Raw genomic sequence first — 42882 nt, 5'->3', positions numbered from 1 at the left:
CTGCCACGGCATCGGCGTGCTGCGACGTGAACTTCGGCTCGCTCCACATAATTCCGGCGCGATCATAGGCACAAGCGCGGGTAAGGCGTGCGACGCTGTCATGTACCTTTGCCCACGAAAGCGTCCCATATGTCGGGCGACGCGCCGGCGTCAGCTAGGCTCCCATCTGAGCAATAAGGCCCTGCCTGAGGCCAGATCCTGACCCTGCTTCCTGGCGCAGCAATCTCGGCGGCACATGAACCGGGCGCTTCGAACAGATTGGAATCCGAGCTATTCGTGCGGACCTTTTGGTTCCATTCACTGAAGCCTGGTTTGAGCGATGAACTCTTGTTCCTGCAGGAGCTCGCGTGATCGATCGGCTGGCAGCGCATCTTCGGCGAGATTTTCCTCAAATGAGGGGCCATTCCGCTCCGAAACCTCAAGTATATGCGTGCCTTTGCTGAGGCATTCCCGACGAGGAGATTATGCAACAGCTTGCTGCACAATTGCCCTGGGGCCATAGCGTGCGGTTTTGCCTCTGATCCGACCGCCCTTGATCAGGCAGATGGACGTCAACCGCGCAGCAGGTCCTTCAGAACTTGCGAGAACATCTAAGCGGAAACATCTTCAGATACCCCTGCGGTCGTCAACGAAGTGAATCGTCTTCAAGCCGGACGAACCGGCGACATTCGCTTTAACGGGGAAATCTCGCACCTCTTTCTCAGGCGCTCCTGGCGCCAGCCGCGAGGATAATTCGCGCATGGATGGTTTGGTCGTCGTTCTCGACGTTTGGACCTTGGTGGTGAACGCTCTGCTGCTGCCGACGGAAATAGTCCTCGCGATGGATACAGCGTCGGCTGGACTTGGCGTTTTGCCGACAAGGGGTTGGGAGACCCCAGATTGGGAGCAGGCCTCCGCTTCAGGTGATGTATTCGCCCTCCTTCACCTGCCTTTGCACAGCGAGGGACAGCATGTGGTCCAATTTGCCGCCATCGGACATAGGTCCGACGGAGGAACTTTTTCCTCGCCAAGATCTTGGTATTCCAAACTTCGGGCACCTTCGGGAGAACTCTTTATGGATGAACAACTTGCTCCTGAGGACGCTGAACGTGTTCGTAAAAGCTACCTTTTGAAGCGCTTTTGGATCAGCGCTCGCGGCTTCTGGGGCATGAATGGTGACCGGCTCGCTTGGTTATGCACAGTCGCCATCCTGGCGCTGATCGGCATCAACGTAGGTTTCCAATACGCGACGAATGTGTGGAACCGTGAAATCTTCGACGCAATCGAGCAGCGTAACGCGCCCACGGTCTATGACTTGGCGACAATATTTCCGCTCCTGGTCTTGGGAGCCGTTGCTGTCGTGACGAGCCAGGTCTTCGTCCGCATGATGGTCCAACGGCGCTGGCGTTCGTGGCTGACTAAAACGTTGATCGCCCGCTGGCTGGATCATGGACGCTACTACCAACTCAACCTCATTGATGGCGATCATCAGAACCCGGAGGCACGCATCTCCGAAGACATGCGCATAGCGACCGAGTCGCCGGTGGACTTTGTCTCCGGCGTCCTGGCTGCATTTCTGTCCGCGTCGACATTCATCCTAGTGCTCTGGAATATCGGCGGTGCTCTTAGTCTTACGATCGGCGGAGGCACTATAACCATACCGGGGTTCCTTGTGTTCGCGTCTTTCCTTTACGCCGTCATAGCATCAGGCTCGATCGCCTTGATCGCCCGCAACTTCGTGAAAGTTTCAGAAGTGAAGAACCAAGTTGAAGCCGAGTTTCGCTACGCGTTGACCCGCGTGCGCGAGAACGGCGAAAGCATCGCACTGTTGGGTGGTGAAGAAGAGGAGCGCGACGGGCTTCAACGCGTGTTCGGGCATGTGCGGCATCAATGGCGGCTACTCTCACATCAGTACATGCGCACCACACTCGTCTCCCATGGGTCACTCTTGATTGCGCCTGTTGTGCCGCTTCTGCTGTGCGCGCCGAAATTCCTGGCCGGACAGATGTCCCTCGGCGAGGTGATGCAAGCAGCATCTGCATTTACGATCGTCCAGACGGCTTTTGGCTGGCTCGTCGACAACTATCCTCGGCTTGCAGATTGGAATGCTTGCGCGCGGCGCGTCGCCTCCTTGATGGTGTCGCTTGATGGTCTGGAACGGGCGGAGCAGACCGAGACGGTTGGCCGAATCAAGCGCGGCGAAACGGATGGCGATGTGGTGCTCAGTCTCAACAACCTTTCCGTTTCCCTCGGCGATGGTACCGCAGTCGTCAAAGAAACGAAGGTCGATATCGAGGCCGGGGAGCGGGTGCTGGTGGCGGGAGAGTCTGGATCGGGCAAGAGCACTCTGGTCCGAGCAATCGCTGGTCTTTGGCCTTGGGGAGATGGCGGCGTCCAGTTCCGCTCCGGCAGTAGCGTCTTCATGCTTCCGCAAAAACCTTATGTACCGTCAGGAACACTGCGTCGTGCAGTGGCCTATCCGCATTCAGCGAGAGATTGGACCGCCCAGGAGCTACAGTCAGCCCTGACCAAGGTCGGGTTGGGCAAGATAAGCGACCAAATCGAGGAAGAAGCACCTTGGGATCACACCCTATCCGGAGGTGAGAAGCAGCGCTTGGCATTCGCCCGTCTTCTTTTGGACAGACCGGACATCGTGATCATGGACGAGGCAACCTCTGCTCTGGACGAGAAAAGCCAAGATCAGATTATGCAGATGCTGACCGAGGAGATGCCGAAGGTGACGATTGTCAGTGTCGGCCACCGCGCGGAACTGGAAGCATTTCACAGCCGGAAGATCACGCTGGAGCGGCGCGAAGGTGGCGCACGTTTGGTGAGCGATGTCGATCTACCATCCAAGCCAACGAGGCCGAACATACTGTCTCGGCTGGCACAACGCGCGATTAGGCGGAACGAATTCAAGGAGAAGCGTGAGGTTCGCAGCTAAGGTTCCTGCCCAGGATCGACCGCCAGTTGTACGTTTCTTGCCGCCAAAAGCAGATCTGATCTAAAGCCACAACCTCTTCGTCCCGGGCATCGTAAACTTAACGTTACGAGACAAGCTGAGATGCTGGGATGTTTGGTCCGCGTTCCCGAAATCCGGATTCTCGATGAGGCCACGAATGCCATGGACGGCTTGTCCCAGGCATCGATCGTAGAGACCCCGAAATCAAGAGCCGGACGCCGCGCCACAATCGTTATCAGTCATCACTACAGCACCATTTCCTTCTGTGACGAGGTCGTCATTGGCGGCGCCGGCCGCGTCCGCAATCAGACGCCGTTTGCCGAAATTGCCTCCTTGAGGATGGAACAGCTCTACGAACATGAGACGCCTTGACTCGGCTCAATGAGCAGATACGACCGCCTTCTCGTCGATATTTGCGCGGGCGTAGATCTTTCGGGCGGAGGCGGCGAGAACGAGCAGCGTCACCGCCGCGAGCAGGCAGCAGCTCGCGAATCCCGTCGAAAAGGATTGACGGGCAGCTTCAAGCCAGGCCGGCACGAGGTTCCCTTCAAGCGCCCTCGCAGTTTCGACCGCACCGCCGAGCGTTGTCCGCACGGCCGCCGTCTGAGCGGGATCGAGCCCGTCGATATTCACCGCATCCATCAGCACGCGATAGATCAAGGTGCCCAGGCTGCCGAGCAATGCAATGCCGAGCGCGCCTCCAAATTCGGCGCTGGTTTCCGAAATAGCCGAGGCGGAGCCGGACCTTTCGGGCGGAGCGGCTCCCACGATCAGGCCGGTCGTCGTCAGCACGACCGGCACGAAGCCGACCGCGATCACCATGGTTGAACCTAGAACCCCGAAAAGACTCTCGGAATAAGCGGCAACCGACATCAGGAACATGCCTGCAGCGTTGATTACCAGGCCAAGTAGTACGGTGCGGACCGGGCCGAAACGGTTGGTGAAACGATAGGCCTGCAGAGACATGACGGTGAAGACGATCGAGGACGGGACCGACCAAAGAGCCGCTTCGAGGGGTGTGAGGCCAAGCACGAATTGAAGGAACAGGTTCTGGTAGAGAAAGACGCCGAAGACGAAGAACATCCCCGCGAGATTCACCAGAAGCGAGGCTGTGAAAGAGGGTAGCGCAAAGAGCTTCAGCTCGATCAAGGGATCTGGAAGGGTTTTCTGACGGTTCACGAACAGCCAGCCGACAGCAAGTCCGGCGGCGATCGGCAGCAGATAGCGAAGATCGAAACCGTCTGCCGCCATGTGCTTGAAACCGTAGATGATCGGCAGCACGGTGGCGAGCGACAGCAGCACGCTCAGGAGGTCGAGTTTGGCGCCGTCGGGGCTTTTGTATTCCGGCAGCAGGATCGGTGCTACGACCAGCAGGATGAGCATCACCGGGATGTTGATGAGAAACACTGCGCCCCAGTGGAAATATTGCAGCAGAAAACCGCCCAGAAGCGGCCCGATCAGGCCACCGAGCGCAAACGCCGTGCCCCAGATGCCGATGGCGCGGTTGCGCTCCGCTTCGTTCTTGAAGAGGTTGACGATCAGCGACAGTGTCGAGGGCGCGATCGTCGCTCCGGCGATACCGAGAAGCGCCCGCGACGCGATGAGTTGCTGCGCGCTGGTGGAAAAAGCTGCCAGCGCCGAGGCGACACCGAAGGCGGCTGCACCGATCAGCAGCACGCGGCGACGGCCGATCCGATCCCCCAGCGTGCCCATCGTAACCAGGAAGCCGGCGACCATGAAACCGTAGATATCGTTGATCCAGAGCAGTTCGGAGGCCGATGGGTCCAGGTCGGCGACGATCGCGGGAATGGCGAGGAACAGGATGGAAAGATCCATCGAATAGATGAGGCAGGCAATCGACAGCACGCAGGCGCCGATCCACTCCCTGCGGCCGGCGAGATTCAGGCTCGCATTGCCACTCTCGATACGCATGGAACTCCTCCTATCGCGGCGCGCAATGTGACGCGCCGGAGGAGGAATGGCAACCGACGTCGCGATGCCTTCTGACATCATCTGGCGACTGGTTAGGCGGCAGATGTCCGACTGGACACTCCGATGTCCACAATCTGAGAGGAACAACCCAGACCTTTTCCGCGATCTCGCTAACTGTCAGCGACGAATTGTACTTTTTTGTTATTCGCATTGTGTACTCAAATTATACAATTGGGCCGACTCTCTTGGACGCGTGGTGCAGTCTCCATAGAAATCGGCGCATCAAACGAGGAGGCTTCGGTGAAAAGCGGCAAAAACGGGCTCATTGACGATCTTAAGCGTCCAATTCTGACGATGGAGCTGGATCCCTATCAAGACTTGGACGAAGTCGGCCTGAGTGAACGCTATGGCCTTTCCCGTACACCTGTACGGGAAATAAAAGCAGCCGCCAAATAGGTCCCCTTGATAGGTTTCTGCACAGGAACTTTCATACTCGCTGAAGCCGGTCTGATGAAAAATCACCAGACTTGCGTGAGCTGGCTTCACTATCCTGCTTTTCGCGAGCGCGTCCCTGATCACGAAGTGCGAGCCGACCGGATATTCAACCTCGATCGCAACAGGGGATCCTGCGCCGGAGGCAGCAGCTCGGCAGACATGGCCGCGTCGATCGTCAGACGTCAAATCAGCAAAGAGGTGGAGAGAAACGCGCTGGACGTGCTGCAGATTCACAAGGCGCGTTCAGCTCTCGATATACAGCCGCGCAGGCCCCTTTCAATCGAATGTGACGATCCGCGGCTCAGGGCCGTTCTCATCATGATGGAAAACCACATCGACAGCATGATCCACTTGACGACCTGGCGGCATCGGTCGGCCTGTCGCGAGGGCAACTGGAGCGTCTCTTTGCAAAGAATGCGATGAGTTCTCCAGGACACGTCTACACCCGCCTCCGTCTGGAGTGGGCAAGGCAGCTGCTGATCCAGACAAAGGCTCCCCTGATCGAAATCGCCATGGAAATCGGCTTCGAAAATGCCTCGCATTTCGGAAAGCTGTTTCGGAAAACTTACGGCCAGACGCCGGCTCAGCTGCGGGCGGCAAGCACCAATGTTGGCCATTAGCGAGAAGAGCGGTGAATGTGTTGAGTGAAGACGCCCACCTTCTTCGCCTCGAACGGGTATGAACCGTTGCTTCCTTTAAGTTCACAGCGTCCTATTGATTTCATTTGTTTTTCGGGTGGGCCTGATGTCGTGCAACAGCGCTGTCGTCGCTTTTTCCCGCAGGACACGGCAGCATTGGTCTCCAAGATTTTAAACCAGGCTGAAAATCAGCATGAAGAGCTGTTTCCGACAAAGGTTAGGCCGAGCGCAACCTGATGAAAATGAGTATTGTCATAGGGCCTTCCTTTTCAAGCGGGCCTGACCTTTATCTCTTGAGAGAGCCAACCATTCGATTGATAGCGCCCCAATATTCCTTGTGCATGGTTTCGGCTGCTTCCGAGATCGCCAGCTTCCAAGCAGGTCCGCGATCCCATGCCTCTTCCAGAGCGTCAGCCAGTGATGGCCCATGGCCCGTGACCGGCAAGGCGTCGAATAGTATTCCTGCCTGTCTAAGGTCTTTATCTCGTTTGGCCTGGCCGCCGGCGTCATTTGGGCGGCGACCGGCAATGATAAGCTTGTGCACCGCGTACCTGCAGGGATCAGGGATAATAACTGAGATACCGGCACCATGTAGCAAGATCGAACGAACGGGATCGCGGATCAAGAAATCCATGAATCTCAGCGGTTCGGCTGACGCGCCGCCGAGAGCGGGCATGTTGGCGGGTTTGTCCGAATATTCTTCGGCTCCCCTGTTTGTCGTCATGAACTCGATCCTGTAACCGCTCTGATTCCGGAAGGCATGAGATCGAGAGCTGCCGCTGAGATGCGGCACGGCGCGGAACGTTGGATCAAGGCCTTTTAGGAGATCGAGGATCGGCGGCAGCGAATCCGCCACCTCGGCGGAGATCGCGAAATCCTGGGCTATGTCTGCATCACCTGTTAGGATCGCCGCCGAGGGCAGACGGATGCCAAGATATGCCGAGTAGCATTGAAAAGCGACGGTGCCGATGAGAACACCTCGCAGCCGGAAGAGGCCGGCCTTGGAAAGCGCCTGTACGATGTCGCCGGTAAAGCGATCAGCGGCAATCAAACCGGCTTCGCGCGTTAGCGTGGAAACGAACTTGCGGCGAGCCTTATAATCTGACTTCTCACCCTTGAAGGTTTCGACCCGTTCCGAAATTAAGGGATCGTCGGCAGGTCCGACATACCGGCGCTTCTGCCCACCCTGACCGTCCGGTTGATCGAAATACCAATAACGCCGACCATCGACTGCCACCGGCACGAATCTACCTGATGGGGGAAAATCTTCCGCCCAATCATCATCAAATGCCCGTTGCTGGAGTTCCGCGACCATGGTGCGGAACATGAGATCAATCTGCTTAATGACGGCATCCTCTATATTGCTTTCACAAATCTAGTATAGTTGCGATCACCACGCAAGCTTTGCGACTTTGCCCAGGGGTCGCTGCCCGCCTCCGCTCCGCCAATGCAAGGCACAACCCAACGCGATCCTAGATATACTACTTTTTCAAATATAGTATAGCTCGCTATCGAGATACCCCGCCTTGAAGGGATTAGAACTCGCGGCCCTCATTTAATTTCGGGACCTTCTGCCGAAAAATTCAGCGAGATGGATTGCATCAACCGAAATTTTGAGGAGTTCCGCCTAAGGGTTCAGCGCGTTATTGAGGTCATGCAATCCGACCATCAGCATCATGGGGTCGGCAGGAGAAGACAGGAAGCCGACGGCCTCGTAGAAGGCTCGTGCGTCATCTGAAATCGCATGAACGAGCATACCTCGAATGCCAAGTACTTCCGCGGCATTGAGCAGGCGCAGGCCCGCGTCGCGCACCAATGCCCTGCCGATACCGCGCTCTTGGTAGGATCGATCAATGGCGAGGCGACCAAGCACAGCGACCGGAATTGGATCAGGCATATTGCGCCGAAAACGGCCAGGCGCTTCCGGCTGTTTGACGGCGCCGGAAGCGAGCGCGTAATAGGCGATGACGCGGCTCTCCTCGCACACGACGAAGGTCCGCGATGCGCCGCTCGTTTGATTAGAACGGGCGCGACGTCGCAGCCAGTCGTCCAGTTCAATGACTCCAGAATGGAACTCGGCCAGCTCATGATGATCCGCCAGGGGTGCCGGTGCGCTGAGGGTCACGCCTCATCCCACGGTGCTTTGGTCAACATGGTGCGTGCTAAACGCTCATTGGGCTGCGTGGGTGCATCGAGCCGGGCAAGGTATTCAGCATAGATTTCCGCGCTTACCGTGAAGACAGTACGGTCGAGCAGCACTTCCTCGGCTCGGCGCTCGGAAGCTTCCAACATAAAATCCGTTCGCGTCTTACCAAGCAACTCAGCGGCGCGATCGATCAAGTTGCGGGTGGCGGGCTTGATGCGCATATTCAGCGGTACGCTTGCATCCGAGCTTTTACTCGTGTGTGAGGTCGGCATGGCAAACTCCTGTTTGCACCTATATAGCGTAACGACAATATCTTTACAAGATTCCCGTAAAGACATCGTCGTTACACCGTGCGCGTATTCGTGATCCGCGGCATTAGCTCATAGAAGCTCTTTGATAGGATACGAACCGGCGACCTTCTGCTCGCACACGTTCCGTACGGCAAATGTCTTTTGTGGCTCAGGCATGTAGGCTGCTGCGCGGGCTGCCCATCATCTATACGGCGCGTCTATTTCATTTCGTTGAATGAGACCGCGCGCTCAGCTTGTTTCCATCCGGGTCGCGAAGATATGCCACAAAGGCCCCATTTGAACGCTCCGTAGGGGGACTCTCAATCGCCGTGCCACCATGCGCGGTACCAGCGGCATGCCATGCGAGAACATGGTCGCGGCTCTCCGCGGCGATACCTATCGTGCCTCCATTGGCTGCGGTCGCTGGTTTGCCATCGATCGGTGTTGTGATCATGAGCCGGCCCCCCTCATGGACGTAGATCAGGCGGCCTCTCGCATCCATCTCGCCGGGATTGCCTCCCAATGCAGCGAATGTGGCGTCGTAAAAGCGTCTGGAACGCTCCAGGTCATTGCTGCCGATCATGATGTGGGTGAACATGCTTCCTCTTCAATCGGTTGCTTCTGTCGATGCACTCACTCACGTTCAACGCTCGAATTTCCGCAAATATTGCGCTGGCGATGTACCGAGTGCTTTCTTGAACATTGTAATAAACGCGGAAACGGATTCATACCCGAGATCACCCGAAACCTGCTGCACCGTCGCCCCAGCCGCGAGGCATCGGATGGCAATGATCAATTGCAACTGCTGACGCCAACGGCCGAAGGTCAGGCCGGTTTCCTGCTGAACGAGACGCGCAAGGGAGTTCTCGCTCATGGCCACGCGCCTGGCCCATTGTGCCATGGTGCTGCGGTCAGACGGATCTTCCACCAGCGCAGAAGCGATACGGTTCAATCTTGCCTCGGATGTCAGCGGTAAATGCAGATCCTCCACCGGCATCCGTGACAAGGCCGACAGAAGCAGGGTTGTCATCGTCTCCCCATAAGCAGCCGCTACCTCGGATTGGTCAGCCATCTCAATGATGAGCTCTCTGACAAGCGGAGACAGCGAAAGCGTGCTGCATCGATCTGGCAGATCGGCAGCGTCCGGCTCAACCAGGATCCCTCCATGCTACTGAAGGGATCCCGGCATTAGGCGAGCGGTAATGTACCCATGCAATCCACCGCCGCGATAACACTCAAGCGCCAGAGCGTGTCATGTTGTTTGTCAGCGAAACGGACATGTCGATGCGATGGAGCTGGCGGCGAAGCGGCGCGCAGTCGGGATAGCCCGACTTCAGCTTCTGCTTCAAGTCTGCAAGCATCGCCACAACCTCGTCGGGTGATTTCGCCATATCCCGATATGGGAAATCCGCCTCGACGTCGGTATAGTAGACCTCAAAAAGCTCGGGACCTTCCAGTTCTCCTCGGCCGATCTCGAGGCCCATCCAATCCTCTAACGTCGAGCGCAACGAATTCAGTCGCCGGTATGCTCCGTAGGGCCGGTGCTTTGAACGGACCTCCTTGATGTTCCGCCCAGCCTCGACGTGCCCCCGCAACCCCCGGCTCGCCGGCGGGGCGAGGCTGAGACCCGCCTAAACTATAGCTGTACGGAACGGTTGTAGCGCTGGGAGAGGATAAATAGTGCCCTGGCACCTGGCGCGGCGCACGTCTTGAGGGCTTTTCGCCAGCGGACTTATGAAATATCCCAAGAATCCGAAGATTCTCCCGGCCAGTTCGATTCAACAAGCGGCGCAGGCATGGCTTCGATCTTAGCGACAAGTCCATCAAGATTACATCCTGAGCGCCCATCTGTCGCGACATGGAGCTCGCAACTATACGGGCTGTACATACCCGGCCAGGAAGTTTTCACAACTCGCCACCCCGTTCGAGTCGCCCACGCAGCACGCGCCGCTTCATCTGGTGCTCGAGCGTACGGCTCGTCGATCAGAATGAACTGTCCAATCGCGGGATCGACCCAGAGGGTCGCGGGATCGCTGCTCGGCAGTTCATCATCGATCGAGCCGTTTGGGTAAGCTTTTCGAGAATCGCGCGACGGCAGAAGACCTGTATTCTCCATGAAGCTAAGTGAGCGTTCGGCAGAGCAGAGCAGTCCGCGTCGTAGCTCTGCGATGGGTCAACCATGTCACACACGAAATGATCGTCGGCAACCTGTCGAAGCCCTCCAAAGCCACGAACCTTCTTGAGTCCGGATTTCCCGCATACTTCTAGGAGAGGCTTTGAAAGTTCGATTCTGAGGGTTTCGCGAACGCTTTACCATTGCTTCTTATCCAGCCAATATCTGGTCAACAGCACATATGTGTTGATTAATCAACAACCTGACGGGATGGCCTAAAGACACTGAAGCGAAACACTTGACGGGCGCTGGTATAATACCTTAAAAGCTTGACCACGATGAAGATGCCAGCCAGACGCAAACTGTCGGATGAAATCCGGATGCGGATCGAGGAGATGATCCGTGACGAGGTCTATCCCGTTGGGACCACGCTCCCGTCGGAGCGAGAAATGATGGAAATGTTCGACGTGGGTCGGCCGTCCATTCGAGAGGCCTTGTTCGCGCTGGAGCGCATGGGCCTGGTCAAGATCAAGACCGGCGAAAAAGCGAAGGTCACGCGGCCCACTCCAAAGGACCTGCTGTCGTCTCTGTCAGGCGTGGCCAACCTGCTGCTTGAGCAGCCGCATGGCGTAGAGCATTTCGAGCAGGCCCGTCTTTTTATGGAAACGAGCCTTGCGCGACATGCAGCCGAGCACGCGACAGATCTGCAAATCGGGACGCTTCGCGAGGCGCTGGAGAGGAACCGTGATGCGATACCGAAGGCCCGTCTGTTCGCGATCACGGACGTCGCTTTTCATCGCATTCTCACTGAGATTCCCGGCAATCCAATCTTCGTCGCGATGCATGACGCACTGGTCGATTGGCTGATCAACCAGCGACGTCTCCCGTCCGACCCTGATGTATCGAACAAGCGCAGCTACGAGGGCCACGCGGCGATATTCCACGCCATTGAGGCTCGCGATCCCAATGCGGCCGCGCACGCCATGAAGGTACACTTAGAGAACGCTCAGAGGAAGTTCAAACCAGCAAATTAACTTGGATACCTGAGGAGGAGGAAAAGAATGAGACTGACATTTTCGTGCATAGCAATGGCAGGTCTATTGGTGGCCGGCGCAGCTACGGGCCAGGAGAGCCGTGTCCTGAAGCTTGGCATGCAAGGCACCGCCGGCGACCCACAGTATCAAGGAGTCATGGCGGCTGCCAAGCAGATCGAGGAGAAGACCGGCGGCAAGCTGAAGGTGGAAGTCTTCCCAAATTCCCAACTCGGCAGTTTCACGGAAATGATGGAGCAGGTCACACTCGGCGAGCTCGACTTCACGCTCAATCCCTTCGGTGGCATGGATCCTTGGGTCGCTCGTGCGGGCGTTGCCAGCGCCGCCTATGTTGTAAAAGACTTCAGTCACCTGCAAGCCATTCTGGCCTCCGACTGGGGCAAGGCCGTGCTTGAGGAAATGAAGACGAACAACAAGTGGCACACGATCGACTCGTGGTATTTTGGCACCCGCCAGACGACCTCTAAAAAGCCAATCTCCAAGGTTGAAGACCTGAAGGGCATGAAGTTGCGCGTCCCGAACTCCGCGCCGCTGCTTGCTTGGGCCAAAGCCATGGGGGCAAGCCCCACTCCAGTCGCCTTCGCCGAGGTGTATCTGGCGCTGCAGACCAATCAGGTTGACGGCCAGGAAAACCCCCTTCCCATCATCGACGCGATGAAGTTCATGGAGGTGCAGTCGCACATCTCCCTGACCAATCACCTCGTGCAGGATCAACTCATCCTGATGTCCGAGGAGACATGGGAAGAACTCAGTGACGCTGACAAGCAAATCGTCACCGACGCCTTCAAGGCTGGCGGCGACGTCAACAACAAGATCGTCACGGACAAGGAGACCGCCCTCCTCGCCCAGTTCGAGAAAAACGGAGCGACCGTCGTCAAGCCTGACCTCGAAGCCTTCAGGGCTGCGATGAAACCCGTTTATGACGAACTAGACGGCAAGTTCGGCGCCGGCACCGTGCAGTCGCTGGCAGGTCTGGCCAAGTAGAAATGCCCGTTCCCCGGGGCGAATGAGGCGCCCGGGGACGACCGGCGGAGATTCCCAATGTCCAAGCTAACGCCCGGGCAAACCTCGCCCGTTCCCCATAGCCTTGCCCGTTTTGAAGAGTCTATCGGCGCAATCCTGCTGGTGCTGGTTTTCGGTTCAATCGCGCTACAGATCGTCACCCGTTTCATCTTCCGCGATCCGCTTTTCTGGACGGAGGAAGCCGCGCGCTACCTGTTCGTGTGGCTTGTCGCCATTGGTTCGGCAGAATGCGTCCGCAATCGCTCGCACATCGCCATGGACGTCTTTACCACGCTGCTGCCTCCACGCCCCCGGCTGATCCTGTCGATCGTACTGAACACTGCGATCGTCGCAGCCCTGCTGTTCCTCTGCTGGTATGGCTTTTTCGGCACGTTGCGGGCTCATCGGGTGATGTCGGTTGCCGTCGGCGTTCAGGAATCCCTCCTGTACGGCGCGCTGCCAGTGGGAGCCGCACTGATGGCGATCCGTATGGTCGCGGTCATCATCGGCGACGTCATCGTGCTGACGACACCCCACAAGATCGCCGATGACGATTTGCCTCCGGCAAATGAAAGGTATCTGTAATGGTCTCCCTTTTCGGCGGCTGGTTCGCCCTTCTCTTAGCCGGCATGCCAGTTGGCTTCACGCTGATCGTGGCGTCGCTTGCCTTCATGCTTTACGATGGGCAGGGGTTGAACTTCGCGGCCCAGCGCATGGTTGCCGGCCTCAACAGCTTTCCGCTGCTGGCCATCCCCTTCTTTATCCTGACGGCGCAGTTGATGAATACATCAGGGGTAACTGACCGCATCTTTGGCTTCGCCAAGGCGCTGGTCGGACACGTCGCCGGTGGTCTGGCGCATGTGAACATCCTGGCGAGCCTGATGTTTTCCGGCATGTCCGGCTCGGCAGTCGCCGATGCAGCCGGTCTTGGCCAGCTGGAAATTCGGGCTATGCGCAATGCCGGTTACGACCAGAGATTTGCCGGATCGATCACGGCGGCTTCCGCCATCATCGGTCCGCTCGTGCCGCCGTCCATCCCGCTCGTCGTCTATGGCGTCATCGCTAATACCTCGATCGGCGGACTTTTTCTGGGTGGAATTGTGCCTGGCTTGATGTGCACCGCGGCACTGATGATCATGGTCTACATACTGGCCCGCCTGCGCAACTATCCTCGGGAGCAGAAGGCGACGGTTCGGCAGATGGGGCGGAGCTTCCTTTCAGCAATCGTTCCGCTGATGACGCCCATCATCATCATTGGCGGCATTTTCGTCGGCATCTTCTCGCCGACCGAAGCGGCCGTGGTCGCGGCTATTTATGCACTGTTCCTTGGTACGGTTGTTTATCGCGAACTGACCTGGTCGAAGCTCGTCGTGGTGCTGCGCGAAACTGTCAATCACACCGCGGCGGTCGGCCTGCTGATGATGGGTGTTTCCCTGTTCGGCTATGTGATCGCCCGCCACCAGGTGCCGCAGCAGGTGGCGGCCTTCTTTCTCGATTTCTCCGATAGCCCGCTCACCTTCCTCATCATCGTCAACCTCATGCTGCTGGCGTTGGGGACCTTCATTGAGGCGCTCGCGATCCTGCTGCTCATTGTGCCGGTCCTGGTGCCGGCTGCCGTCAGCTACGGCATCGACCCCGTCCATTTCGGCGTACTGGTGGTGATGAACCTGATGATCGGCATCCTAACGCCGCCCATGGGCGTCGCGCTCTTCGTGGTCTCGAAGGTCGCAAACATTCCATTCGGCAGCCTGGCGGTCGGTATCATCCCGTTCCTGATACCGCTGCTCGTGGTGCTGGCGCTCATCACCTTCTTCCCCGCACTCGTCACGTTCGTCCCGAGCCTCGTCATGGGTTGACGCCCTGCGCTCGCCCGATTTCAATCAATCCAAATGGTGCACAATGACCAATCTCGAAGGCATCTTTTCCGCCCTGCTCACACCCTTCAAGGATGACGAAACAATAGATCGCGCCGCGATCGGTCCTTTCGTGGACTTTCAGGTGCGGCAGAAGCTCCAGGGGACCTACGTCGGTGGTAGCTCGGGCGAGGCTATGCTGCAATCGCTGCAGGAGCGTTCAAATGCGCTCGAATGGACGGCCGATGCCGCGGCCGGTCGCCTAGCGCTGATCGCCCATGTTGGGGCGATCGCCACAGCCGATACAATCGAGCTCGCCAGGGTGGCAAACACGAACGGCTATAACGCAGTTTCTGCCATTACCCCTTATTACTACGGCTTTTCCCGCGAAGAGGTAATGGAGCACTACCGGGCACTGGCCGATGCCTCGGCCCTGCCGCTGATCATCTACAACTTCCCGGCCCGCACCGCGGGATTTTCCACCGAGGAACTGTCCAACCTGCTCGGCCATGGCAACATCATCGGAATCAAGCACACGTCGAGCGATATGTTTCAGCTGGAAAGGCTGCGCCAGACGAACCCGGACGCGCTGATCTACAACGGCTATGACGAAATGTGTCTTGCCGGCCTTGCGAGCGGTGCGCGGGGAGCGATCGGCACGACCTACAATTTCATGGGCGATCTGTTTGTGGCGCTGCAGGCCCATGTTCTGGCGGGCCAGATAGAGGATGCCCGTACGCTGCAGCGTGTGGCCAACGACATCATCGACGTCCTGATAGCGGTCGGTGTTATGCCCGGATCGAAGGCGGCCCTTGACGTTATGGGCGTGCCTATCGGCCCATCGCGGCGGCCGTTCCGCAAGCTCCACGACGCAGACCGGGCACGGCTGGAGGAATCCCTTCAGCCCCTCCTTTCCTGGCGGGCCGCCAATGCATGAGGACGTCGAACGGCTCTTTGACCTCTCCGGCCGCACCGCCCTGGTGACAGGCGGCAGCAGCAACCTTGGATGGGCGGCGTCGGGTATTCTTGCTGCTGCGGGAGCCTCTGTTGCCATATCCTCCCGCAGCCTTGCCCGCGCCGAGAAGGCAGCGGAACGTCTCGCGAGCAGGTACGGAGGCGAGAGCCTGGCACTGGAGATAGATCACAGCCACCCCGCGTCAATTGAATCGGCGCGGGACAGGCTGCTGTCGTGGCGCGGCAGCCTCGACATCCTGGTCAACAATGCCGGCGGCGGCTCCGGCAGCTCCATCGCGCGCCTGTTCGAACGCGATCCGAAGGATATGCGCACGATGCTGGAATCGAACCTGCTCGGCCCGCTGCTCTGCTGCCAGGTCTTCGCCGAGCCGATGGTCGATCGGGGACGGGGAAAAATTATCAATCTTGGCTCGATCGCCGGCATCGTCGGCCGGGATCGTCGAGTGTATGAAGATACGGACATGCTGGGACAGCCGGTGGACTATGCGGCGGCCAAGGGCGGGATCATCGCCATGACGCGTGACCTCGCAGGCTATCTCGGTCCGATGGGGGTCAACGTCAACGCGATCTCGCCAGGCGGGTTCGAGCGCGGCCAACACGCGAAATTTGTCGCCGGCTATCGGGATCTCACGCCCCTCGGCCGCATGGGCCGCGAGCCTGACGACCTGACGGGCGCGGTCCTTTTCCTCGCCTCGGCGGGATCAGATTACGTGCACGGCCACAACCTTGTCGTCGATGGCGGCTTTTCGGTATGGAAATGACGAACGGTAACCTGCCGAAGGGGATCTGGGGAACGGTCCTGCTGCCGGTCGATGGCCGGGGCGAAATCGATTTCGGAGCGCTTCGCGAAGAGATAGCAATACTCTGCGCCTCCGGGCTCGACGGCATCTACAGCAACGGCACGGCAGGCGAGTTCCACAATCAGACCGAGGCAGAGTACGAGAAGATCGTCACGATCGTCGCGGAGGGAGCGAGAGGCGCTGGCTGCCCTTTCCAGGTCGGCGTCAGCCACACCAATCCGAGAATTGCGAGGGATCGCCTGCGACGGCTTACCCCGCTCGCACCGAGCGGCGTGCAATTTATTCTTCCCGATTGGTGGACACCTTCCGATCCCGAGATAGTCCATTTCGCGGACGGTATGCAGGACGCTGCGGCTGGAGTACCGCTTATCCTCTACAATCCGCCCCACGCGAAGCGAAAGCTGACGCTCGACGAGATCGCGAACTTGAGAAAACGCATGCCGAACCTGGTCGGCACCAAGCTGGCCGGCGGCGACGAGGCCTGGTACCGCGAACGCCGGGCGCTCCTACCCGACTTTTCCGTGTTCGTGCCGGGCCACACCGTGGCGTTCGGCCGCCCACGCGGCGCGGATGGCGCCTATTCCAACGTTGCCTGCCTCAGTCCAAGGGGGGCATTGCTGCATTGGCAGCTTGCCGAAGAAGACCCGGAACGTGCAACTGAGCTCGAAAAACGGATCGTCAGCTTCATGCAGCAGTGGATCATTCCGCTGATCAGCTCGCACGGTCTTTCCAACATCGCACTGGACAAGATGATGGCGGCGATAGGCGGCTGGGGACCAGTGTCGGAGAGACTGCTGTGGCCTTATATATCAGCGCCGACCGAAGCACTGAACGAAGCTCGTGAGCATTACAATAAAATGCTGCCGGAGTTTGCCCCTCTGTTTTGATGTAACCCGCGGCGGCGGCTTGGGCTTGCTCCAATGCAAGGCGTACGACCTGCCGTCTCTGCGTGCAAACGCACGGAGGAGCCCACTTTGTTCGTGACCGGAATCGAACTTGCGGTCCCACAGAGGCTACCTTTAGTCGGCAGCAAAGCTAATGAAAATTCCTGGCCTTCACCTTGAGCGTATCGATATGCAGGTCGGGAATGTAGATATCGCGCGTCTTCACGGCGCGCTCACGTGAATCCGCACCGCCTGGCGAGCCAAGGGCGAACTCGTCGCCGCGGCCGGTCGGGAGCTTGAACGCTTCGTCACGATCAGCAAGCCCGGAAAGATCGCCCGAGAGATCGAAGAGCTGCTGGGCGATGAGATGGACCACCTCGCCTTCCCTCTGGATCCGGCCGTTGATCGCCATCATGCTCGATCCGAGCACGATCCGCCGACGCCGCTCGAATAGCTTCGGCCAGACCACGACATTGGCCGGCCCGGTCTCGTCCTCGATGGTCAGGAACATGACGCCCTTCGCCGACCCCGGTTTTTGTCGAACAAGGACAAGGCCTGCCGTCATCAGCCAGCGGCCGTCACGCGCGTACATCGCCTCTTCGCAAGTGACGATGCCGCGGGCGGAAAGATCCTTGCGTAGGAAGGCGATCGGATGCTGGCGCAGCGTCAGACCGGTGTGGCTATAGTCCTGGATGACGTTGTGCCCCTCGGTCATCTGCCGGAGCTCCACCTCCGGCTCCTGCTGTTCGGCGATCGCCCTCTGCTCGCGCTCGGCCGCAGCGGAGAAGAGCGGCAACGGTTCGTCGCGGAGCGCTTTAATCGCCCAGAGCGCGTCGCGCCGCGGCAGAGTCAGAGACGGCAAAAAGGCGTCGGCCTCGGCAAGGTCGACCAGGGTTGCTGCGGGAACCGCGGAGCGACGCCACATGTCGTCGACACTTTCGAAGGCCTGATCCATGCGCGCGGCAACGATCTTCGCGGCGTCGATGGCGGAAAGCCCGCGGACCAGACGCATGCCGAGCCGGACCGCGTGGCGATCGGTTCCATCGATGGCCTCGAGCGTGCAGTCCCACCGTGAGCGGTTGACGCAGACCGGCCGGATTTCCACACCGTGTTTTCGGGCGTCGCCGACGATCTGGGCGACCGCGTAGAACCCCATAGGCTGGCTGTTGATCAGGGCCGTGCAGAAGGCGTCGGGGTAGTGGCACTTCACATAGCTGGAGGCATAGGCGATGAGTGCGAAGCTGGCGGCATGGCTTTCCGGAAAGCCGTAGGAGCCGAAGCCCTCGAGCTGCGAGAACGTCTTTTCCGCGAACTCCGGCGAATAGCCGTTCCTGATCATCCCCTTGACCAGTTTGTCCTTGAACTTCGACACGCCGCCGGTGAACTTGAAGGTTGCCATCGACTTGCGCAGTTGGTCGGCCTCGCCACCGGTAAACCCGGCGCAGACCATCGCCACCCGCATGGCGGACTCCTGAAACAACGGCACACCGAGAGTCTTGCCAAGCACGGCTTCAAGTTCGGGCGTCGGATATTCGACCGGTTCCTTGCCCTCGCGGCGGCGCAAATAGGGATGGACCATATCGCCCTGGATCGGTCCCGGCCGGACGATCGCCACCTGAATGACCAAATCGTAGTAGGTGCGCGGCTTCAACCGGGGCAGCATCGCCATCTGCGCCCGGCTTTCGATCTGAAACGTGCCGAGCGTGTCCGCCTTGCGGATCATCGCGTAAGTCGCCGGATCCTCCTGCCTGATACTCGCAAGATCGAGGTCGTCATTCTTGTGCTCCTTAATCAGGGCAAAGGCCTTCGACATGCAGGTGAGCATGCCGAGTGCGAGCACGTCTACCTTAATGAACTTCAGCGCCTCGACGTCGTCCTTGTCCCACTCGATCACCTGCCTGTCGGCCATGCTTGCCGGCTCGATGGGGACGAGATCGTCGAGACGATCATGGGTCAGGACGAAGCCACCCGGATGCTGGCCGAGGTGCCGTGGCGCCCCCATCAGTTGTTGGGCGAGCTTCAACGTGAGTGCCAGCCGACGATCGTTGGGGTTGAGGTTGAGTTCACGCAGATTTCGTTCGCCGACCATCTCGGCCGACCAGGACCACATGCCCGACGACAGCGCCTTGATCATGTCTTCCGGCAATCCGAGTGCCTTGCCGACGTCGCGGATCGCGCCCTTGGCGCGGTAGCGCGTCACGGTCGCGCAAAGCGCGGCTTTTTGATGCGTATAGGTCCTATAGATCCATTGGATGACTTCCTCGCGCCGCTCGTGCTCGAAGTCGACATCGATATCGGGCGGCTCGTCCCGCTCCTGGCTAACGAAGCGCTCGAACAGGAGGTCGTTCGTTTCAGGATCGATCGAGGTGATGCCGAGGATATAACAGACGGCGGAGTTTGCGGCCGAGCCCCTCCCCTGGCAGAGAATGCCTTGCGACCGCGCATAACGAACAATGGAAAACACGGTCAGGAAGTAGGGCGCATATTTCATGGTGCGGATGAGATCGAGTTCGTGCAGCACGGTCTTCCGGACTTTCTCAGGCAATCCCTCTGGATAGCGCTGCGGCACGCATTCCCAGACATAATGCTCGAGGGACTGCTGAGCGTCCTTGCCCGGCACGATCGCCTCCTCAGGGTATTGATAGGTCAGTTCCTCGAGCGAGAACTTGCAACGGTCAACGATCTCCATCGTCCGGGCAAGCGCCTCTGGATAGCGCGGAAACAGGCGTGCCATTTCCTCTGGCGGCTTCAGGTAGCGGTCGGCGTGCCGTTCGCGTTCGAACCCGACGTCGTCGATCGTCGTGCCGGTGCGAATGCAGGTGACGACATCCTGGAGCTGACGGCGAGACGGCTCATGGAATAGCACGTCATTGGTGACGACCGTCCTGACCTTGAAGCGCGCGGCCATGTTCGACAGCTCATGCAGCCGCATCTGGTCGTTGGGTCGTCGCCGGAGCGATAGCGCAATGTAGGCACGATCGCCAAAGATCCCAGCCATCTTTCTGAGCTGCACGGCACACGTCTCATCCGCAAAGTCGGGAACGAGCACGCCAATGAGGCCCTCGCAATAGTGTCCGACATCATCGAGCGTGAGAATGCAATTCGCCTTGCCGCCCCTGGCCTTGCCCAGCGTCAAGAGCCGCGTCATCCGCGCGTAGGCGGTGCGATCCGTAGGATAGACGAGGATCGACATGCCATCCTGTAAATCGAGACGGCAGCCGACGACCAGACGAAGACCCGTAGCACGAGAGGCTTCGAGCGCGCGAACAATGCCGGCGAGCGAATTGCGATCGACGATGCCGAGCGCCTTGATGCCGAGCAGTTTTGCCGTCGCAAACAGTTCCTCGGCCGACGAAGCGCCGCGCAGGAACGAAAAATGGGTCGTGACCTGGAGCTCGGCGTAATTCATGCGAAGATCCCGTGCAGAAACCACTTCTGCGACCCCGTCGCCGTGTCGAGACCGTCCCCACTCCGAAAAATCCAGAAGCGCTCGCCGGCGTCATCCTCGATGACAAAGTAGTCGCGCACGGCGTCGAATTCGGAACTCCTCGTCCACCACTCGCCAAAAATCCGTTCCGGGCCGTCGGCACGTTTCACGCGCCGGCGCTTGCCGCGCCAGGTGATCGAGACGGGCGGATGGTCCGGCAGCAGTGCGATCACCTCGATCGGGTCTGGACGGGCAAGAAGCCGCACCGGCCGTGGCCAATGTAATGCCCAGGACGCACCGACCTCCTCGGCTGCGGCGGCAATCCGCGTGACGCTGCGTTCAGGTACGTCGCTTGCGACCGGCGCGACACGGTAGACGCGCTGGCCGCGGTTGCCGATCACGTCGATCAGCGGCGTGATATCGACGACCTCCTCCTCGACGAGGGAGGAGGTTTTCTGTGTCTCTGTAAGCGGCTCGGCGATGACGGCGACGAGCGACAGCTTTTCAATGCCGAAGCCCGGCTCGATCTTTTCGATCCGATCCTTGAACAGCTTCGTCAGCCAGGCGACGTCGCGGGCGGGCTTTGCCGTGCCCGCGCGGATTGCCTGCATGGTGTTGTCGACCTTGTGAACGATGAGATCGGATCGGCGAACGCCAAGAGCCTTCTTCTCAAGCGCGTCGCAGAGCTCTCCGACCAGGCGTGAGACATATTTCGCGATCGTTTCGGGTGCGCCGATCGGCTCGGCGAAAGTACGGCTGACTTCGACGACATCCATCGGTCGGATTGGATCGATCGGCTCCGGCAGCCGTCCATACATCTGATCGAGACGACGGCCTATTTCAGGACCGAAGCGAAGGGCGAGCGGCGCGCGCGGCGTCGCCGCCAATTCCCCGATCGTCCGAAACCCGAGCGTCCGCAGGCTGATCACGGTTTCAGGCGAGAGCCGCAATGAAGAAAGCGGCAGCTTCTCGACAAAGCGTGACGTCTCACCGCACGGCGCGACAACCGTTTCACGACCGCTTGCCCGCGCAAGCGCATGCGCTGCACCCCAGCTGTCCGCGATCGCAACTCGCGCCGTGAGACCGCGGGCGCGGAACCGATTGACGATGCCAGATAGCATGAGTTCCTCTCCGCCCTGGAGATGATCGGCGCCTTCTGTGTCCATGACGATCCCGTCAGGTGCATCCATGGCAACGATCGGCGAATATTGCGTTAGCGCCCAAAGCGTCAGGCGCTCGAGTGCCGCAACGTCGGCGATGGGATCTGCCTCTACCACCTGCAGGCCCTGGACGATTGCCTGCGCCTTGGCCGCCGGCATGCCGACATGCAGCCCAGCCGATCTCGCCTTGGCATCGACGGCGGCAAGCCAGCGCTTGGATCCGCTCTTTTCGACGACGACGAGTGGCCGTTCAGGCGACAGTTCTCCCGTCCCATCGGCGCGTCTGATCCTCTCGATCGCGAGATCCGGGAAATAGATGGATACGACCCGTGGCATCGCACGCTCCTACGATAAACTCCGCGCACTCACCTGCTTTCACGCGCATCAGCTCCAGAAGCCAGCGAGGGCGGCCGACGCCCGGGACCGGAAGCTCCTCCGACGGCAAAACGCTGACCCGCCACCGCGTTGTCGATGCCGTCGGCTGCCCGAAATCCGAAGCCTCGGTCTGCCGCCGCCACCGCCGCACAACCAGCCCCATCGTCCCTGTTTTTTCCGCGACGAGCTGCAGCCGCCGCGATGCGGTCATCGGAAGCCGGACGACTTCACCGACGACAGCGCCCAGGCCGCCGAAGCCAAGCCCTTCCTCCATCGTCGCCAGCACATCTTCTTCGCGGTCGGCTTCGGCGAAGACCACGCGATTGGGATTGAGACCCGCCTGTGCAAGTGCGGGGAAAAACAGGTCGGGACGCGTCATGCACCAGAGGATCTGACCCTTCGTGCGTGCCGCAATACCCGCGACGCAAAGAGCCGCGGCTGCGCCATCGACGGTCCCCGACCCGCCGCCGGCAAACTCGTGCAGAGCACCATAGGCGAGGCCCCCGCCCGGAAGTGCGGCGTCGATCTCGTCAACCCCGAAGGCAAGACAGCCGCGTTTCCTCACCGTGCCGCTCTCAAGCGAGGCGATACGCTCGCGTAGATCGGATATGACCCATTCGCGGGCAGCAGTCATCGTTCACGAATCCCTTTCAGGTCGCGTTTCAGGATCGACATCATGTCGTTCAAACACAGATGTTCACTATCTGTTCCGACGTCATAAAAGAGTCAAGCAACCCGAAATAGGAATTTTATCCGTCCTATTTGAACTTCGGACAGATTTGCGAGAGGAATCAATATCGTCGGCTGTTTTGGCCCGGCGGAAGAAATATCTGAGATATTTTGCTGCCGGCGTGCCATTGGCGCGAAGCATTTCTGTCGACTAGGATGCCGGCACCATCAACCGGACCTGACGCTGCGATGTGTAATCTCTACCGAATGGAAGACAAGGACTGGGTGGCCAAGTGGGCACAGGATGCCGAGAGCCTGATCAACTTGATGCCGGCATACCAGATGAACCCCAACGAGACCGGGCCGATCGTGCGCAATACCGCCGATGGCAGAAAGCAGCTTGTCCATGCGCGCTGGGGTCTGCCGTCCCCCCGTTTTGCGCTTGAAAAGGAAGCCGAGAAAAAGGCGGAAAAGCTGCGCGCCAAGGGGCAGGAGGTCGATTTTGAAAAGCTCGTCCGGGAGCAACTCGACAGCGGGACCACGAATGTCCGAAAACTGAACTTTCCACATTGGAAGCGGTGGTTTGGTGTCGCGCATCGCTGCCTCGTGCCGGTCACGAGCTTTGCCGAGCCGGATCCGGCGAGCAAGGAGGAAGGTGGAAAAACTCCGAACGCCTGGTTTGCCCGAGACGAAAGCAAGCCATTGATGTTCTTCGCCGGGCTCCATGTTCCGCAATGGACCAGCGTGCGCAAGGTGAAGGATGGCCCGACGACCGACGACCTCTATGGCTTTCTGACCACTGACCCGAACAATGTCGTCAAACCGATCCACCAGAAAGCGATGCCGGTCCTGCTTTTGACCAGGGAGGAGACCAATGTCTGGATGCGGGCACCATGGGACGAGGCGAAGGCGCTTGCCCGGCCGCTTCCCGACGATGCAATCATCGTGACGTCGCATGAGCCCTATGGCGCCACGATCGTCACCAAAGCAGGCGAGCCGGTTACCCAACCGATGCTATTTTGACGCGCCTTTGACCGGTCCCGGTCATCAGATACCCGCACAGTGAACGTGGCCTGGGGTAGCCGCCCTTTCATTGCAATCTGTCAGAAACTTGCATATATTTCTGACAGGAGAAATGCTATGCAAAACCTAACGTCTCAGATCCTGGGCTATGCCGAACAAATGCCGGAAGGCTCTCCCCTTTCGGCAAAGAGCCTTTTGCATCTCGGGAATCGTGCCGCGGTCGATCAGGCCCTTTCACGGTTGACCGAGCGCGGGGAGCTCGTCCGGGCTGGTCGTGGCATCTACATGCGGCCCGTAAAAAGTCACTTTGGCAGCAGACCGCCGACGGTCGAACAGGCCCTGGGGGCAGTGGCGCAGCAGCGCGGCGAGATCATCGTTTCCAGTGGCGCCGCGGCGGCAAATGCGTTGGGATTGACGCCACAGGTTCCGGTCCGTTCCGTCTACCTTACATCCGGCCGCAGCCGGACAATGAATCTTGGCAGACAGAGTGTCGAGCTCAAGCACGTGCCTCGCTGGCAGCTGGCTCTGGCCGACCGGCCGGCGGGCGTGGCGGTCCGGGCGCTTGCATGGCTTGGACCCGAGAAGGCCGAGGAGGCACTGTCGAGGATCAAGCGAAAGCTCCCGCCGGCCGAGTTTGGCGAGTTATTGGCCGCAGCACCGCAGTTCCCGACATGGCTCGCAAGGAGCGTCGGCAGGGCTGCGCATGGCTGACCGTTTTCTGGCACTGTCAAAGGACGACAGGCGTGGGGCCTTGGCTGTCGCAGCCGCCCGCACTGGACGGCCCATTCAACTGCCGGAAAAGGATGTCTGGGTCGTCTGGACCCTCGAGACGCTCTACTCGTCAAAACTTGGCGAGCACCTGGTGTTCAAGGGCGGCACCTCGCTTTCGAAAGCCTCGCCATTCGACGGTTTTCGGAAGACATCGATCTGACTTACGACCTACGGGCTCTGGCTCCCGATCTTGTCGGTGACAATGACGAGGCACTGCCGAAAACCCGCAGCGAGGAGAAGCGCTGGACCAGCGAAGTGCGAAAGCGCCTTCCTGTCTGGGTGGCCGAGTCCGTGGAGCCGGTCATCGCAGCGGCAGTGCGCGGCCAATCCCTTCCCGCCGGCATCCGCATCGAGGGCGATACGCTCTATCTCGACTACGAAGCCGTGAGCAGCGGATCAGGTTATGTCGCACCGAGCGACATGCTTGAGTTCGGAGCACGATCGACCAGTGAGCCGGCCAGCATCGGGATGTGGGTTGCGACGCCGCGGGTCATGTCGATGGTGTTGAATTCCAGAAGGCAAGCCCACGCGTCATGCATGCCGAGCGGACATTCTGGGAGAAGGCGACCGCGATCCACGTCTTCTGCCTGCAGGAGCGCCTGCGCGGCGATCGGTTCGCGCGCCACTAGCATGACGTCGTCGGGCTCGACGATGCCGGTTTTGCCGACAAGGCTTTTGCTGACCGGCAGCTCGCCGATGCGGTGGCGAAACACAAATCCATGTTCTTTGCGGAAAAGCCGGCCGACCGGTCACCGATCGACTATGCGGCCGCCGTCACCGGTCATCTGGTTCTGACACCGTCCGGAGACGGTCTTCGCGCGCTCAGTGAGGACTATGCAAAAATGGTTGATGACGGCCTTCTGCTTGGAGATTCCGAACCGTTTGAGCAACTGATCGAGCGATGCGCGATCATCCAGGAGCGCGCGAATAAATACGGCACGAGATAGTAGCCGAGGGCCAGCAAACAGGCTTTACGCGGTCTCAATGCTTGCGATCGCCTTTGTCACCCTGGCCCGGTTTGGCTTCATGTTTGGCATCGTGCCGGGCGTCCGCCGAAAGCGATCGCGAGACGTCGTCGCTCTCCTTGAACTTGCCCTCCTTGTCGCGACGGACATAGCGTTTGTCGGTCCCGGTATCGATAAGTTCGCGCTTGCTCACGCAGAGACTCCCTTGAAGTTGTTCCTCCAAGAAAACGCGCGGTGCCCCGAAAAGATGCACCGAATCAGGACTCTAGGCGAGACTCGCAAAACGAGCACGCAATCGCAGCTAAGTTATTGAAAAATGATTCGTTTCGACTCGGAACGATTCGCCGCCGATTCGCTTGAATCGCTTGAGTTGCGTCGGGAGTATCAGGGTCATGGTTGGTCCAAGAGCGAATTGGAAGGGCTATATCAAGTTCGGAGAAGTGACCTGTCCGGTGGCGCTTTATACCGCCGCATCATCTTCGGAGCGCATCGCCTTCAATACGCTCAATCGCAAGACAGGCAATCGGGTCAAGCGGGAGTTCATCGACAGCGAGACCGGTGATCCGGTCGAGCGCGAGTATCAGGTCAAAGGCTACGAGGTCGAAAACGGCCAATATGTCGTGCTCGAAGCCGACGAGGTCGCGGCCGCCATTCCGGAAAGTGACAAGACGCTTGCCATCGACGCCTTCATTCCCTGCTCGCAGATCGACACCACCTATTTCGACAAGCCCTATTACCTGGCGCCCGACAAGATGGGCCGGGACGCCTTCCTGCTGCTGCGCGACGGCATGAGAAAACAAGGCGTGGCCGCCATCGCCCGAACCGTTCTGTTTCGCCGGATGCGCACCGTGCTCATCCGCGCCCATGGCAAGGGCCTGATCGCCTCGACGCTGAACTTCGACTACGAGGTGCGCTCATCGGAAAAGGCGTTCGACGACATGCCGGACATGAAGATCGAAGGGGAAATGCTCGAGCTCGCCGAGCACATCATCGGCACCAAGAAGGGCAGTTTCGATGCCAGTACCTTCCACGACCGCTATGAGGCCGCCGTGGCCGAACTGGTGAAAGCCAAGATCGAAGGCCGCGCGCTGCCGAAGAGACAAGCTCCGGACGCTTCCAACCCCAGCGATCTCTTGCAGGCCCTGCGCGAGAGCGCCGGCATAGGTGCGAAAGAGACGAAACCAAAGCGCACTGCCGCCAATGTCAACCGCGGCGCCGCCCGCCAGAAGGCAGCCAAGCCCGCGGCGAAAGCAAAGCAGGCTCAGGCGCCGGCTCGGCGCGCCGGCTGATCGGAGGTCACCGCCATGGCCCTGCGTCCCTATTGGAAAGGCTATCTTAAACTCTCGCTGGTCACCTGTCCGGTGCAGATGATGCCGGCGACCTCCGAGAGCGAGAAGGTCCGCTTCCATACGCTCAATCGCCAGACCCAGAACCGCGTCGTAAGCCACTATGTCGACTCCGTGACCGGCAGGGAGGTCCGGGAAGAGGACGAAGTGAAGGGGTACCAGCGTGGCGAGAATGAGTACGTCATCCTCGAAGACGAGGAGTTGGAGAACGTCGCTCTCGAAAGCACCAAGACCATCGACATCTCCACCTTCGCGCCTCGCGACAGCATCGAATGGATCTGGCTCGACACGCCCTATTATCTCTCGCCGAACGACCCGGTCGGACAGGAAGCCTTCTCTGTCATCCGCGATGCGATGGAATCACAGGACATGGTCGGCATATCCCGACTGGTGATCTCGCGACGCGAACGTGCCGTCATGCTCGAGCCACGCGGCAAGGGTATCGTGCTCTGGACGTTGCGCTTTGGAGACGAAGTTCGCGATGAAGACACCTATTTCGAGGCGATCGGCGATGAAAAGGCCGATTCTGAGATGATGCCGCTCTTCGAGCAGCTGATCAAAAAGCAGACCAAGGATTGGAGCCCGAAAATGGTCGCCGACCCGGTTCAGGAGCGCCTGCTCGAAATCATCGCAGCCAAGAAGAAGGCGTTGAAGCCGCAGAAGGCCAAGGGCAAGACTGCACCTTCGTCGCCGCCGAGCAATGTCGTCAACATCATGGACGCCTTGCGGAAGTCAGTCTCGGCTGAGAAACGGGCGACCAAATGAGCCGTCGTGCCAAACCTTTGCTGCAGGACGATTCCGTTGCCAAGTCCAAACCGGCCCGGCCGCGCGATCCGGCACAACCCAATCTTCCGTTCGACCCGATGCCCGAGCGCATCGAGCCCTGCCTGGCGCTCCTGAACCCGGTCCCACCGAAAGGCCCGGATTGGGCGTTCGAGGTGAAGTGGGACGGCTATCGCCTGGCCATTCATATCGAGCCGAAAGGGGTGCGGATTATCACTCGCGGCGGGCACGACTGGACGCATCGTTTCCCGGCAATCGCCGAGGCCGCCATCAAGCTCGGTGTCGGGACGGCTATCCTGGACGGCGAGGCCGTCGTGCTCGATGAGGAAGGACGCTCAGATTTCGGGGCGCTGCAGCGTTCGCTCGGCGGACGCGGCGGCAAGCGCTCGTCGACGGAGTCGGTGTTTTTCGCGTTCGACCTACTTTATTTCGACGGTCACAACCTGACCGGAACCGAGCTCTCCCTGCGCCGGCATCTGCTCGAGGACTTTCTCGACGGTTCCAGCGGCGTGATCCAGTTGTCCGAGGAAGTCTATGGCGATGGCGCCGCACTTCTCGAGAAGGCTTGCTCGATGGGGCTCGAAGGGATCATTGCCAAGCACCGGGATCAGCCCTATCGCTCCGGCCGCACCGGCGACTGGCTGAAGATCAAATGCGTCCAGAGCGAAAGCTTCATGATCGTCGGCTACGAGCAGTCGCTGACTGCCCGCGGCGGGCTTGGCAGCCTGCTTCTCGCCGGGCGCAAAGGTCATGACTGGGTTTACGTCGGCTCGGTCGGAACGGGGTTCAACACCAAGCATGCCGAGTATTTGCGCAAGACGCTCGACCGGCTTAAGACAAACAAACCGGCCGTGCCGCTCAAGGGCAAAAACCTCGTCTTCGCCCAGCCGACCTTGATCGCGGAGATCGAGTTTCGTGGCTGGACCCATGACGGCAGCCTGCGCCACGCCTCCTACAAGGGCCTTCGCGAGGTTCAGGACAATGCCGCGGTGTTTGACATGAGCGAACGGGCGACCCTCTGAAAGGCGGGGTGGTGAGGCGGCCGCGAATGACCGCTACCAGAGCTCCTCCTCGACCGCCTCTTTGATAGCGCCGACGATATAGTTGACGAGCCCGCCGCCGGCCGCTTCCACCAGCATGTCGCGACTGATGCCCTTCTTCTCCGCGTCAGCGAGAAGATTCTCGACCAGCCTCGACGCGTCGCTCTGCTGCGTGCCGCTGTCGATATGCTCCGATTTCCAGCGTTCAAGGAATTGTTCAGGCTTCATAGCTTGGACCTCCTGACGTGGCGAACCCTTAGGAACGGAAATGGTTCTCAGTATGACGCCACCGAGATTTGGGAAAACCGACTGACAAAAGAACAGGGCGCTCGACCCTTGCGGGGAGCGCCCTGTCGGACCCGGACAACCGCGCGGCAGACAAGCTGCTCGGCAAGGCGATCATCGATACGGGTGGTGAGCGATAGATGATGACCGGCTGCGCACATTTCAAGGTCCGTCGACGCGCTGGAGTTCGAAGAAGTAGATCCGCTCGTCGCCCTTGATCGTCATGGCGCCCATGATCCTCTCCGCATCGTCCGCCGGAAGTGGTCCACGATCGGCTGGTGGTCATAGACCATGGCCGCGCTCTCGACGCCGCCAAACACCATCGTCTTCAAGGACGCGACCGGACCCTTCGCCCGCAGCCGGCGGTGGAAATAGGAAAACAGGTTGCGCGCGACGCACATTCTGCCGCCCTCGTGAAAACGCAATGCCAAACCGAAGCGGGATCCATTTCGGATCAACGGCAACCAGCCTCAGGTCCCCGGAACGAAATAGCAAGGCATCGGCGCGCATGTCCGGCCTGAACCGTTTGCCGAACCAGCCGAGATTTTCGAGCACACCGTCGAATGGATGCCCGGTCGCGATGCCGTGTCCTTTCCAAAGCCCGATCAGTTCGCCCGGCGCAATCGGCGGCAGACTTTGGAACTCCTCAAGCGCGGTCTGCTGATCTCTCACCGGGAGCATCCTTCGCCTCCTTGCGCTCTCTGGCACGACGCCTGGACTTGGCGTCGCGCCGTGCGATCCGCAGTTCCTCCAGATCAGGTATCCACCAGCCCCGTTCGAGCTCGTGCTCGTTCGGCGGCGTTCGTGCAGGCCAGGTCGTCACCAGTTCTTCGAGCGAACCCGATCGCCACGACGCCCAGACATATTCATCGCTATTTGCGGCGGGGAAATAGAACGCGGTGACTGTCGCCGGATCGGCCAGCTCGCCGTCGGTGCCGAGGAAGAAGACGACGCCGACATGCGTCCCAATGGCGCGGTCCGAGGGCGGAGCATCATCGGCAGGAACGGGATAGCGTTTCCGACGACGTTCCCTCATCCTCGCCTTGGATGCCTCGTCTTCTTGCGTTCCCTTGATTGCTTCGCGCCGGGCCCGGCGTGCTTCCGGCTCACTGCGCTCGGCCGCCGCCTCGATCGTGGGCCATCGCCTCCGGAGTTCATCGAACGAGCGGTAAGGGACGGTCCATAGCCGGCGATCGGCGTCCCAGCGTGCGTGCGGAATTTCCCGGATCTCGTTGACGACCGTACGTGAATAGGGCGTCTGAATCTGTAGTGTGGCGGGCGTCGCCTCGAGATAGCGGCTTTCGATCGAATCGAAGGCGAACGCGTCCCTGCCCTTCTCATCGGCGAATCTATCGGCCTCCGCCTCCATCGCGGCCAGCCAGCGGCTGATGCGCTTCTGGGCAGTGCGACCCGGCACGAACCAGGCATTCAGCCTGTCGCTCCAGCGCGCCCGCGGGAAAGCCTCCCGAAACCGCGCGAGCGTGATGCGGTCATGCGGCAGGTCGGTCGTCGCACCCACACGGGCGGAGGTGGCAGATTGGTCGTTCGTTTCTTCGTCCATCGGTCCGAGCCAGCACCTTGTCGCGATCATGCGGCCCGTCTGGATTTTCCAAGGCGCTTGATCGCCTGTTCGAGCGGACGCTCGCCGTCACAATAGTCTTGCCAGGCAGTGGTTTTTGCAAGCAGTGCCGGCACGGTGCGGACGGTGAACCGCTTCGGGTCGAGATCGGACTTCACCTGGGTCCAGTTGAGCGGCATCGAGACTGTGGCGCCGGGCCGTGCGCGCGGCGACAGCGGCGCCACAGCGGTCGCCATGCGATCGTTGCGGAGATAATCGAGAAAGATCCTTCCGCCCCTGAGGCTCTTGCTCATCTTGATGAGATAAAGATCGGGATTATCGCGCGCCATTTGGAGGCAGACATCATGCGCGAATTCCTTGGCCTCGGCCCATGACAGAGGCTTACGCTTATTCACAGCGAATGGCGTGACGACATGCAATCCCTTCCCGCCGGTGGTCTTGCAGAAACTGACGAGGCCGAGCTCGTCGAGCCGGTCACGCATTTCCCGCGCGGCCGCGACCACTGTCGCAAACGGCACCTCGGGACCAGGATCGAGATCGAACACCAGACGGCCGGGCACTTCCGGCTTGCCGGGTTCGCAGTTCCACGGATGTAGTTCGATTCCGCCTATTTGGGCGATCGCCGCGAGCCCTTCGATCCGATCGATCTGAAGGTAGGGCTTCTTGTCCCCGAAGACTTTCACCAGTTCGAGCAGATTGGACGTGCCGGACATTGCATGGCGCTGAAAGAACTGTTCACCGCCAATGCCGTCGGGCGCACGAATGATCGAGCAGGGCCGGCCCTTGATATGATCGATGAGCCAGGTGCCGACGGCTTCATGATAGCGGGCAAGGTCCTCCTTTGTGACCGGCTCGCCATCGCCGGCGTCCGGCCAGAGTGGCTTATCGGGGCTGGAGATGAGGACGCCCATGACCTCGGCCTTGGCGCCCTTGCGCCGCAGCGGTCTGGTCTTGGCAGACGGCCCAGGCTCGGGCGTGTCGGTTTTGGCGGGCGATGCCGGCCTTTCGGTCTCGACCTCCGCGGACGGCTTGTCTTCGCGCAGACCCTTGAAGGCTGCCTGACGAACTAGGCCGTCGGCCGTCCAACCTTCGAATTCGATTTCGGCGACGAGTTCGGGCTTCACCCAGGCCACTTCCGCCTGCTTCTTCGGAGCACCGATACCAGTGAAGGGCGATCTTGTCGTCTCGAGCGCCTTCAGTTTCGGAAGCAGCATCTCGACTTTCTTGGCGCCGAAGCCCGTGCCGACCCGGCCGACATAGACAAAGTGATCGCCGCGGTGGACGCCGGCCAGCAGTGAGCGAAATTTGCCGTTGGTCCTGGCATAGCCACCGATCACCACTTCGTGGCCGGCGCGGCATTTCGACTTTGCCCAGGTATCGGTGCGGCCCGACTGGTAGGGCGCATCCATCTGCTTGGAGACGATGCCTTCGAGCGACAGCTTGCAGGCGGAGCGCAGCACCGCGTCACCGCCGGATTCGAAGTGATCGACGTAGCGGATACGCGGATCGTCGCTTCCGGCAGCGAGGAAGTCTTCGAGCCGCTTCTTCCGCTCGACCAGGCGCATCGACCGCAAGTCCTCGCCGCCATCGAAGAGCAGGTCGAAGGCGAAGTAGACAAGGTTGCCGGTCTTGCCTTCCGAGAGCGCGGCCTGGAGGGCGGCGAAATCGGGTGCGCCATTGTCGTCGAGGGCGCAGATTTCGCCATCGATGATGCAATCTGGCAGTTCGGATGCAGCATCGGCGATCTCTGGATATTTCGCGGTCCAGTCGAGACCCTTGCGCGTCTTCAGCGTCACCTTGCCCTGGGCGACGCGCATCTGGATCCGATAACCGTCGAACTTGATCTCATGCAGCCAGTCGTCGCCGGCCGGCGGCCGCGCAAGCGTCTCGCAGAGCTGCGGCGCGATGAAGTCCGGCAGGTCAGCCGCCGTAAAGGTCGCGATATCCTTGCGCGATCTCTTCTTGCGCTCGTCAGCCGCCAGACCGTGCTTGCTGTCCCAGACGGCATCCGCTTCTACATCCGCATTCGCCATCATGAACGGTCGTGGCTTGCGGCCCTTGCCTTCCGCGATCTGCTCCATGCTGCGGCCGGAGGCGACGGAAGTCGCGTTCTCCTCCAGGATCTTCGCGCCGTTCTCCTCGACGGAATAATCGTCATGATGTTTGATCAGCAGCCAGTTGGTGCGCTTGCCGCCATCGCGATCGTTGCGCATCCGCACCAGGACGAAACTGCCATGCAGCCGCTTGCCCTGGAGCGTGAACTTGAAGTCGCCCTTCTTCAGGGCCTCTTCGGGTGATTTCCTACCCTCCGGCTCCCAATAGCCGCGATCCCACAACATCACCGTGCCGCCGCCATACTGGCCCTTGGGGATCGTGCCTTCGAAGTCGCCGTAGTCGAGCGGGTGATCCTCGACCTCGACAGCGAGCCGCTTGTCATTAGGATCGAGCGATGGCCCCTTGGTTACCGCCCAGGACTTGAACACACCGTCGAGTTCAAGCCTCAGGTCATAATGGAGCCGTGTGGCGTCGTGCTTCTGGATCACGAACCGACGCCGGTTTGACGGCTTGACCTGTGCTTCACCGCTCGGTTCGCTGGTCTTCTTGAAATCGCGCTTGGCACGGTATTTCGAAAGATTGTCAGCCATTGGTGTCGCGGATCCTTCCAGTCGTACGAGGAGCGGCGCCGGCGTCTGCCTCCCGATCGATCGTCACGGGACGACAACGCCGCTGGCGGTCCGTAGTTTCGCGGGCCGCGTGGGTCCGGGTCGGTCGAACAGTTGATATCGCGGTAAAGGCTGGTATGTTCCCTATTTGCTCGACACAGCCGCCATGAACGACATGTTGCCTCCGTGGCACCTGTAAAGTGACGTTTACAGGCTACTCAGCTACCTCTCCCACTCGATCCCTCTATCCCGATCCTGCTTTAACTCGAGTTGGCGCGACGGCTCCGGTCGGGACAGGTCTGCCGTTCGGGCTCGTTCAGCAATGCCCGCGATAGTTTTGATGCGATCGAGTTTGGCCAAGTTTTCAGGCGCCATTCGCAAGTTCTCTCGTCTCAAATCACCAAAGTCAGCGCTGCCAAACCGCTGCTCGAGCGCATGAACGATCTTATTCGCCTCTTCGAGCGCCAGTCTCCCTTCGGTGGTGCCGGCGAGCTGTTCGAGGAACCTTGGCTTCTCAGCCTGAGAGAGCGCATCAAGCTGTTTCAGAATCGCCTCGCTACGAGAACTCAATCCCGGCACTTCGATTCCATCACGCTTGTCGCGAAGCCATGTTTCGGACTGCCGCTCCGCGTCCAGCCGGCGTTGCCAGGATTCAACTGCTGAGCCAACATGGATACTGAACGCCTTGGTGTAGGATCGCGCTTCCCGACGCTCCCTGTTCTCGCCAAAGATGCCGGTTCTTCCACGCAAGTCTCCAAACTGCTCGGGCTGCGCGGTGATCAGCCTCGTCAAAGCCCATTGGTCGAGGCCCTTTTCCACGATTGCTTCTCGTAGTTTCGTCATTGCACCATCGGGATCGGCATAAATGCTGCGAGCGAGGTCCCGTACGCTGTGCATCGCTCGTTCGAAGGTCGGGCGAGCGTTTTCGCGGGCTATGGTTTCGATGCTGCGCGAATATTTCGTCAGCGCCGGTACAAGCGGTTCGGCCTTTTCAGCCGGAGCTTTCTGGCGAGCCTCGGCGGTCGTTGCCGATTGCCGATCGGCCAGGGAGCGAGCACGCTCGTTGCCAGGACCGTAGCGAGCCGTCAGCCGGTTTTGAACCATTCTGGACGAAGGAACAACGACAATCTCGCTGCGAACACCCAGCTCCTCGGCAAGTCCACGACGCTTGGCAAAGGCTTTGGTGTAATCGAGAGTGGTCTCCTTCACACCCGACCGGCTCATGCTGGCGCTCAGCACCTTCATATCCTTCAGTTCATCCTGCCCGGCATAAAGCCGCACACTGTCGCGATGACGGGTCATCGCCACATAGGCCAGATGACGATCCATGGTGCGCGACCCCATGACGAAGCTGCGATCAACCGTCGTCCCCTGAGATTTGTGGATCGTGATCGCATAGCCATGATCAAAGGATTGGTAACTGTTGACCGGTATGGAGACGGTCCGGGCAAGGTCTTGCCGGCCGTCGAGGCGCACTTGTACTGCGTTCGGCTCGACGGAGAGTACCGTCCCCAGCATGCCGTTTCTGACGCCAAGATCGCGATTGTTTTCCAGGAGTACAATGCGATCGCCGGCAGCAAAACTCCGCTCTCCCACCGTCGTTTGATAAGTCACCTCACGCCCAGGCATTGCCTGCGCCTGTTTCCCACCCGCCAACCGACCACGCTCCTGAAGCAAAGCCCGGATCTCGGTGTTGATGATCCGGACATCGACACGTCGATGGGCAAGCGCTATGCGCGAGCCGGAGGAACGGGCTTCGTAGTCATTGACGTAGTCGCGCACCAGTGCTGCTCTTGCCGTCTGCCGGTCCTTCTCAAAGCTGATTGAACCGTGGTTGTTGTAAGCCTTCAGCCCCTCGCCTGTTCGGTGCGTTGCAAACGCACTCGACGCCTGCCGCTGCCAGCTCGCCTTTTGGCGACGGATTTCCGAAAGTTCGACGGCACCGATGCGCTCGGTAATCGCCCGAAGTGGAGACCCCGCCCCGATCGCCTGCAACTGCTCGTGGTCGCCGACGAGGACGAGTTTTGTCCCCTTCGTCTCGGCTTCTGAGATGAACCTTGCCAATTGCCGGCTTCCAACCATGCCAGCCTCGTCGATGACGAGAATATCGCTCCTTCCCAACTCTCCTCGACCAGCCTGCCATCCATATTCAAAGGACGCCAAGGTCCGGGACCGGATACCCGAGGATGCCTCCAGACCCTCGGCCGCCTTGCCGGCAAGAGCCGCGCCATGGACACGGTAACCTTGCCGCTCCCATGCCTGCCGTGCAGCAGCCAGCATCGTCGACTTACCCGCTCCTGCAAAGCCGATCACCGTTGCGATCTGCTCCGGTCCGGTGATGTGGCGAACCGCCATCCGCTGTTCATCGCTCAAGCCCACAGGATCAAGCGACCGATCGCCTTCCCCCACCCCGGTTTCACCGCGTTCGGTTTTTGCCTTGATCGACGCATCCGTCGCCCTCAACGCCCAATCCACATGACGGCGTTCGACGAAGTGACTATCGATGCCTGCCATCTTGTTAGCGCTCATCGCCATGACATGCTCGATCGCCACCATCTCTCGCGTCGAATAGCGGGCAGGCTTGCCCGCCTGTTCGGGCTGCAATTCAACGAGGGCTGGCGATCCCATGACCGCCGCAAACGCGTTCTGGAATGCCTCAGGCTCATCGACGTAGCGATGCAGTGTCCGCGCCACATCGTGGCGATCGAACACACTTTTCTCGGAGGTGATCACCGACAAGACCTGGTCCGGCTTTTGCCGAAATAATTCGGCGTTTTGACGCGCGGCATGTGCGTCGAGCCGCGTGCGCGACACACTCAGCTCCCGCCGCTCCATCTGGCTTGCATGTACGCCGACATGCTGCGTCGGCTCGATCTCAAGCCCTCGCTCCTGATGGGAGCGATGGTCGACCCGAGTATCCAAACCGGCCATTGCCAGATGGCGGTTGACGCGATGCTCCCAGAGCTGGCGAATATCCCGAAGCTGCATTTGCGAGGTCGGCAGATTGTTCGACAGCAGCCATTTGTTTTCCCGCTCCAGATGGGTCTTAATCCCGAGCCCGTATTCCGTCACCTGCCGCGTGGTCATCAAGAGATGCGCATGATGGTTGCGAATGTCGCCAAGCTTGGACGGTTCGGCTCGTTCATGCGGGCTATGGATCGCAAAATCGACCGCCGCCCCAAACCGGTTGGCAAGCTCCTGTGCAAAGGCCCACGTCAGACGAAGGCGCTGCTCTCGCGTCAGTTCATGAGGAAGCGCGATCTCGAACTCTCTGGCGACGCGGGCATCTTTGCGTGTCTCGCTGCGCTCTGCCGCATTCCACAGAGCTGCACGATCCCTCGCCCACTCGGCACCAACGCCCGTCGGCAGAACGATCCCGGAATGTTCGACACCCTGTTTGCGGGTGAAGTCATGCACCTTGCCCGTCGCGCTCGTTGACCAGTCGTTCACCGGCGCGATAGGCAGCGGCTGCCACCGCGCTGCGCCCGGCATTGCGTGAGATCGGCTTCGTGCTGGCATGATAGATCGCCAAGGCTTCGCCCTCGTCCCGATCTGAGATCGGCGCGCCTGAGTTGCATAGCAACTCGTAAGTGCGCCCTTCCCCGTTTCCGCCACGTTAGCGCAAGCCGTCGCCACCGAGCAAGCGGAGACGTCGCCAACCATCAACAAAAGCAGCGATTTGATCAAAATCTACGAACTTTTACGGATATCAAAACCGCACCAAGTCTGCTTATCATATTCCCGCGTGACGAGATTTTTGCTGCATTTCAACCAGATTGGGAATCAATTCCTGATTGCCGGATGTGGGGTCGAATAGGCGCCTCCGGCCGGTCCATGGTTCATGCGTTTCCCAAAGAAGAAGATGCCGTCAGGCTGTTTCTCGAGGTCATCAAAAGAAAGCGGGCGCGCGGCTATCGCCCGACGACGGCCACTCGCTGTCGAATTTACTGATTTCGAGGTTTCCCGCGGCGGCTTTCGCGATGGCGGTAATCGGGTGAACCGCACCAGCATCCCCTTCAGCTGTGCGTACTGAAGCTGAAGCTTGCTCGCCAATTGCGCCCGCAGCACCCTGATTTCTTCATCAAGGCTTATCGCGTCGTCAAAAAGCGGCGGGAGCGTCCGCCGAGCTCTGCGGAACGACGTCAAGCACGTCAACCTTCTTGCCACGTCTGCTAGGACCTGGCTTTACATCATGACGAAGCGACGCGGGTTTACGTGACAACGCCTCCGGCGATGTTCAGACCGAGTTTGCCCTTGCGGAAAAAGTGACTGACGACCTTGCCAAGGGTGCGAAGACGGCGGCCGGTGGCGCTGAGGAATTTTGCGAGCTGTCGCATCATGGATCTCCTTTTGATTGCGGTTCATTACGGGGATGAAGAGCGGACGGGAAAGGAGGGCTGCACCCACAGGGCTGAAGCGGAGCGGAGGACCTGATGGCGACTGAATCTTGATGCGCGAGGAGCGTTAAGCGGGGAAAATTCTGGCGTCATCAGGTTGCAGCCAGACGCCCGGGACGCACCACCACTGATGTCAATAAAATGGGATCGACAGGAGATCTGCGACAGCGTGTGATGAAGACGCGGTTTGACGCCGCCCCTCAGAACGGTGGCTCGGCATCGACGCGGCCGTCCAGCTCCGCTATCGCGACCGTCAGTTCGGCCTGTGCGAGATCGAGCTCGGCTTCGATCAGGCGGCGCTCGCAACGATCGAGAGCGTTTCGCAATTCGGCCCGAAGTTCTTCGATCTGGCATTCGAGTTCGTAGGTCATCGTCTGATCTCCTATGTGAAAGACGATCAGCGGCGCCGGATAGGGAATGACGATGTCAAGGAGCGCTGAAGCGACCGGCAGCGCCGGGGAGTGGGGGAGCCGATTTCGTGTTGGCGGCTCTGCTGCCAATTCGAAATTGGGGGAACCGCTCATCCTTGACGACGGCAATCCCGTCGGCATCATCGTCGGATACTGAGCAGGTTTTTCCTCCTCTCCGTATGGCACCCAAAAAAGCCGGACCTCGCTCGATGCGTGGTCCGGCTTTGATCTCATGGTAGAGATGGCGACCTGGCAAACGCCGAATGCACGCGAAACACCGCTTTCCGCATTGACTTTAAGTAACGGCGAATCAAAAGCTTGGCGGCCTAACAGAGGAGAACACTGATGGCCGACGAAACCACGATTGAAGCATCTGCCGCGACAGAAACGCCAGCCCCTGCCCCCGCTGAGAAGAAGACGCGCAAGCCACGGACGCCGAAAGCTGTCACTAAGGCCAGCACCGTCGATGCTACCTCTGCACCGGTAGAAAAGCCGGCCAAGAAAACACGTGCCAAGCGTGGCTCCAAAGTGGTTCCGGTCAAGGCGGAAAAGCCGGTTGCCACACCGAAGGCGGCCGCCAGTCGCGCGCGCCGCGTTGGAGCTGCTGCGTCCGCTCCGGTCGCTACCTCTGTTGACGTCATCGACGATATCGCCGACCTCATCAAGCTTGAGGAAGAGAACAAGCAGCTTCGCAAGGAGCTCTCCGAAAAGCTGCGCGCAGAGAATGCAGATCTGCGCAAGCGCCTTGGCAAGGGCTGATTTCGGCTTTTTTTGAGCGGCGCCACCTATTCCATGCGATGGCGCCGCCGACCTTTCGTATGATTGACCCGAGATCAATGCGGTTTTGGTGACAATGAATGACCGCGGCAATATCCCCGCCGCCATGCTTTGAAGGTAAATGCGATGAGAACACCATGGAGATTTGTGGCTGACCTGGTGTCACGTAAACCGAAACCAGATAGCCATGACGAGAGCCCAGCAGTCGCGCCGAAGACCATTGCTCTCGAGTACAGACCCTCCCTCGAAGAGGAACACCCGGACATTGAACCAGCGGTGCCCGACCGCTCCGCGGAGGCCGACTCCGAGGCGCAAGTCGAGGCAAACCTGCGCGACCCAGATACTGACTCGACGGACATCGAAACGGCGACACCAGTTGTAGCGAAAGCTCCTGCGGCCCCAGCCAGAAACGAGGAGCCGGCAGCGCTCCCCCCATCGCAAGAGCCTGACGAGAAGCCGCCTGCTCCCAAGCCGACCCGAGCTGCCGAAACACCGGTCGAGCGAGCGCCGGCACGCCAAAAGAAGATTAAGCCGATCGTTGAGCCGGTGGTTTCCGTCGCCCAAACCGACGAGGTCGCCCCTGCCGTCGCTGCCGGCCCGAAATCTTTCGCGGATGAAATGGCTAACCTGGATGTGGAGGTCGATGCGTTGCGGCGCCAGCTTGCAAAGAAGCTCATCGAGCAGAACGCGCAATTACGCAAGATGCTCGCCAGGTTCGACGCGCGGTAATCGCGCGTCCCCATTCCGATAAGGGAAAAGGCTCCGCCGGTGGCGGAGCCTCGTGATCTTGATCAATCCCGGTTCGGGCGGGACCAGATGAGCTGGATGCCGTCTTCGCCTTCGACTTCGGCGAGTGTTGCGTAGATTGGAGCCGGGAAGCTCGGATCGTCGAGTTTAACCGAGAGGTAGTCGCGGCCCTCACCGGAGGTCTTCTGCCAGGCGGCGCCTAGTTCAACGCTCCCGGCGTAGACGCGGAACTGCGGGCCCTTGTCGGACGGGTTCTCGACGCGGGCGATGCGGGCTTTGACGTTGAGGGCGAGAGTGCGGATGGAGCCAGTGAAGCCGTTTTCGGTGGAGGTGAAGGTGCCGATGGTTGCCATTGTCGTATTCCTTTTCTCGTATTCGGGCCGCGCCCATCGCGGTCTCGATGGCTGTCGCAAAGACCGGTGACGATCGGACCGCACCTGATAAGGCCGGAATGAAATGGAGGGCGGCAACTGCCACTTTTGTTAGTGGGAGAGGAATGGCGGCGCAGCCGACGGGGGTAAGAAAAGTGGTCGTGGCCGTTGCGGGAAAACGATCGAGGCGCAGCCGGTCTCCGGTCAGACATGCCTCATCGAGCTCGCAGATGGGTTGCCGGCAACTCCGACGGGAAGGGATATGGCAGTGGCGTCCCGCCGCATTTCCCTCGGTCAGGAATAGTAGCCTAGGCCCTGCCTCACTTGCACCGCCGTCGTTGCCTGCTTCAATTGGGGAAACGAGCTCCACGTAGACATCGGCCGGCTTGTCCAAGACGCCTCGTGCGATATCGTTGCACCCGCGAATCGTAGCCTGGAGAACCAATGCGTCAGCAGACCAAGCCGTTCATCGTCGAACGCAAGCCGTCCCGTAAACCCAAACCCGACACCGCAAAACCGTCGATCTGGGGAAGGCTGGATGCTGACATTGCACAAGGTCTCCAACAACAATTGGATGGGGACCAGCGTGATACGGATCACGCGGCCGCCACCGGTGGTGACGACCGCGCTTGAGCATTAGGCCGCAGCCATCAAATCCGCTTCCGGCTGTAAGGAATGCAGAAAGCTCACTGCCTGCTGCGCATGGGCGGCCGCCTGGAAAATTGCTCGCTTGTCGTTGGCCAGCACCGATAGCCACGACTGCAGATACGATGCATGATCCGGCCGCGGCTCAAGTTCCGGCGCGATACCGAGGTCAGCGCACAGGAAGCAGCTGCCGAGTTCGGCAACAAGTTCTTCCCGCGCGCGCTCCGTCCGGTCCTTGGCATAGCGGGACAGGTCACGTCCGACGCGATGCGCTGCCGCTGTCCAGTGCGTCGCCTCATGACTGAGGACGGCCGCGTACCCGGCAGCATCGCGAAACGCCTCGAAGGGCGGCATCTGGATATAGTCCATGACCGGCGAATAGTAGGCTTGATTGCCGCCGTGCCGGATGACTGCGCCGGTATTGCGGAAAAAGCGATCGGCACTCTTGATCCGGTCGATCGGATCAAGAACCTTGGCCGGCGGCGCATAGTAGCCATCGGGCAAACCCTCGATCTGCTCCACATTGAACACCGAATACGCCTTCAGGAACGGGATCTCCCGATCGACTTCGTTGCCGTTTCCGTCGGCTTCGGACTTGGTGAAACGGCTGGCGAAGACAACGGTCGAGCCGGTCTCGCCCTTGCGCACGGCCCCGCCCAGTTCGAGCGCCTGCTTGAAGGTCATCCACATCGACGAGGCGAAGCCGCGCGACATCTGCTCCGACCATAGGAGGAGCACGTTCATGCCCGAGTAGGGAACGCCGTTGTGGCGCACCGGCCGGCTTATGCGACCATTGGTGTTGGCGGCGCTCCACGGCTTCATCCAAGTACGCACACCTTGTTCGAGATCCTCGACAATCCGATCGGTGATCCGCGCATAGATGTCGACGCGGTTGGAATCCGTTTTCCTGCTCATGACTTCCTTCTCCATTAGGATAGCGCCTATCGCGGTCCGTCACGGAGGTCCGAACTCAGGGGCCGATGGTGTGGCCATGCACCGGAACGGCCGCAACAGCGTGGAGGACGGCAAAGCCGTTACATGGGCGCCCGGCTCCTGCAGGACCGCCGAGCGGGGCGGGTCGCGATAGGCGCGTCTCCAGTTTTCCTTTTCGGCATGAGAAAAGCCGGCGCTGTAAGCACCGGCTTTGGACCAGGAAAAGAAGGCGGGGTGCGACCCCGCCAAATGAGTTATCCGAATGCAGCCATCTGAACTTCGGCCGCTTTGCGGTCGAGCGATGCGCCCGGGTTTTCGACCGGCCGGTCGAATGGTTTCCAGCTCTCGCCGCCGACCTGTTCGTAAGCCGCCACCGCGCCCTCGGCTGCCATGCGCAGCGGATGGGACTGGATACCCATGTCAGCCGCGAATTCCCGCTTGCGTTGTGCGGCGCTGTCATAGCCGACCGGACCGTCGAGATCCTCGTCGCGGGCATCGTTGGATGCCTTGGCCGTTGCGTCGCGCGCCTCGGTGACGACGCGCGAGTAGAACTGCCCGACGCCATGCGCCGATCCGACGAAGGCCCCGACGATGCGCTGCAGATGGATCTGCATGGCCCGCTCGCCCAAGCCTTCGGAGAGGCTGTCGGCGGTTTCGACGATCAGCCGCTCATGCAGGCTGCGGATGCCTTCGCTGTCGACAACCGTGGTGCCGAAGCTTTCGGCGATCTTGAGCGCCTGGGCCGCATCGGGGCATGTGAGACGGACCATTTCGAGTGTTGCTCCTTTGCGAAGTTGCGAGATCCGTGCGTTGGAGCGGTTTGAAGTTGCTGGCTTGGCCATGGCTGTTCCTTCCTTGGCTGCCGAAGCGGTTCCGGCCCGTGCCGGTCTGCCCTTCGATGCGGACGACCAGAACCGGCAAAGGACGGGCGGCTTCACAGGTCCGATCCGGCTGAGCCAGCAGGGCCGGTCTGCGGGCAAGCAGGTTTTGACCTGAGCAGACGGCGAGCCTGCCCTCGCGCAGGGAGGCTGGGTCGGCCGCCACGCGGCGCGACAGCGGCCTTGAAACGCCCGGCCGCCGGTTCAGACCGCAGCGAACAAGAAGGGCAGTCCAGCACGGCCCGATATCTGGTGTCAAGCGAAGCGAAGAATTGACCCCCCCTATTGCCTCACCCAGGGATGTTACCGAAGTGTTTGGCGCTGAGATGGCCGTTATCTTCTCCTGCCGCGGCGGGAGAAGATAACGGCGCGCGCTCCATCCAGTCTCCATCGAGAATAATCTGCCCGGCTGTTTCGATGCGCCAAGCCTTGATGGCCATTTGCACCGTCCGCAGGCTTTTCTTCGTGAAGCGTGACGGATCGGCGCTCATTAGACGCTCTAGGACCGAGGCTGCCG

General features: G+C 60.1%; 38 protein-coding genes and 8 pseudogenes. 24 read left to right on the top strand and 22 right to left on the bottom strand.

What is annotated here, in order from left to right; genetic code table 11:
- Nucleotides 1-739 precede the first annotated feature (739 nt).
- Nucleotides 740-2923: an ABC transporter ATP-binding protein/permease gene (locus C5L12_RS24925; protein WP_483428737.1), complete on the top strand. Its 2184-nt coding sequence runs from the start codon at nt 740-742 to the stop codon at nt 2921-2923.
- 132 nt (nt 2924-3055) lie between these two features.
- Nucleotides 3056-3313: pseudogene (locus C5L12_RS24920) on the top strand (ABC transporter ATP-binding protein); the annotation flags it as partial.
- 6 nt (nt 3314-3319) lie between these two features.
- On the opposite strand, the gene C5L12_RS24915 reads toward C5L12_RS24920, so the two are convergent.
- Nucleotides 3320-4873, bottom strand: a complete 1554-nt coding sequence (locus C5L12_RS24915; protein ID WP_105374747.1) for an MFS transporter — start codon at nt 4871-4873, stop codon at nt 3320-3322.
- Between the two features lie 300 nt (nt 4874-5173).
- On the opposite strand from C5L12_RS24915, the pseudogene C5L12_RS29260 reads away from it, so the two are divergent.
- The 3 genes and pseudogenes from C5L12_RS29260 to C5L12_RS28245 form a co-directional block, all read left to right on the top strand.
- Nucleotides 5174-5311, top strand: a pseudogene (locus C5L12_RS29260) (GntR family transcriptional regulator); the annotation flags it as partial.
- Between the two features lie 18 nt (nt 5312-5329).
- Nucleotides 5330-5988: pseudogene (locus C5L12_RS24905) on the top strand (GlxA family transcriptional regulator); the annotation flags it as partial.
- A gap of 24 nt (nt 5989-6012) precedes the next feature.
- Nucleotides 6013-6243, top strand: a complete 231-nt coding sequence (locus tag C5L12_RS28245) for a hypothetical protein (protein ID WP_134101964.1) — start codon at nt 6013-6015, stop codon at nt 6241-6243.
- A gap of 49 nt (nt 6244-6292) precedes the next feature.
- Here the strand turns inward: C5L12_RS28245 and C5L12_RS24900 are convergent, their stop codons facing one another.
- The 6 genes and pseudogenes from C5L12_RS24900 to C5L12_RS24875 form a co-directional block, all read right to left on the bottom strand.
- Nucleotides 6293-7351, bottom strand: a complete 1059-nt coding sequence (locus C5L12_RS24900) for a nucleotidyltransferase family protein (RefSeq protein ID WP_245423020.1) — start codon at nt 7349-7351, stop codon at nt 6293-6295.
- A gap of 282 nt (nt 7352-7633) precedes the next feature.
- Entirely contained in the window at nt 7634-8131 is a 498-nt protein-coding gene (locus C5L12_RS24895; protein ID WP_105374745.1) for a GNAT family N-acetyltransferase, read from the bottom strand.
- Entirely contained in the window at nt 8128-8424 is a 297-nt protein-coding gene (locus tag C5L12_RS24890) for a type II toxin-antitoxin system TacA family antitoxin (protein WP_105374744.1), read from the bottom strand. Before C5L12_RS24890 ends, C5L12_RS24895 begins: the two co-directional genes overlap by 4 nt.
- 241 nt (nt 8425-8665) lie before the next feature.
- Nucleotides 8666-9040 (bottom strand): VOC family protein, encoded by a 375-nt coding sequence (locus C5L12_RS24885; RefSeq protein WP_105374743.1) that lies wholly within the window; start codon nt 9038-9040, stop codon nt 8666-8668.
- 45 nt (nt 9041-9085) lie between these two features.
- Nucleotides 9086-9601, bottom strand: a pseudogene (locus C5L12_RS29135) (AraC family transcriptional regulator); the annotation flags it as partial.
- 76 nt (nt 9602-9677) lie between these two features.
- Nucleotides 9678-10037 (bottom strand): DUF5623 domain-containing protein, encoded by a 360-nt coding sequence (locus C5L12_RS24875; protein WP_157949115.1) that lies wholly within the window; start codon nt 10035-10037, stop codon nt 9678-9680.
- A gap of 856 nt (nt 10038-10893) precedes the next feature.
- Here C5L12_RS24875 and nanR point away from each other — a divergent pair.
- From nanR to C5L12_RS24840, 7 genes are read left to right on the top strand one after another with little or no spacing between them, the layout of a single operon-like run.
- Complete coding sequence (gene nanR, locus C5L12_RS24870; protein ID WP_105374740.1) at nt 10894-11589, top strand: transcriptional regulator NanR; 696 nt, start codon at nt 10894-10896, stop codon at nt 11587-11589.
- Between the two features lie 27 nt (nt 11590-11616).
- Nucleotides 11617-12591, top strand: a complete 975-nt coding sequence (locus tag C5L12_RS24865) for a sialic acid TRAP transporter substrate-binding protein SiaP (protein WP_105374739.1) — start codon at nt 11617-11619, stop codon at nt 12589-12591.
- Nucleotides 12592-12648: 57 nt separating this feature from the next.
- Nucleotides 12649-13194: a TRAP transporter small permease gene (locus tag C5L12_RS24860; RefSeq protein ID WP_105374738.1), complete on the top strand. Its 546-nt coding sequence runs from the start codon at nt 12649-12651 to the stop codon at nt 13192-13194.
- The gene (locus C5L12_RS24855) at nt 13194-14465 is read left to right on the top strand and encodes a TRAP transporter large permease (RefSeq protein ID WP_105374737.1); all 1272 of its coding nucleotides are present in this window, start codon (nt 13194-13196) and stop codon (nt 14463-14465) included. Before C5L12_RS24860 ends, C5L12_RS24855 begins: the two co-directional genes overlap by 1 nt.
- 43 nt (nt 14466-14508) lie before the next feature.
- Entirely contained in the window at nt 14509-15399 is an 891-nt protein-coding gene (locus C5L12_RS24850) for an N-acetylneuraminate lyase (RefSeq protein WP_105374736.1), read from the top strand.
- The gene (locus C5L12_RS24845) at nt 15392-16198 is read left to right on the top strand and encodes an SDR family oxidoreductase (protein WP_105374735.1); all 807 of its coding nucleotides are present in this window, start codon (nt 15392-15394) and stop codon (nt 16196-16198) included. The genes C5L12_RS24850 and C5L12_RS24845 overlap by 8 nt, the downstream gene beginning before the upstream one ends.
- On the top strand, nt 16189-17124 hold the full coding sequence (locus tag C5L12_RS24840; RefSeq protein ID WP_170109131.1) for a dihydrodipicolinate synthase family protein: 936 nt from the start codon (nt 16189-16191) through the stop codon (nt 17122-17124). Before C5L12_RS24845 ends, C5L12_RS24840 begins: the two co-directional genes overlap by 10 nt.
- A 148-nt stretch (nt 17125-17272) precedes the next feature.
- Here the strand turns inward: C5L12_RS24840 and C5L12_RS24835 are convergent, their stop codons facing one another.
- From C5L12_RS24835 to C5L12_RS24825, 3 genes are read right to left on the bottom strand one after another with little or no spacing between them, the layout of a single operon-like run.
- The gene (locus tag C5L12_RS24835) at nt 17273-20530 is read right to left on the bottom strand and encodes an error-prone DNA polymerase (protein ID WP_105374734.1); all 3258 of its coding nucleotides are present in this window, start codon (nt 20528-20530) and stop codon (nt 17273-17275) included.
- Nucleotides 20527-22044: a Y-family DNA polymerase gene (locus C5L12_RS24830; protein ID WP_105374733.1), complete on the bottom strand. Its 1518-nt coding sequence runs from the start codon at nt 22042-22044 to the stop codon at nt 20527-20529. The genes C5L12_RS24835 and C5L12_RS24830 overlap by 4 nt, the downstream gene beginning before the upstream one ends.
- Nucleotides 21959-22717, bottom strand: coding sequence for an ImuA family protein (locus C5L12_RS24825; RefSeq protein WP_105374732.1), 759 nt, complete (start codon nt 22715-22717; stop codon nt 21959-21961). The genes C5L12_RS24830 and C5L12_RS24825 overlap by 86 nt, the downstream gene beginning before the upstream one ends.
- Before the next feature lie 284 nt (nt 22718-23001).
- Here C5L12_RS24825 and C5L12_RS24820 point away from each other — a divergent pair, with 284 nt between their 5' ends.
- From C5L12_RS24820 to C5L12_RS24810, 3 genes and pseudogenes are all read left to right on the top strand, one after another.
- Nucleotides 23002-23775: an SOS response-associated peptidase family protein gene (locus tag C5L12_RS24820; RefSeq protein ID WP_105374731.1), complete on the top strand. Its 774-nt coding sequence runs from the start codon at nt 23002-23004 to the stop codon at nt 23773-23775.
- Nucleotides 23776-23892: 117 nt separating this feature from the next.
- Complete coding sequence (locus C5L12_RS24815) at nt 23893-24486, top strand: DUF6088 family protein (protein ID WP_105374730.1); 594 nt, start codon at nt 23893-23895, stop codon at nt 24484-24486.
- Nucleotides 24479-25493 (top strand): annotated as a pseudogene (locus C5L12_RS24810) (nucleotidyl transferase AbiEii/AbiGii toxin family protein). Before C5L12_RS24815 ends, C5L12_RS24810 begins: the two are co-directional and overlap by 8 nt.
- A 34-nt stretch (nt 25494-25527) precedes the next feature.
- On the opposite strand, the gene C5L12_RS24805 reads toward C5L12_RS24810, so the two are convergent.
- Nucleotides 25528-25704, bottom strand: a complete 177-nt coding sequence (locus C5L12_RS24805; protein WP_105374729.1) for a hypothetical protein — start codon at nt 25702-25704, stop codon at nt 25528-25530.
- A 199-nt stretch (nt 25705-25903) separates the two neighbouring features.
- Between C5L12_RS24805 and ku (C5L12_RS24800) the strand changes: the two genes are divergently transcribed.
- Genes ku (C5L12_RS24800) through ligD (C5L12_RS24790) form a run of 3 tightly spaced genes read left to right on the top strand, consistent with a single transcriptional unit; the run spans nt 25904 to nt 28662 of the window.
- Nucleotides 25904-26800 (top strand): non-homologous end joining protein Ku, encoded by an 897-nt coding sequence (ku, locus tag C5L12_RS24800; protein ID WP_105374728.1) that lies wholly within the window; start codon nt 25904-25906, stop codon nt 26798-26800.
- Between the two features lie 15 nt (nt 26801-26815).
- Complete coding sequence (gene ku / locus C5L12_RS24795) at nt 26816-27622, top strand: non-homologous end joining protein Ku (RefSeq protein WP_105374727.1); 807 nt, start codon at nt 26816-26818, stop codon at nt 27620-27622.
- Nucleotides 27619-28662: a non-homologous end-joining DNA ligase gene (gene ligD, locus C5L12_RS24790; protein WP_105374726.1), complete on the top strand. Its 1044-nt coding sequence runs from the start codon at nt 27619-27621 to the stop codon at nt 28660-28662. Before ku (C5L12_RS24795) ends, ligD (C5L12_RS24790) begins: the two co-directional genes overlap by 4 nt.
- Before the next feature lie 33 nt (nt 28663-28695).
- Here the strand turns inward: ligD (C5L12_RS24790) and C5L12_RS24785 are convergent, their stop codons facing one another.
- The 5 genes and pseudogenes from C5L12_RS24785 to traA form a co-directional block, all read right to left on the bottom strand.
- A complete protein-coding gene (locus C5L12_RS24785; protein ID WP_105374725.1) occupies nt 28696-28908 on the bottom strand; it encodes a DUF768 domain-containing protein in 213 nt (70 codons plus the stop codon).
- Between the two features lie 219 nt (nt 28909-29127).
- Nucleotides 29128-29646, bottom strand: a pseudogene (locus tag C5L12_RS24780) (DUF4334 domain-containing protein).
- Nucleotides 29612-30526 (bottom strand): hypothetical protein, encoded by a 915-nt coding sequence (locus C5L12_RS24775; protein ID WP_105374750.1) that lies wholly within the window; start codon nt 30524-30526, stop codon nt 29612-29614. Before C5L12_RS24775 ends, C5L12_RS24780 begins: the two are co-directional and overlap by 35 nt.
- A 26-nt stretch (nt 30527-30552) precedes the next feature.
- Nucleotides 30553-33189, bottom strand: coding sequence for a DNA ligase D (gene ligD / locus C5L12_RS24770; protein WP_105374724.1), 2637 nt, complete (start codon nt 33187-33189; stop codon nt 30553-30555).
- A gap of 240 nt (nt 33190-33429) precedes the next feature.
- Nucleotides 33430-36739 (bottom strand): annotated as a pseudogene (traA, locus tag C5L12_RS24765) (Ti-type conjugative transfer relaxase TraA).
- A gap of 269 nt (nt 36740-37008) precedes the next feature.
- On the opposite strand from traA, the gene C5L12_RS24760 reads away from it, so the two are divergent.
- Nucleotides 37009-37158 carry a WGR domain-containing protein gene (locus C5L12_RS24760; RefSeq protein WP_105374749.1) on the top strand — a complete coding sequence of 50 codons (150 nt, stop codon included), beginning with the start codon at nt 37009-37011 and terminating at the stop codon, nt 37156-37158.
- Nucleotides 37159-37418: 260 nt separating this feature from the next.
- Here C5L12_RS24760 and C5L12_RS29100 read toward each other — a convergent pair whose 3' ends face one another.
- Both C5L12_RS29100 and C5L12_RS28480 read right to left on the bottom strand, forming a co-directional pair.
- Nucleotides 37419-37544 carry a hypothetical protein gene (locus C5L12_RS29100; RefSeq protein ID WP_280952550.1) on the bottom strand — a complete coding sequence of 42 codons (126 nt, stop codon included), beginning with the start codon at nt 37542-37544 and terminating at the stop codon, nt 37419-37421.
- A 260-nt stretch (nt 37545-37804) separates the two neighbouring features.
- Nucleotides 37805-37975, bottom strand: coding sequence for a hypothetical protein (locus tag C5L12_RS28480; RefSeq protein WP_170109130.1), 171 nt, complete (start codon nt 37973-37975; stop codon nt 37805-37807).
- A 46-nt stretch (nt 37976-38021) separates the two neighbouring features.
- On the opposite strand from C5L12_RS28480, the gene C5L12_RS28240 reads away from it, so the two are divergent.
- The 3 genes from C5L12_RS28240 to C5L12_RS24740 all read left to right on the top strand — a co-directional run bounded on the left by C5L12_RS28240 (nt 38022) and on the right by C5L12_RS24740 (nt 39520).
- Nucleotides 38022-38171: a hypothetical protein gene (locus C5L12_RS28240; RefSeq protein WP_157949114.1), complete on the top strand. Its 150-nt coding sequence runs from the start codon at nt 38022-38024 to the stop codon at nt 38169-38171.
- A 188-nt stretch (nt 38172-38359) separates the two neighbouring features.
- Nucleotides 38360-38773 carry a SyrB-like regulator gene (locus C5L12_RS24745; protein WP_105374722.1) on the top strand — a complete coding sequence of 138 codons (414 nt, stop codon included), beginning with the start codon at nt 38360-38362 and terminating at the stop codon, nt 38771-38773.
- 165 nt (nt 38774-38938) lie between these two features.
- On the top strand, nt 38939-39520 hold the full coding sequence (locus C5L12_RS24740; protein WP_105374721.1) for a hypothetical protein: 582 nt from the start codon (nt 38939-38941) through the stop codon (nt 39518-39520).
- A gap of 62 nt (nt 39521-39582) precedes the next feature.
- Here the strand turns inward: C5L12_RS24740 and C5L12_RS24735 are convergent, their stop codons facing one another.
- Nucleotides 39583-39891 (bottom strand): DUF736 domain-containing protein, encoded by a 309-nt coding sequence (locus C5L12_RS24735; RefSeq protein WP_105374720.1) that lies wholly within the window; start codon nt 39889-39891, stop codon nt 39583-39585.
- 462 nt (nt 39892-40353) lie between these two features.
- Here C5L12_RS24735 and C5L12_RS24725 point away from each other — a divergent pair, with 462 nt between their 5' ends.
- A complete protein-coding gene (locus C5L12_RS24725) occupies nt 40354-40542 on the top strand; it encodes a hypothetical protein (protein WP_105374718.1) in 189 nt (62 codons plus the stop codon).
- 3 nt (nt 40543-40545) lie between these two features.
- On the opposite strand, the gene C5L12_RS24720 is transcribed toward C5L12_RS24725, so the two are convergent.
- Nucleotides 40546-41469, bottom strand: coding sequence for an ArdC family protein (locus C5L12_RS24720; RefSeq protein WP_105374717.1), 924 nt, complete (start codon nt 41467-41469; stop codon nt 40546-40548).
- A gap of 272 nt (nt 41470-41741) precedes the next feature.
- Nucleotides 41742-42329, bottom strand: coding sequence for a hypothetical protein (locus C5L12_RS24715; RefSeq protein WP_105374716.1), 588 nt, complete (start codon nt 42327-42329; stop codon nt 41742-41744).
- On the opposite strand from C5L12_RS24715, the gene C5L12_RS28235 reads away from it, so the two are divergent.
- Nucleotides 42328-42483 (top strand): hypothetical protein, encoded by a 156-nt coding sequence (locus C5L12_RS28235; protein ID WP_157949113.1) that lies wholly within the window; start codon nt 42328-42330, stop codon nt 42481-42483. The two genes, C5L12_RS24715 and C5L12_RS28235, sit on opposite strands and share 2 nt — an antisense overlap.
- A 172-nt stretch (nt 42484-42655) precedes the next feature.
- Here C5L12_RS28235 and C5L12_RS24710 read toward each other — a convergent pair.
- Nucleotides 42656-42882, bottom strand: a pseudogene (locus tag C5L12_RS24710) (transposase); the annotation flags it as partial.

Origin of the sequence: Neorhizobium huautlense (assembly GCF_002968575.1) — a bacterium.
GTDB classification, from domain to species: Bacteria; Pseudomonadota; Alphaproteobacteria; order Rhizobiales; family Rhizobiaceae; genus Neorhizobium; species Neorhizobium huautlense.
Note: the sequence above shows the minus strand (reverse complement) of the source record. Positions and strands in the feature narration are given on the sequence as shown.

Coding starts and splice junctions, on each gene's coding strand:
- C5L12_RS24835 (WP_105374734.1), bottom strand. CDS start 20,530: ATGAATTACGCCGAGCTCCAGGTCACGACCCATTTTTCGTTCCTGCGC.
- C5L12_RS29100 (WP_280952550.1), bottom strand. CDS start 37,544: ATGCGACAGCTCGCAAAATTCCTCAGCGCCACCGGCCGCCGTCTTCGC.
- ku (WP_105374728.1), top strand. CDS start 25,904: ATGGTTGGTCCAAGAGCGAATTGGAAGGGCTATATCAAGTTCGGAGAA.
- C5L12_RS24775 (WP_105374750.1), bottom strand. CDS start 30,526: ATGGACGAAGAAACGAACGACCAATCTGCCACCTCCGCCCGTGTGGGT.
- C5L12_RS24855 (WP_105374737.1), top strand. CDS start 13,194: ATGGTCTCCCTTTTCGGCGGCTGGTTCGCCCTTCTCTTAGCCGGCATG.
- C5L12_RS24715 (WP_105374716.1), bottom strand. CDS start 42,329: ATGGCCAAGCCAGCAACTTCAAACCGCTCCAACGCACGGATCTCGCAA.
- C5L12_RS24885 (WP_105374743.1), bottom strand. CDS start 9,040: ATGTTCACCCACATCATGATCGGCAGCAATGACCTGGAGCGTTCCAGA.
- C5L12_RS24820 (WP_105374731.1), top strand. CDS start 23,002: ATGTGTAATCTCTACCGAATGGAAGACAAGGACTGGGTGGCCAAGTGG.
- C5L12_RS24735 (WP_105374720.1), bottom strand. CDS start 39,891: ATGGCAACCATCGGCACCTTCACCTCCACCGAAAACGGCTTCACTGGC.
- ligD (WP_105374726.1), top strand. CDS start 27,619: ATGAGCCGTCGTGCCAAACCTTTGCTGCAGGACGATTCCGTTGCCAAG.
- ligD (WP_105374724.1), bottom strand. CDS start 33,189: ATGGCTGACAATCTTTCGAAATACCGTGCCAAGCGCGATTTCAAGAAG.
- ku (WP_105374727.1), top strand. CDS start 26,816: ATGGCCCTGCGTCCCTATTGGAAAGGCTATCTTAAACTCTCGCTGGTC.
- C5L12_RS24925 (WP_483428737.1), top strand. CDS start 740: ATGGATGGTTTGGTCGTCGTTCTCGACGTTTGGACCTTGGTGGTGAAC.
- C5L12_RS24915 (WP_105374747.1), bottom strand. CDS start 4,873: ATGCGTATCGAGAGTGGCAATGCGAGCCTGAATCTCGCCGGCCGCAGG.
- C5L12_RS24745 (WP_105374722.1), top strand. CDS start 38,360: ATGGCCGACGAAACCACGATTGAAGCATCTGCCGCGACAGAAACGCCA.
- C5L12_RS24845 (WP_105374735.1), top strand. CDS start 15,392: ATGCATGAGGACGTCGAACGGCTCTTTGACCTCTCCGGCCGCACCGCC.
- C5L12_RS24725 (WP_105374718.1), top strand. CDS start 40,354: ATGCGTCAGCAGACCAAGCCGTTCATCGTCGAACGCAAGCCGTCCCGT.
- C5L12_RS24850 (WP_105374736.1), top strand. CDS start 14,509: ATGACCAATCTCGAAGGCATCTTTTCCGCCCTGCTCACACCCTTCAAG.
- C5L12_RS24760 (WP_105374749.1), top strand. CDS start 37,009: ATGTGGGGTCGAATAGGCGCCTCCGGCCGGTCCATGGTTCATGCGTTT.
- nanR (WP_105374740.1), top strand. CDS start 10,894: ATGAAGATGCCAGCCAGACGCAAACTGTCGGATGAAATCCGGATGCGG.
- C5L12_RS24865 (WP_105374739.1), top strand. CDS start 11,617: ATGAGACTGACATTTTCGTGCATAGCAATGGCAGGTCTATTGGTGGCC.
- C5L12_RS28480 (WP_170109130.1), bottom strand. CDS start 37,975: ATGACCTACGAACTCGAATGCCAGATCGAAGAACTTCGGGCCGAATTG.
- C5L12_RS24830 (WP_105374733.1), bottom strand. CDS start 22,044: ATGCCACGGGTCGTATCCATCTATTTCCCGGATCTCGCGATCGAGAGG.
- C5L12_RS24890 (WP_105374744.1), bottom strand. CDS start 8,424: ATGCCGACCTCACACACGAGTAAAAGCTCGGATGCAAGCGTACCGCTG.
- C5L12_RS24825 (WP_105374732.1), bottom strand. CDS start 22,717: ATGACTGCTGCCCGCGAATGGGTCATATCCGATCTACGCGAGCGTATC.
- C5L12_RS24785 (WP_105374725.1), bottom strand. CDS start 28,908: ATGAAGCCTGAACAATTCCTTGAACGCTGGAAATCGGAGCATATCGAC.
- C5L12_RS28240 (WP_157949114.1), top strand. CDS start 38,022: ATGACGATGTCAAGGAGCGCTGAAGCGACCGGCAGCGCCGGGGAGTGG.
- C5L12_RS24815 (WP_105374730.1), top strand. CDS start 23,893: ATGCAAAACCTAACGTCTCAGATCCTGGGCTATGCCGAACAAATGCCG.
- C5L12_RS24860 (WP_105374738.1), top strand. CDS start 12,649: ATGTCCAAGCTAACGCCCGGGCAAACCTCGCCCGTTCCCCATAGCCTT.
- C5L12_RS24720 (WP_105374717.1), bottom strand. CDS start 41,469: ATGAGCAGGAAAACGGATTCCAACCGCGTCGACATCTATGCGCGGATC.
- C5L12_RS28235 (WP_157949113.1), top strand. CDS start 42,328: ATGGCTGTTCCTTCCTTGGCTGCCGAAGCGGTTCCGGCCCGTGCCGGT.
- C5L12_RS24840 (WP_170109131.1), top strand. CDS start 16,189: ATGGAAATGACGAACGGTAACCTGCCGAAGGGGATCTGGGGAACGGTC.